The following is a 57,068-nucleotide window of genomic DNA, read 5'->3' as shown; positions in this document are numbered from 1 at the left end:
GGTCGGCACCCGGGCGGTCGGCCCGGGCGCCGAGGTCCGCCAGCAGAGCGTCCAGTTGGTCGTCGGTGGCCCAGCCGTTCAGGCCGATGGTGCCGTCGGCCGCGACCCGGATTTCGATCCGGTCCGGTTGGGCCGCGATGTCCTCCAGCAGGTCGCGGTAGCGGCCGGTCAGCGCGGTCAGGCCCTGGTTGGTGGAACCGATCCATGGCCGGTGTAGTTCCGGCTGGTCCCGCAGGTACGGTCCGTCGGCCAGCAGATCGGTGGCAGCGAGCAGGCCGGCGATGTCTTCGCGGTTTGTGGCCCAGCGCCGCAGGTCACGGCGCAGGTAGCCGGTAAACGTCATCACGGACAGGCCGGCCGCTTGGAAGGCGCGCGCGACGACGGCGCTGGCCGCCGCCTGTTCGAAGGGTTCGCCTCCCAGCAGGGTCAGGCCTTCGGCCCTTGCGGCCACCGCCTGGTCGACGAGCTCGGCGGCGAATTGCCCGGTCGGGACGAGCTCTGCGCCGCGGGCGGCCCAGAGGTGGGGGTTGAAGCACCCCGGGCACCGGATGGAGCAGCCTTGCAGCCAGAGCGCGGCGCGCCGGCCCGGTCCTTCGGCTTCGGTGGCCGGCAGGAACCGCGCGTGCCGGATGAGTCCGGCATCGGCCGGCGCCGGCGCGGAGCTGTTGTTGATGCGGGGCTCCAGGACCGGGCCGCCCGGCTGCCGGGGCGCTCCTGGGCTACCGCTCTGCTGACTCATTGTGGACGTAGTCGCTGGTGGTGACGGCGGTGCGGTTGAAGTCCTCGGTGTAGGAACTGGAGACGCTCTCGGCCTCCAGGAGATCCTCCAAAACCGTGATGTAGTCCAGGCACTCGGCGCCGAAGATGTTGCGCGTCTCGGCCGAAACCGCGCCGTCGGGCCTGACCGTGACAATCAGTTGTTGCTGATCCATAGCTTCTCCTTCGAGGAGTCGGGTGTTGTCTAGAAGTCCACGGTGCGGCCGCCGCGTGCCGGGTGCCCGGAGGCTGCGGCGGGCACGGCACCGGCGGGTGGCGCCGGGTCGATCTGCTGTCCGGCGTCCGCGTCCAGATCCTCGCTGCCGGTGGCACCGACGGCACGCAAGGCAGCCCACTGCCGGATGGCACCGACTTCCTCGGCCTGCGTGATGGCCAGCGGAATCATGTTGGCGACAGCCCGCTGCAGGTCGTCCAGGCGGACCGGGCGGTCTTCGGCGTAAGCGTCGAAGAGTGCGGCGACGACTGCCTGTTCGATTTCTGCGCCGGAATAGTTCTCCGAGGCGTCGGCGAGGAGCCCGACGGCGGTCGGATCGTTGGCGACGGCGTGCAGCTGGTTGGCGGCGGTGCCCTTGCCGGCCATCTGGATCTGCCAAATCACCCGGCGTTCGGCGTCGCTGGGCAGATCGACGAAGAAGATCTCGTCGAAACGGCCCTTGCGCATGAACTCCGGGGGGAGCCGGTCGATGTTGTTGGCGGTGGCGACCACAAAAACCGGATGGCGCTTCTCCTGCATCCAGGTCAGGAACGAGGCGAACACGCGGGCTGAGGTTCCCGAATCCCCCTCGCCGCTGGTGCCGGAGAAACCCTTTTCGATCTCATCGATCCACAGGATCGCCGGCGAGATGGCTTCGGCGGTGGCGATGGCGTTGCGCATGTTCTGTTCGCTGGAGCCGACCAGGCCGGAAAAGACCCGGCCGATGTCCATCCGCAGCAACGGCAGCCCCCAGGCCGAGGCCATCGCCTTGGCCGTCAGGGACTTGCCGCAGCCGGGCACGCCGGTGATCAGCACGCCCTTGGGTGCGGGCAGGCCGAAGTCGGCGGCGGCATCCAGCCAGGAGCCTTTGCGCTTGGCCAGCCACCGCTTGAGGTTGTTCAGCCCGCCAACCTCGTCCAGGCTGATGTTCACGTCCACGTAGTCCAGCAGCCCGGACTTGCGGATGGTCTGGCGCTTCTCGTCCAGCACCACCCTCACGTCGTGCGCGGTCAGCTCGCCGTCGTCGACCATTGCCCGCGCGAAGGCGTTCTCGGCTTCGGCCATGGTCAGGCCGAGCGCCGCCTGGACCATGTTCTCCTGGTCGGCTTCATTCAGGGTGACCTTGATCCGTCCGCCGTCGGAATTCTGGCTGATCATGTGCGCCAGCATGGCCTTGATCTCGTCGTGGCTGGGCAGCGGAAAGTCGACCAGCGTGACGGCCTTGTCCAGTTCGGGCGGAATTCGCAGCAGCGGGGCGACGATGATCAGCACCCGCCCGGTGGTGCCTTGTCGGAAGGCGGCAGAGAGCTCGCGGACCTTCCGGACCACCTCGGGGTCCGCCGGGCGCTGGTCGGTGCCGAAGTAGGCGTGCAGGTCGAAGAAGATGAAGACCCCCGGATCGTGCGCGCCGAGCACCCGGTCCAGGGCACGCGCCGGGGCCGTGGTGTTGGACTGCTGGCCGTCGCTGGGGGAGAGGAGCCCGCTGCTGGCGTTCCACGTCCAGACGGGGCGCGGGGTGCGCAGCGCGGCGGCGCACTTGAGCACTTCGGCGTGCACCCGTGCTTCTTCGTGGCTTTCGACGTACAGCACGGGGATGCGGGCCTTGAACGCTTGGTCAAGCGTTTCAGCAAAAGACATGGGTCTCTCCCCTTAAGGAACGGATCGGGATCTGGCTCTACTTTAGGCATAGTTGCAGGGACTGGGCGCTTTGGCCGCAGGTTCCGGGCCGCAGGTTCGGCACCAGTCCCTCAGCGGCCGATGTCCAGGCTCCAGTTGCCCTCGCTGGTGTCAATCAGGAAATACGTCACCGGGTACGGCTGCCAGGAGAACCGCGTGGTGCTGCTGCCGATCTTGTTGACCACCAGGTTCCGACGCGATTCCTGCCAGGTGTAGACGGCGATGTTGGCGTCACCGGTGTAGGTGAACTCGGCCAGTACCTCATCGCCCTCATAGCGAACCAAGGCAGGGCCGGAGCCGGCGACCGTACCGTCTTCCGGTACGGCGTAGGCGACCGGGCGGACCTCCAGTCGCCAGTCGCCGTCCGCCTCGACATGCAGTGAAAACTCCTCCCGCGCGGTGGCCAGGAGACCGGCCGAGGGTTCGTTCCGGTCGCCGGAGTTGTAGAGGAAATGGACCGGCCAGTCGGGGTTCTCCGGGTCGTCCACCGCTACGCTGACGTCCACGCCGCTGTCGATGACGATCTCGAACGGACCGTCGTAGCCGGCCGGCCGCTGGTAGCCGAGGACGGCGTTGCCGGATCCTGCATAGCTGCCGGGGCCGCCGGCTTCGGCCACGGTTCCCTCGCCGGCCGCCGCCGAAGCCGTGCCGGTCGCTTCCCCGCCGCCGGGCGCCGGGTCCGTCGCGGTCCCTGCCGCCGGTTCGGCCGCCGGACCGGGGTCATCACCGGGGGCGGCTGCGGCGGTTGAAAGGTGCGGCAGGAGCCGGGGGACGGCGAAGCCGATCGCGCCGCACAGAACCAGGAGACCCAGCAGCCAGACCACGAGCGAAAAACGACCGATCCGCAGTGCCGCGTCCTCAGTCATCGGTGCCGACATGTTGTGCTGTTCTCCTTTGTATGTCCCCATGAGGTTACCCACACCGCGGATCCGCTTCACACTCGGTGCCCGGCAGAGGCCCGGCGCTAGACTTGGAGCATCCCCGAATCCATTCTTCCTTGGAGATTTTGCGTGAGCCTGAAGCAGCTTGACCGTGTTCCCATCCGCCGCGCGTTGATCTCGGTGTACGACAAGACCGGGCTGGAGGGGCTGGCGGAAGGCCTGCACACCGCTGGGGTCGGCATCGTTTCCACCGGCTCGACGGCCAAGAAGATCGCCGCCGCAGGTATCCCGGTCACCGAGGTTTCCGAGATCACCGGTTTCCCGGAGTGTCTGGACGGCCGTGTCAAGACGCTGCACCCGCGCATTCACGCCGGCATCCTGGCCGACCGCCGCCTCGATGACCACGTCCGGCAGCTTACCGACCTCGAGATCGAGCCCTTCGACCTCGTGGTGGTCAACCTCTACCCGTTCGTGCAGACCGTGCGTTCCGGCGCCAGCCAGGACGAGGTCGTGGAGCAGATCGACATCGGCGGCCCTTCGATGGTGCGGGCCGCAGCGAAGAACCATCCGTCCGTGGCGGTCGTAGTGGATCCCGCCACGTACGCGGACGTGGTGGAGGCGGCGAATTCCGGCGGATTCGACCTGAAGACCCGCCGCCGGCTGGCGTCCTTGGCCTTCGCGCACACCGCAGCCTATGACACCGCCGTGGCCAGGTGGACCGCCGAGCAGTTCGGCGACGACGCCGAGGCCGTCGAGGCGGCGCCGGCATTCCCGCCGTACGCCGGCCTGGCACTGGAGCGCTCCGAGTCGCTGCGCTACGGCGAGAACCCGCACCAGGCCGCCGCGCTGTATGCGGAAACCGGCGCCGCGCCGGGCATCGCGCAGGCCGAGCAGTTGCACGGCAAGGCCATGAGCTTCAACAACTACGTCGACGCCGACGCCGCCGTGCGCGCGGCCTTCGACTTCGCCGAGCCGGCCGTCGCGGTGGTCAAGCACGCCAACCCCTGCGGCATCGCCGTCGCGTCCCCGGGCGCCGCGGATCCCATCGCGGATGCGCATGCAAAGGCCCACGCGACCGACCCCGTGTCCGCGTTCGGCGGCGTCATCGCCGCAAACCGGACGGTGACCGCCGGCATGGCCACTACCGTCAAGGACATCTTCACCGAGGTGGTTGTCGCCCCGGGCTTCGAACCCGAGGCCGTCGAGATCCTGTCGAAGAAGAAGAACATCCGGCTGCTGGTCCTGCCGGAGGGCTTTGCCCGGGACACGGTCGAGTACAAGCAGGTCTCCGGCGGCATGCTCCTGCAGGCCTCGGACCGGATCGACGCCGACGGCGACGACCCTGCCAACTGGACGCTGGCCGCCGGCGAGGCCGCCGACGAGGCGACCTTGGCGGATCTGGCCTTCGCGTGGCGCGCTGTCCGGGCGGCGAAGTCCAACGCCATCCTGGTCGCGGCCAACCGCGCCGCGGTGGGCATCGGCATGGGGCAGGTCAACCGGCTGGATTCCTGCCGCCTGGCCGTTGAGCGGGCCAATACCCTCGGCGTGGCGGTCGACGGCGGGGCCGACGCTGCCGGTGGCGCGGCCAATGTGCAGGGCTCCGGGGCGCCCGAGCGAGCCCGTGGCGCCGTGGCGGCATCGGATGCGTTCTTCCCGTTCGCCGACGGCCTGCAGATCCTCCTCGATGCCGGCGTCCGCGCGGTAGTGCAGCCCGGCGGTTCGGTCCGGGACGAAGAAGTGGTGGCAGCGGCCGACGCCGCCGGCATCACCATGTACTTCACCGGGGCACGCCACTTCTTCCACTGACGAGTCAGGCAAGAACAACGGCAAGATGCTCGAAGCTTGGCCTTAGCCCTACCACTCCTCCCACGGGGCAGCGGGGCCGGGGCGACGGGCGAGAATCCTTGCCGGCAGGGTGTCGGGCACGCAGGTTAAGGGAACCGATGTGCCCGGCACCGGCCGCCAAGCGGCGCGCCCCTCGGGAGGCGGTGCACCGCCGTCGTGCCGGGCGCGGCACCGGTCCGGACGGGTGTGGCTTCTGCGGCACGGCGGCTTCGCGGCGGCCTCGCGATCTGCGGTGTGCGCGTCTTCAACCGGCGCCCGGCAGCCCTCCTCGGGTAAATTGGAGGAGTTGAGTAACCAAAGAGACCCACTTTTGCAGGGAGACGCCTCACCCATGGCCAAGATTATCTATACCCACACCGACGAAGCGCCGATGCTGGCCACCTATTCGTTCTTGCCGATCGTTGAGGCCTACGCCTCCACGGCTGGTGTGGAAGTGGAGACCCGCGACATCTCGCTCGCTGGCCGTATCATCGCCGTCTTCGGCGACTACCTCACCCCCGAGCAGCGGATCGGCGACGCCCTGGCCGAACTGGGCGAACTCGCCAAGCAGCCGGAAGCCAACATCATCAAGCTGCCGAACATCAGCGCCTCCGTGCCGCAGCTGAAGGCCGCCATCAAGGAGCTGCAGGGCCACGGCTACGCGCTGCCGGACTACCCGGACGACCCCTCCTCCGACGAGGAGAAGGACATCCGCGCCCGCTATGACAAGATCAAAGGCTCGGCGGTCAACCCGGTGCTGCGCGAGGGCAACTCGGACCGCCGCGCGCCCCTGTCGGTGAAGAACTACGCGCGCCAGAACCCGCACAGCATGGGCGCCTGGACCGCCGACTCCAAGACGAACGTGGCCACCATGGGCGCCGACGACTTCCGCTCCAACGAGAAGTCGGTGGTCATGCCGGCCGACGACAAGATCAAGATCCAGCTGGTGGCCGAGGACGGTACCGTCACGGTCCTGAAGGACGCCTTCCCGGTGCTGGCCGGCGAGGTCATCGACGGCACCGTCATGCGCGCCGCGGCGCTGGACGAATTCCTGGCCGCCCAGGTGGCCCGCGCCAAGGAAGAAGGCGTGCTCTTCTCCGCGCACCTGAAGGCCACCATGATGAAGGTCTCCGACCCGATCATCTTCGGCCATGTGGTCAAGGCTTACTTCTCCGAGCTGTTCGCTGCCTACGGCGACAAGCTGGCCGCTGCCGGCCTGAGCCCGAACAACGGCCTGGCCGCCATCCTGAACGGACTGGCGGCGCTGGACCCCGAAGACCGCAAGGGCGTCCAGGGGCTGATCGACAAGGGCCTGGACGAGGGCCCGGCCATCGCCATGGTGGACTCCGACAAGGGCATCACCAACCTCCACGTGCCCTCGGACGTGATTGTGGACGCCTCGATGCCGGCCATGATCCGCACCTCCGGCCACATGTGGGGACCGGACGGCCAGGAAGCTGACACGCTGGCCGTGCTGCCGGACAGCTCCTACGCCGGGATCTACCAGGTGGTTATCGACGACTGCCGCGCCAACGGCGCCTACGATCCGACCACCATGGGCACCGTCCCCAACGTCGGCCTGATGGCCCAGGCGGCGGAGGAATACGGCAGCCACGACAAGACGTTCGAGATCCAGACCGCCGGTACCGTGCAGGTAGTTGACGGGTCCGGCACCGTACTGATCGAGCACCAGGTGTTCCCGAACGACATCTGGCGCGCCTGCCAGACCAAGGACCTGCCGATCCGCGACTGGGTGAAACTGGCCGTTACCCGCGCCCGCGCCAGCCAGACCCCGGCCGTGTTCTGGCTGGACGAAACCCGCGCCCACGACGCCAACCTGATCGCCAAGGTGAACGAGTACCTCAAGGACCACGACACCGACGGCCTGCAGATCGAGATCATGGCCCCGGAGAAGGCCACCGCCTTCACCCTCGAGCGCCTCCGCAAGGGCGAGGACACCATCTCGGTGACCGGCAACGTGCTGCGCGACTACCTGACGGACCTGTTCCCGATCCTGGAGCTCGGCACGAGCGCCAAGATGCTCTCGATCGTCCCGCTGATCAACGGCGGCGGCCTGTTCGAGACCGGTGCCGGCGGCTCCGCTCCGAAGCACGTCCAGCAGCTGCTGGCCGAGAACCACCTGCGCTGGGATTCGCTCGGCGAGTTCCTGGCCCTGGCCGTGTCCTTCGAGCACCTGGCCACCTCCACGGGCAACGCCCGCGCGCAGATCCTGGCCGACACGCTGGATGCAGCCACGGGCACGTTCCTGCTGGAAAACAAGTCGCCCAAGCGCAAGGCCGGCGAGCTGGACAACCGCGGCAGCCACTTCTACCTGGCCTTGTACTGGGCGCAGGAACTGGCCAACCAGACCGGCGACGCCGAGCTGGCCGCGGCCTTCTCCGGCATTGCCTCCGAGCTGGCCCAGAACGAAGGGGCCATCGTCGGCGAGCTCAACGCCGTGCAGGGATCCCCGGTGGACCTGGACGGCTACTACCGGCCGGACGCCGCCAAGGCCGCCGAGGTCATGCGCCCGTCGGCCACGCTGAACAGCATCGTGGCCACGCTGACCGACAAGAAGTAGGCGGCGCCGGGCGGTTTCGCCTGGCTTCAGGCGCTGAATAACGACGGTGGCCGGCGCACCTCCCGCGGGAAGGTGCGCCGGCCGCCGTCGTGCTGTCCGAGTCGGTCCGCTGCCGCCGCGTCGGCGCCCTGCTCTCCGGCTCAGTCCGTCACCGGCACCGCACGGTCATTGGCATAGCTGACCCCCAGCTGGGCGCGGACCCCGTCGAAGAGCCGCATGGTGTCCACGGTGTCCGCCCAGGACATGGTGGGGCTCTGCTGCAGGCCGGACTGGACGCAGCGGGTGACTTCGCGCAGCTCGAAAACGTAGCCGCGGCCGACGCTCGGGAAGGTTTCCACTCGGGGCTGGCCCAAATGCGGTTGGACCGCCAGCTCGGTGGGGTTGTGCAGCGGCGCGTTGCTGCGGAGCCACCCGCCGGTGCAGGCGACGGTGGCCGTGCGCGGCGAGGCGGCCTGCAACGAACACGCCAGCTGCGCCTGGGCACCCGAACCGTAGCTAAGCGTCATGGCGTTCTGGGCGTCGACGCCGTCGTCGTTGACCTGCCCGGAGGCGGCCACCGTCTGCGGGAAGCCCAGGGTCCCCAGAGCCCAGGTCAGGGGATAGACCGCCAGGTCCAGCAGCGCTCCGCCGCCGGCTGCCGGATTCCACAGCCGGGCAGCCGGGTCGTAGACCGCCGGGAATCCGAGGTCGGCCTGCACCCAGCGGACCTCGCCGAGTTCGCCGGACGCGAGGATGTCCCAGACGCGGTTGATGATCGGCAAGAAGCGCGTCCAGACCGCCTCCATCAGGAACAGCCCCCGCGCGGCCGCCAGTTCCGTCAGCTCCAGGGCTTCCCGGGCGTTAATGGTCAGGGACTTTTCGCACAGCACATGCTTGCCGGCTTGCAGCGCCCGTCCCGCGATCTCGAAATGCTGGCCGTGCGGAGTGGCCACGTAGACCACGTCCACGTCCGGGTCGGCGAAAAGCTGGTCGTAGCCCTTGCCGGCATCGCCGTCGAAATAGGCGGTGGCGAAGCCGAAACGCCGTTGGAAGGCCGCCGCGTTGGCCTGGTTGCGGGAACTGACCGCCTGCAGCACGGCATCTTCCAGCCGGGCGATGTCCTCGGTAACCCGGGTGGCGATGGCCCCGGTGGCGACCACGCCCCAGCGCAGTTTCCGGCCGGTGGCTGCGCGCGGATCCGGCGCGCCGGGCCGGGCGCAGGGCGGGGTGATGATCCGGGGCGGTTCTGCCATGGCTCCATCTTGGCGGCCGGCGGCCGGGACGTCCATGGGCACCGATTGCCCTTTGTCCCACCCCTCCCGCGCGCGTCCCCGCCCTACCGATGTGGACCCATCGATGGTACAAAGTAAGCAGGCTCAGTAATTTCGCCACAACGAGGAGGAGCCCGCACCATGGATACAGGCATGATCGTCGGAATCATCATCGCGATAGTTGTACTCCTGATCATCATCGGAGTCATTGTCTTCTTTGCGCAGAAGCGGAACACCAAGCGGAAGTTCGAGAAGCAGGAAGAGAACCGCAGGGAGGCAGCGGAGTTGCGGCAGGGAGCGCAGGTGTCCTCGGTCGAGGCGCGGGAGCGCCAGGCGGACGCCACCCAGGCGCAGGCCGAGGCCCAGCGGGCGGACGTCGAAGCCGAGCGTGCCAAGATTGAAGCCGACCGCCTTCGCCAGGCTGCCGACCAGCGGCAGGCGGACGCCCAGGGTATCCAGCAGGAGAGCGACGAGAAGCTGCGCCGCGCCGATGACCTGGACCCGGACGTCAACACCAAGGACCGGGACTCCCGGAAAGACCGCAAGCACGACGGCGGCGCCCACCGCGGCGACTCCGACCCCGACCGCGGTGTAGACACCGCCGCGGGGTACCGCGACGACGGCGGCCGGCATGCCGACGACGTGCGCAACGACGGCGCGCGGACTGCCGACGACCCCCGCCGTGCCGAGGGCGGCAGCCACAACATCTAGGCCGGATCACACAACACATGGCGCCTGCTTCCCCTGGGGAGGCAGGCGCCATTTGTTGTTGGGGGAGCCGCTCAACCCTTGACCGAACCGCTCATCAGGCCGCCGACGAAGTACTTGCCCAGGATGATGTAGACCAGCAGGGTGGGCAGCGAGGCGATCAGGGCGCCGGCCATCGACGCGGCGTAGTCGGTCAGCTGTCCGCCGGCCAGGAAACTCAGCGCGATGGTGACCGGGCCGTTGGAACCGGAGGAGAAGAACGCCGCGAACAGGTAGTCGTTCCAGGCGGAGGTGAACTGCCAGATGAGCACCACCACGAAGCCCGGGGCGGAGACGGGCAGGATCACCGAGGCGTAGGTGCGCAGCAGCCCGGCTCCGTCCATGCGCGCCGCTTCGATCAGCTCGGCCGGCACTGATTCGTAGTAGTTGCGGAAGATCAGCGTGCAGATGGGCAGGCCGTAGACGATGTGCAGGACCAGCAGCGAGGGGATGCCGTTGGGCACCCCGAGACCCTGCATCAGCTGGGTGAGCGGGATCATCACGGCCTGGTACGGGATGAACATGCCGAACAGGATGAGGGTGAAGACGACATTGGCGTAGGGAAAGCGCCAGCGGGAGAGCACGAAGCCGTTCATTGATCCGAGCAGGGCCGAAATAATCGAGGCGGGGATGACCATGGCGAAGGTGCGGCCCAACGCCGGGCCCAGGGTGTCCCATGCCTTGGCCCAGCCCGCGGTTTCCCACGTCGTCGGGAAGAGCCACGCGTTGGAGGGATCGGCGTCGGACGGGCCCTTGAAACTGGTAATGAACAGGACGTAGGCCGGAATCAGCACCACAAACACGAACACCAGCAGGATGGCGTACTTGAGCGTGCGGTTCATTTTCTGCCGGCCGGTGCGGGGAGCCGCGGGTCGGGGCCGGGCAACCTCGACGGGCGGCGGCACGGTTGCGGTAGCCATCAGCGCTTCTCCTGCCGTGAGGTGTAGACGAGGTACGGGACGACCACCAGCGCGACCAGCACCAGCATGATGGTGCCGATGGCGGCCGAGTCGGCGTAGTCGCTGCCGATGTACTTGACCCACATCATGGTGGCCGGGACCTGGATGTCGTAGGTATTGGCGTCGGGAACGATCGCCCGGATCAGGTCGAACAGCTTCAAGGACATGTGGCCGATGATGATGACCGCCGAGAGCATCACCGGGCTCAGCTGCGGAAAGATCACGTGTCGGTAGAGCTTCCACTCGCTGCAGCCGTCGATCCGCGCGGCTTCGCGCAGTTCTTCCGGGATGCCGCGGAATCCGGCCAGGAACAGGGCCATTACGTAGCCGGAGAGCTGCCAGATGGCCGGCACGGCGATGGCGGCAATGCCCCAGTTGGGATCGGACCACCAGCTGTTCTGCAGGAAGCCGAGCCCCGTGCTGTCCAGCAGCCGGTTCAGGCCGGTGGCACGGTCACCGCCGGGCTCGTTGGTCTGCAGGCTTGAGAGCAGCCAGCGCCAGACCACGCCCGAGGCGATGAAGGACACCGCCATCGGGAAGAGGTAGACCGAGCGGAACAGCCCCTCGCCGGCGCCGGGCCGCTCCAGAATCCAGGCCCAGAGGAAGCCGAAGATCAGCGTGCCCGCCAGGAACACCACCGTCAGCAGGAGCAGGTTGCGCAGTGCGTGCTGGAAATCTGCGTCCCCGAACAGCCGGAGGTAGTTCTCCAGGCCGACGAATTCCGACGACGGCCGGGCCGTGTGCTGGTTGGTCATCGAGATGCGGACGTTTTCCGCGATCAACGCGTAGACGAAGACCGCCAGCAGGATGAGGGTAGGGGCGATCAGGGCCAGCCCCGGTCCCCAGGTCTTCACTTTCTTCAACATGGACTTCTCCTAGTGCCGCCGTACACGCCGGTGTGACATGGAAGGGCGGGCGCGGTGGTGGTGCCGCGCCCGCCCTTCCGGACGTTTTGGCTTACTGCATGAACTTCTCGGCGATTGACGCCAAGGATTCCTGCAGGGCAGCCACGTCCTGAGGGCCGCCGAACTTGCTGACGGCGGTGCTCAGCTCGTTCAGCCAGGCCACCGGCACGGCGGCACCGTGGGCCAGCGAGGACACGATGGTGTCGGACGAGAAGTCCTCGATGGCGCTCTGCTGGTATTCGCCGAACTCGTCGGACGGCACGTCGGTGCGGGCCGGGATGGAGCCCTTCGCCGCGTTGAATGCCTGCTGGCCCTCAACGCTGGAAATGGTGGTCAGCCAGGCCTCGGAGCCGGCCGGGTTGGGAGCACCCTTGGGCAGCGTGAACGAATCGGCCAGGAAGTCGAAGACGCCGTCGGTGCCCGGGGTGGGGAAGTAGACGTAGTCCTCACCGGGCTTCTTACCGTCCTGCGCGAACTTGGCTTCGGCCCAGTCACCCATCACGTTGTAGGCGGCGGCGCCGTCCTCCACCAGCTGGGTGGCCGGACCCCAGTCGCTGAGGGTGTCGCGGTCGGAGTTGGTGTAGCTGAGGGTCTTCTTGTAGTTCTCGATGGCTTCGGTCACGTCCGGGCCGGACCAGTCGGTGGTGCCGTCCCAGAGCCCGTTGTAGCCCTCGGCGCCGAGGGTGGCAAGCAGGATGTTCTCGAACAGCTGGACCTGGGTCCAGGTGCCGGCCACGGCCAGCGGGGTCTTCCCCGCCTCCTTGATCTTGTCCATGTCCGCGAACCAGGCGTCGAGGTCGGCCGGCGGGCTGTTCGGATCCAGGCCGGCTTCCTCCAGCACGTCCACGTTGGCCCACACCACGTTGGCCCGGTGGATATTCGACGGCACGGAGTAGATCTTGCCCTCGACGGTCAGCCGGTCCAGCAGGTCCTGCGGGAACGCCTCGTTGAGCTGCGCGTCCTCGTAGAAGGAGGTGAGGTCCTCGAGCTGGTCGGCGGCGATGTAGTCCTGCAGCTCGGCTCCGGCATGCGCCTGGAACGAGTCCGGCGGATTGCCCGACTTCAGGTTGGCCGCCAGCACGCTCTTGGCCTGGCTGCCGGCGCCGCCGGCGACGGCAAGGTTGTCGAACTTCAGCTCCGGATACTGTTCAGTGAAGATTTCCACCAGCGCATCCAGCCCGACCTTCTCGGAACCGTCCGCCCACCAGGTGAAGACTCCTACCGACCCCGACGCTTCCTCAGGGTTGGCTTCGTCCACCGCGCTTCCGCCGCCGCATGCGGACAGGAGCAAACCCGCGGCCGCAACGCCGGCGAGCAAAGATTTGCGTCGCATAAACGCCTCCATCAATCAGCAGTCATGGCCACGGGGTCGGCAAGACCCGCACACGGATGTGTGGCTTAGTACCGAAGTTAACTCCGTCACACACCTTGTCGTCAAGAGTTGAACGCAAAGAGGGTCCCGGGAGGGTTTCGTCCGTGCTTAGGCGACGGGGAGTTCGGCCTGTTGCAGCACCAGCGTCGCGGCGCCCAGCGCCTCGGCGCGGCTGCCCAGGGTGGACATCGCCAACTCCGTGGATTCCCCGACGACCGGGACCGCGTGGCGCAGCAGCCCGCGCCGTATCGGGTCCAGCAGGATGCTGCCGAGGCCCGTCAGCGGGCCGCCGACCACGATGACCTCGGGATTGAGCAGGTTGCAGACGTTGGCGAGGGCGCGTCCCACCGCCACGCCCGCGTCGTCGACCACGCGCAGGACGGCCGGGTCGCCCTCCAGCGCGATCCGGACGATGTCCTCGGTTCCGATGGGCTCGCCGCGGCCGCGGCTGAGCAGGTCGATCATGGTGGAGGTGGAGGCCACCGTCTCCAGGCACCCGCGGTTGCCGCACCGGCAGATGATGCCGTGTTCAGCGACTGTGGCATGGCCGACCTCGCCCGTGACGCCGACGTGGCCGTAATAGAGCTTGCCGCTGAGGACCAGGCCGGCCCCGATCCCGGAGCCGATCTTCAGGAAGACCAGGTTTTGCGCGTGCTGGTAGGGGCCCCAGCTGACCTGGGCGAGCGCGCCCAGATTTGCGTCGTTGTCCACGAAGACGTCGGTGCCGAACCTGTCCCGCAGCCGGGCCAGCAGATTGATGCCCACCCATTCGGGCAGGATGGCGCCGTGGATCACGGTGCCGGTCCTCCGGTCGATCGGGCCCGGTATGCCTGCGCCCACGCCGATCACCGCCCGGGGGGAGACGGAGTTTTCATCCAGCAGCCGCTGCGCCAGCCGGGCGGCGGTGTCGATGCCCTGCTCCGCTCCATGGCCGAGGGGCAATTCGACGGCGCCTTCGGCGAGCACCTGGTGGTCGAGGCTGACCAGCACAACGTGCACGTGCCGGCGGCCGAAATCCACTCCGACGGCAACCGCGCCACGGCCATCGAGCAGGACCGACAGGGCGCGGCGGCCGGAACTCGTGGTCGGCGCGGTGCTGACCAGTCCGTCGTCGGCCATCGCCTTGACGATGTTGGAGACCGTGGCGGTGGAGAGCCCCGTTTGCCGGGACAGTTCGGCCTGGGTGAGCGGGCCGCGGGACATCAGCGCCTGCAGGACCCGTTGGCTGTTCCGCCGCCGCAGGGCGCTTTGGGACCCCGGCCGGAGCTGGGGTGCGCGCGGCACCGGAGGCTGCGCGGCCTCGAGGGTGGACGGCTGATCGGCTCGCATACAGAAAAGCGTGCGGCAGCGCCGCCTTGTAGTCAAGAAGTTAACGCAACTGGCCCGTCGCGGCACCCTGGGCGGCCGGGCCTTGCCACGGATCAGGGCCAACCATTCGTGAGCGTAGACTGGGCGCAACGCGCGGAGGCGAATGACATGGAAGACCTCAGGCTCATTGTCAACGATCTGGAACGCAACGCACGGCTTCCCTCCGGCGACGACGAACGGTTCGTCGGTTACGTCGTGTCGGGCCTGACGTTCTCCTCTGGCCACGTGCTGGGGCTGCGGCGGTTTCCGGTCACCTCGGTCGGCCCCGGTTACACCTCGGTGTGGCTGCGCGACCCCGCCGAAAATTGGAGCATCTTCACCACGGCGCCGGCGGAAACATCCTGTCCCCGGTATTTCGGCAGCGGGCTGCGGCATACCTCGGTGCACGCCATCGCGGTCGAATGGACCGGACCGCGCGGTTTCACCGTTTCCATCCCGGACATCGACTTCTCTTGGGAGGCAACCGTCTCGGACACCCCGGTGACCCGGCTCATGTCCGGAATGACGGCGAAGACGCCGGACCGGCTGTGGCAGAGTGGGCCCTTCCTGGCGGCCATGGGCGTCATGGCAGGCCCCGCGCTGCGGCTGGGGCGGATGCGGCTGGCGGGCACCGCGCCCAACCGGCAGCGGTTCCGCGCCGCACCGCGCCGGCTGTGGTTCATCGACCAAAGCAGTGCACGGCTGGGGGCAACGGACTTCGGGCCGCCGGGACCGCTGCCGGAGCAGGCCAGGCTGGGCGGCTTCTGGGTCCCGCAGCGCGGTACGTTCATGATCGGCACGGCCGCCTTTGAGACCCTTGATCCGGCCAGGCACCTGCAGCAATCCACGGCCTGACCGGGCTCTAGGCGGCTACGCCTCCGCGGCGTCGTCGATCGCGTCGCGGTGCACGGCGGCGATTTCCACGTAGCGGGCGGCGTTGTCCAGCACCGACTGGTACTCGTCCTCGCTCAGTTCGCGGCGGACCTTGGCCGGGACACCCGCGACGAGCGAACGCGGCGGAATCTGCGTGCCCTCCAGCACGACGGCGCCGGCTGCCACCAGCGAACCTTCACCGACCACTGCGCCGTTCATGACCGTGGCGCTCATGCCGATCAGGCAGTTGTCCTCGACCGTGCAGCCGTGAATCACGGCGGCGTGGCCGACGCTGACCCCGGCGCCGACGGTGCAGGGGAAGCCGGGGTCCGCGTGCAGGACCACGTTGTCCTGCAGGTTGCTGCGCTCGCCGACGCGGATGGGAGCGGTGTCGCCGCGGACGCTGACGCCGTAGAAGGCGCTGGAGTCGGCTGCCAGCGCTACGTCGCCGCTGAGCGTCGCCGTGGGGGCGACGAAGGCGGACGGATCGACGGCCGGCAGCATGCCGGAGATGGTGATGATGTGGGCCATCCCCTCAGCCTAGCGACACCGGACCCGCCGCAGGAGCTTCGTGACGGGCCTTCCGTGCCGCGGAGCCGGCCGGTCACGGCTTGGTCAGGATGAAGAACTGATAATGCCGGCCGAACTCCGGCCGCTCCCACGTGGTGAAACCCGAGATGAGGCCGTGCTCCCCAAAGAGCCGCCGGACGGTTGCGTCGCTGCGGCGGCTGTAGAAGCGGCGCGGTTCGAAGTCGTCGTCGGCAACGATGCCCTCCTCGTCGTCGCCGGACCAGAGCCCGACCGCCAGCGGAGCGCCCGAGACCAGCACCCGCATGGTCTCGGCGAGAACATCCGGCAGGTCCTGGTCGGGGATGTGCAGCAGCGTGCTCATGGTCCAGCCGGCCGAGAACGTTCCCCCGGCAAACGGCAACTCCCGGGCCGAGCCGACCACCGCCTCCAGGTGCTTCGCCCGGGCCAGCCGGACGTTCTGCTCGGACAGATCGACGCCGGTGTAATGGATGCCCGCGGCCTTGAACGCGAGCCCGTCCGTGCCGGTGCCGCAGCCGACCTCCAACACGCTGTGCCGCCGGGCCGCGACCAGGGAGGCAATGAATTCCTGCCGGGCTGCGTCCCTGCGGGGATCCCTCCAGCGCCGGTCGCGCTCTGGCGCCTGCCGGTCGTAGAACGCCTTCAGTTCAGGCTCATGGTTGCCCATCCGACGAGAGTACGCCCTGCGCCGGGCCGGGCACAGGGGCGGACACCGGCGTCGTCATGGGCGGCGGCGCCGGCCCCGACGCGACGCCGCCGCCACCCCGAGGCGACGTCGGCGTCACTAGTTGAAGACGACGGTGCGGGTGCCGTCGAGGAGCACCCGGTGTTCGGCGTGCCACTGCACGGCGCGGGCCAGGGTGCGCGCCTCGCCGTCGCGGCCCAGCGCCACGAACTGCTCGGCGGTGTGCGCGTGGCGGACCGGAATGACTTCCTGGTCGATGATCGGGCCCTCGTCCAGGTCCCCGGTGACGTAGTGCGCCGTGGCGCCGATCAGCTTCACGCCGCGGGCGTGCGCCTGGTGGTACGGCCTGGCACCCTTGAAGCTGGGCAGGAACGAGTGGTGGATGTTGATGGCCTTGCCGGCCAGTTCGGTGCAGAGCTCGTTGCTGAGCACCTGCATGTAGCGGGCCAGCACCACCAGTTCCACGTCGTGTTGCGCGGCCAGGTCCCGCAGGGCCTGCTCGGCCTGCGGCTTGGTGTCCGGGGTGACGGGAATGTGGTGGAAAGTGATGCCGTAGAACGCGGCGAGCTCGGCCAGGTCCTGGTGGTTGGAGACGATGGCGGGGATCTCGATCGGCAACGTGCCGGAGCGCTGCAGGAACAAAAGGTGGTTCAGGCAGTGCGCCGACTTGGACGCCATCAGCAGCGTGCGCATCTTCACGCCGTCGCGGCGCAGCTTCCAGTCCATGCCGAACTCCTGCGCGACCGGCTGCAGCCGGTCGTGGAGTTCGGTGTAGGACAGGTCCGTGGCAACAGCCACGCGCATGAAGAACCGGCCCGACTGCGGGCTGCCGTACTGCTGCGAGTCGGTGATGTTTCCGCCGGCCCCGGCCAGGGCGCCGGCAACGGCATGCACGATGCCGGGGCGGTCCGGGCAGGAAAGGATCAGGGTGTAGGCGGTGGCGGCGGGAGCTTCAATCACGCAACTAGGGTACCGGCTGGGCTTCGGCTTCTGCGGCAAGGTACCTGCCCGCGGCCACGGCGGCCGCCCGGCCGGCGCGGGTGGCCCCGACCGTAGACGCAGATGCGCCGTATCCGACCAGGAACAGCCGCGGCTCCTTCACCACCGAGACGCCGTCGTCGCCCATCCGGATCCCGCCGCCCGGTTCACGCAGCCGAAGCGGCGCCAGATGGTCCAGCGACGGCCGGAATCCGGTGGCCCAGAGGATGACGTCTACATCTTCGGCGGAGCCGTCGGCGAATTCGACGCCGTGCTCGGAGATGCGGGCCAGCTTGCCGCGTGAGACGAGCACGCCGTCGTCGATGCCCTTCCGGTACGTCTCGGTCAGCGGCAGCCCCGTGGCGGCAACCACGCTCAGGGTCGGCAGGCCGGCGCGCGTGCGCTCGCTGACCCTGCGTTCCACGTCGACACCCCATTCCATGTCGAACGGGGCCGCGGTGAAGTCGGGGTCGCGGCGGGTGGACCAGAGCGTGTCCGCCCCGGCCGCGTCCAGTTGGAGCAGGAACTGCAGCGCGGACGTCCCGCCGCCGACCACCAGGACCCGCTGCCCGCGGAACTCGTCCGCCGACCAGAAGTCCCGGGTGTGCAACTGGCGGCCGCGGAAGATTTCCCGGCCCGGGTAGTGCGGCCAGTGCGGCTTGTCCCAGGTACCGGTGCCGCTGATGACGGTTCGCGCCAGCCACTCGCCGCCGGTGGCGCTGCGCACGCGCAGGAAGGCACCGTCGTCGTCCACCGAGGTGACGCGCACGGGGCGGTGCACGGGGAGATGAAACTCCCGCTCGTAGGTGCCGTAATAACGGCGGACGACGGCGGAGGACGGCTCCTGCGGGTCCGGAACCCCGAGGGGCAGGCCGGGAAGGTCGTGCAGGCCGTGCGCCGCGTCGAAGGTCAGCGAGGGCCAGCGGTGGCGCCAGGCGCCGCCCGGGCCGTCGTTGGCGTCGAGGACCACGAAGTCCTGATCCGGGACCAGGCCGCGGCGGGCCAGCCGGTAGGCCGCGCTCAGCCCGGCCTGGCCGGCGCCGATCACCACCGCCTGCAGCGGCTGTTGACCGGTGCCGATTGCCTGGTCCGTCACGATACCCCTCCGATTTGTTGACGCTTCAACATCTGTTCGGTGCAACGATGGCCGGCGGTTGGGTATTCCGTGGCCAGCGGGCGGGGGAGCGAGGCGGGCCGGCGGGGGAGTATGGCGGCAGGGCCCGAGAGGAGCGTTTCGGGCCGGCGGGGAGAGTGTCGCGTGCCGGATCCCCTCGATGGCCGTAAGGCGTTTTCTGCCAATCCCGATGGGTCTAGGGTGGCAACAGCGACAACGGAAGGTCCGGTCCATGACGCATTTGGAACGGGAGAAAACGATCCGTGGTGCAGGGCGCGTGCTGCTGGCAGCCGCGCTCCTGGCGGGCCTGGCCGGGTGCACCGGCGGGACCGGCGGGGAGCCGCCCGCGACCGGCGGAGGGGAGCCGGCCGCGACCGGCGGCGGGACCGCGCAGGCGCCGGGGGACGCGGGAGGACAGCCCGCGGGAGCGCAGCCTGCCGGCGGCATTCCGGAGATCGTGGAGAACGTGCAGCCGTCCGTGGTGACGGTCTTCACCGACAACGGCCTGGGCAGCGGCGTGGTCTATTCCGAAGACGGGCTGATCCTGACCAATGAACATGTGGTCGGCGACAGCACCACGGTGGAGGTTGGCTTCGCCGACGGGCAACGCAGCGTGGGGGAGGTCCTGGCGACGGATGCGGTGTCCGATCTGGCGTTGGTGCGGACCGAGCGCGACGGGCTCCCGGCCGCCGAATTCAACACCTCGCTGCCGACGATCGGCGAACTCGCCGTGGTGATCGGTTCGCCGCTGGGCTTCGAGAATACCGCCACGGCAGGCATTATCTCCGGCCTGCACCGTTCCATCCCGGGCTCCGCCTCGTCGAGCCTGGCGCTGGTGGACCTGATCCAGACCGACGCGCCGATCAGCCCCGGCAACTCGGGCGGCGCCGTCGTCAATGCGCGGAGCCAGGTGGTGGGCATCAGCGAGGCCTACATCCCGCCGGAGGCCGGCGCGGTGTCGCTCGGTTTCGCCATCCCCGCCGCCACCGCCCGGGAAGTCGCCGAGGAACTGCTCGAAGACGGGACCGCCGACCACGCTTTCATGGGCCTGACTCCTGCCAGCATTACGGCGGCGATCGCCGAGCAGCTTGGCGTGCCCCAGGCGGAGGGTGTCCTGGCCCTGTCCGTGGGCGAGGGCGGCCCGGCCGACGAGGCGGGAATCCGCGCCGGCGATGTGCTGCTGAGCGTGGACGGCGAGGCGTTGGCGACCGCCGAAGACCTGCTGGCAGCCATCCGCCAGCACAATCCGGGCGACACGGTCAGCGTGGAAGTGCGCCGCGACGACGAGACCCGGAGCGTGCAGGTTGCGCTCTCGGACCGCCCGGTGCCGTGAGCGGCTGCTAGGATTGGCTCGCCGCGACTGGCGTTAGGTGGGGCACCACCAGGAAGTGGCAGCAGGGCCGGAGACCGTTGGTTACCGCTCCTGTATATACCGACCTCGGATCGCACGCCTGGGACGTAAGGTCACGTTCGGGCCGGAGTGTGTCCGGGGCAGGTCATGCGTCATGCGTGCGGGTGCCTGCAGCCGGTAATCTGGCCTGTAGCAGTGAGATAAGCCCCACCACCCAGGAGATTCTCCCTTGACTTCTACGCCCTCTGTGACCGATCTGCCGCTGTCCCAGGTGGATCCTGAAATCGCCGCCGTGATCGACGCCGAACTCGGCCGCCAGCGTGACACCCTCGAAATGATCGCCTCCGAAAACTTCGCGCCGCGTTCGGTGCTCGAAGTCCAGGGCTCGGTCCTGACCAACAAATACGCCGAGGGATACCCGGGACGCCGCTACTACGGCGGCTGCGAGCACGTAGACGTCGCCGAAAACCTGGCCATCGAGCGCGCCAAGTCGCTCTTCGGTGCGGAATTCGCCAACGTCCAGCCGCACGCCGGCGCCCAGGCCAACGCGGCCGCCCTCTCCGCCCTGATCCAGCCGGGCGACAAGATGATGGGCCTGTCCCTGGCGCACGGCGGCCACCTCACTCACGGGATGAGGCTGAACTTCTCCGGCAAGCTCTATCAGGTGGCCGCCTACGAGGTTGACCCGAAGACCTTCCGGGTGGACATGGACAAGGTCCGCGAGCAGGCGCTGGCCGAGCGCCCCAACGTGCTGGTGGCCGGCTGGTCCGCGTACCCCCGCCAGCTGGACTTCGAGGCGTTCCGTTCCATCGCCGACGAGGTCGGAGCCTACCTCTGGACCGACATGGCGCACTTCGCCGGGCTGGTCGCCGCCGGCCTGCACCCGAACCCCGTGCCGCACTCGGACATCGTTACCTCCACGGTGCACAAGACCCTGTCCGGCCCGCGCTCCGGCGTGATCCTGGGCAAGGAAGCCTTCGCCAAGAAGGTCAACTCGGCCGTGTTCCCGGGCCAGCAGGGCGGCCCGCTGATGCATGTGGTCGCTGCCAAGGCGGTGGCCTTCAAGATCGCCGCCGGCGAGGAATTCAAGCAGCGCCAGGAACGCGTGCTCGAAGGCGCCCGGATCCTGGCCGAGCGCCTGTCCGCCGCCGACGTGGCCGAGGCCGGCGTGTCCGTGCTGACCGGCGGCACCGACGTCCACCTGGTCCTGGTGGACCTGCGCAATTCCCAGCTGGACGGCAAGCAGGCCGAAGACCTGCTCCACGAGGCAGGAATTACGGTCAACCGCAACGCCGTGCCGTTCGACCCGCGCCCGCCGATGGTCACCTCGGGGCTGCGCATCGGCACGCCGGCGCTGGCCACCCGCGGTTTCGGGGCCACCGAATTCACCGAGGTGGCAGACATCATTGCCACCGCGCTCAAGGGCGGCGCCGATACTGCCGCCCTGCGGGCCCGCGTGAAGAAGCTCGCCGACGACTTCCCGCTCTACCCCGGCCACGAGGAGTGGTGACATGAACCTCTACACGACCCCGCCGACCGCCCGCGTGCTGGACGGCAAGGCCACCGCGGCGCAAATCAAGACCGAGCTCACGGAACGGGTAGCAGCACTCAAGGCCAAGGGCATCGTGCCCGGCCTGGGTACCGTGCTCGTCGGCGAGGACCCGGGCAGCAAATGGTACGTCGGCGGCAAGCACAAGGACTGCGCCGAAGTGGGCATCGAGTCGATCCGTCGCGAACTGCCTGACTCCGTCTCGCAGGAGGAACTCGAAGCGGTCCTCGATGAGCTCAATGCCGACCCGGCCTGCACCGGTTACATCGTGCAGCTGCCGCTGCCCAAGCACATCGACACCAACCGCATCCTGGAGAAGATCGACCCGGCCAAGGACGCCGACGGCCTGCACCCGATGAACCTGGGCCGGCTGGTTCTCAACGTGGGCGAGCCGCTGGACTCGCCGCTGCCTTGTACCCCGCACGGCTGTGTGGAGCTGCTGCTGCGCCACGACGTCGAGTTGGCGGGCAAGCGCGTGCTGGTCGTCGGCCGTGGCGTCACCGTAGGGCGACCCCTGGGCCTGTTGCTGACCCGCAAGGAGATCAACGCGACGGTGATCCTCGCCCATACCGGAACGCTGGACCTGGCGGCGGAACTGCGCGAGGCCGACGTCGTGATTGCCGCCGCGGGGATGCCGCACATGATCAAGGCAGCCGACCTCAAGCCGGGCGCCGTCGTGCTGGACGTTGGGGTCAGCCGCGTCGAGGACGAGGACGGCAAGGCCCGGGTGACCGGCGACGTGGAGCCCGAGGCCCGCAACGTGGCCAGCTGGCTCTCGCCCAATCCCGGCGGCGTCGGTCCGATGACGCGTGCCATGCTGCTGGCCAACGTCGTGGGAGCCGCCGAGCGCCAGGCTGGCTGAACCTTGCGCTGAACCTCAAGAGGGCGGTGTCCGGATCCCGGACGCCGCCTTCTTGGCGTTTCCGGCCACGCTGCTTGGTCCAGCTGGCCGTGTCCGGCAAAGCCGGCGGCCGGGGGCTTGGCCTCGCCTACGCGCGGCGGGAAAGCCGGCGGCGGCCGGACATGGAGCGGCGGCTGGAAAGCCTGCGGCGGCATTGAGCCGGCAGCCCATATGAGCGGCCGCCGAAACTGTACGGCCGGCAACTCGTGAGCGGCCGCCGAAGCGGTGGCAACTTTGGCGACAATCGAGCGGCGAAAAGTTGCAGCGACACGCCGAAGTTCGCTGCAGCTTTCCGCCACTCGATGACGCTGTGAATAACTTCCGCACGCCAGGGCGCCGGCTGTAGATAATGTCCGGATGAGCCCAGCACGCCGACCGGGACCCGAACAACGCCTGCCACGGCTGAGGCCGCTCCCGCCACACCTGCAGGCCGCCGCGTTCACGATCGAGGACGGCCTGCAATCGGGGCTGAGCAAGAGCCAGTTGCGCCATCCACGCCTCATCCGGATAAGCCGGGGCATCTGCACCGTCCAGCCGGCCGGCCTCGACCTCGCAGCCCGCGTGCGGCCGTTCACGCGGATCAGCGATTCCAGCGCTGCCTCCCATGAGACCGCGGCACGCCTGTGGGGCTTTCCCGAACCTGCCGCCGGCTTCGATCGGCGGATTCATATCTCGCGCCCGAGCGACCGCGCACGTATGCAACGTCCCGGCGTGGTAGGCCACCGCTCCCGGCTCGTTCCGGATGAAGTGGCTTGGGTGGATGGACTGTGCGTCACGACGCGCACGCGGACATGGCTGGACTTGGCGGAGTCCCTCGAACTGGCCGATTTGGTGGTGATAGCCGACTACCTCCTGCGCATTCCGCGGCCGGACTTCGAAGGGCGCGTGGCTCCATTCACCACTCAGGAGGACCTTCACACCCTGCTGAGCCGCCACCCCGGAAAGCGGGGCCTGCGCAAAGCTCGTGCAGCCTTGGCGTTGGCCCGGGTCGGAGCGGACTCTCCACCCGAAACCAGGCTCCGGCTGGCCATGCTCAGCGCTGGATTGCCGGAACCCGAGGTGAACAAGCCGATCAGGGACGACGACGGCGCTGTTCTGCACAGTCCGGACCTGTCGCTGCCTGAATACCGGATCGCCATCGAATACGAGGGCGAAGGCCACGGCCAGGCTGACCAAATCGCGCGGGACATCGAGCGGGCGGAACGGGCCCGGTCAGCAGACTGGGACGAGGTCCGGATCTCCAGACGACACATGGCCAACGGCGCAGACCGCGCGATCCAAAAAATCACCGCGGCATTGCAGCGGCGTGGTTGGTCCGCGGAGCAAGCTGCCTGAGCTCACAACCAGCCCTCCCGCAGCATGTTCTGGGAAGTACGACGCCGGTCGGTGCGCCCGAAAGATCGACGGACCGGACGGACACGACTGAGCTACGACGCCGGTCGGGCCCCGTAGAGGTCGACGGAACCGGCCGGACACGACCGAGGCGGGTGTCCGGCCGGAGTTTGTTCCGGCAGGACACCCGCCTCGATATCGAGTCAGCTTGAGTTACTCCAGCACGACCTTTGCTGGCTTAGACGCCGGCCTTGACGGCGTCGTCGGTGGAAACCCCGCGGCGCTTGTCGAAGACGGTAGCCCCGACTTCCTGCTCGGCCTGGTTGTTGATCGACAGATCGATGCCAGGGCGGTCGCGCAGGATCAGCACGGCGATGATGGAGATGATCGTCATGCCGAACAGGTACGCCGAGACGGAGCTGCTGGTCCCGGTGGAATTGATCAGGGCCTGGGCGATGGTCGGGGCGAACGCGCCGCCGAGGATCGCGCCCAGTGCGTAGGCGATCGAGACACCCGAGTAGCGCACCGAGGCCGGGAAGATCTCGCTGTACCAGGCCGCCTGCGGGCCGTAGCTCAAGCCCAGGCCGAAACTGAACAGCGCCAGCGCCAGGTACAGCATCCCCAGCGAACCGGTGTCGATCAACCAGAACAGCGGGAAGACCGTCAGCAGCTGGGCGCCGAAACCAATCAGGTAGGTGCGCTTGCGACCGATCTTGTCGGCCATGATGCCGGACACGGCGGTGAAGATGAACCACATGGCCGAGGCGAACGTGATGGCCAGCAGCACGTCGGTGCGCTCCATGCCCACCGCATCGCTGGTGGCGTAGCTGGGGATGAACCCGCCGGTGGCCATGTAGCCGGCAGAGTTGTTGCCGGCGAAGATCAGTGCGGCCAGGATGACCAGCAGCCAGTGCTTGCGGAACAGTTCCACGATGGGGACCTTCTGCTGCTGCTTCTTGTCGGCAATCTCCTTGAACACCGGGGACTCGTCCACCGAGCGGCGAACCATGTAGCCGATGGCGATCAACACGACGCTGAGCAGGAACGGGATGCGCCAGCCCCACTCAAGGAAGGCCTCGCCGGGGGAGATCACGCCGGTCATCAAAGTCATGACGCCCGAAGCGAGCAGCATGCCGAGCGGCACACCCAGCTGGGGGAACGAGCCTGCACGGCCGCGGCGGTCACGCGGGGCGTGCTCCACGGCCATCAGGACGGCTCCTCCCCATTCGCCGCCGGCGGAGATGCCCTGCAGGATGCGAAGCGAGAGCAGCAGCACCGGGGCTAGGATTCCGGCCGTCTCGTAGGTCGGCAGGATGCCGATCAGCGTCGTCGCTGCACCCATCATCATCAGCGTGATGACCAGCATGGCGCGGCGGCCGAGCTTGTCGCCGTAGTGGCCGGCCAGGAAGGCGCCCAGCGGCCGGAACAGGAAGCTGATGCCAACGGAGGCGAAGGCCAGGAGCAGCCCGATGGATTCGCCGGCCGGCTCGAAGAACAGGTGCGCGAAGACCAGGCCCGCTGCTGTGGCGTAGATGAAGAAGTCGTACCACTCGATGGTGGTGCCGATGATGGTGGCAAACGCGACGCGACGCTGATTAGCCGCGGACGATTGCCCGGAAACTGTAGTGCTCATAGTTGTCCTCTTGGGTCGGTCACACCGAGGAGGCCGGCGCGACCAGATGGGTGGAGCTTAGGCGGGCGGGAACGACGGGGCCGGGGTGTTCGGCCCGGATCGTGTGGTTCCGCCGCCGGGTCTGCTTGGCAGCCCGGCGATTGCCCGCCGGTTGGGATCAGCCACCGTTTGGGGCAGAACGTTGAACGTGACAACCATTGTGACACGCCTCGCAATCGTCGGTAAACTTCAGATAACCGACGAACTTCTTTGATTGGACTGAAGTACTGTGGTCGATTTCACCTTGCGCCAGCTTCAACTCTTCGCGGCCCTCCCGGACCATCCGACACTGAGTTCGGCTGCCGCCAGCCTCAACATCTCGGAGTCCGCGCTGTCGCAGGCCATCACGGCCCTTGAACGAGCCGCGGGTGAGCAGCTCTGCGTGCGGCGAAAGGCGCGCGGCCTCCAGTTGACCCCGTCGGGCCAGTTCTTCGCGCAACGGGCCCGACTGCTGCTGCGCGATGCGGAAGCACTGATGAACGACCTCTCAGGCGCAGCCGGCGAACTTAAGGGACCGGTGCGGTTGGGGTGCTTCGCGAGCTTCGCCAGCAGCGTCCTGCCCTCGGTACTCGATCGCCTGCCCGAACAGTATCCGGGCATCAGCGTGGACGTCACAGTCGGCTCCCACGACGACCTGCTGCCCGCACTGGACGCCGGGCTGCTGGATCTGGCCATGGTCTACGACATGGAACTCCCGGCCGGGTACAGCCAGCGCACCATCTATCAGACCGAGTTGCAGGCGGTGCTGCCGCCGGAACATCCCTTGGCCGAGCAGCCAACGGTGGATCTGGCGGACCTCGCCGCCGAACCCCTGATCATGTACGAGTCGAGCCCGAGCACGGCGAACACGTATCGCGTCTTCGAGGAACGCGGCCTGCGCCCGTACATCGCCACGTCCATGCCGCAGGCGGTGCTGGTGCAGGCACTGGTCGGGCGGGGGCTTGGGTACGCGCTGCTGATGTCACGGCCGGCCGCTCCGGCCGTGACGGTCGAAGGCCGGCCGGTCGCGGTGCGGCCGCTGTCGCCGCCCGTATCGCAGACGACCATGTGCGCGATCTGGCCGGACACCATGGTGCTCAGTCCCAGAGCCGAGGCGGTGCTGGGCCATGCCGTGCAGGCACTGGGCAGCGGCGCAGGCACCGCAACCTGACCCGCCGCCGGGCACCTGACCCGCCACCAGGCAACCCGACCCGCCACAACCTGACCCGCCGCGGGCAACCCAACCCGCCACAACCTGACCCGCCGCCGGCAACCCAACCCGCCGTCACCACCTGACCCGTCACCAGCTGACCTGCCGCCATCTGACCCGCCACCCGCCATCTGACTCGCTGCCTGCCGCACCGGCGGTGAAGCTAGAGCGCCGCCGGCTGCAGTTTGGAGTGGGCCTTGAGGTCGAAGGCGGGGTCGGCGGCTTGTTCCAGGGTGAGGGTGGCGCCGGCGGCGAGGAGGCGGCGGGCGGCCATGTGGTCCGCGGGCTGGTTGACGGATTCGACGGCGGCGAGGGTGCCGTTGCGGAAGCAGAAGACGGAAAACTTTTCGTCGGCGGGGTCGCCGCGGAGCACAACGTCGTCGCCGGGGGTGGCCAGTCCGGCGATCTGCAGGCGCAGGGGCCCCTGGTTGGACCAGAACCAGGGCAGATCCGCGTAGCCGCCGTACCCGGCGCCGAGGATGGCGCGGGCGGCGTGCCGGGCCTGGTCGGTGGCGTTCTGCACGGATTCGAGCCGGGTGCGGGTGCCGGCGTGGGCGTTGGGGAAGGACGCGCAGTCGCCGATGGCGTAGATGTCCGGGTCGGAGGTGCGCAGGGTGGCGTCCACGGTGATGCCGTTGTCCACCTCGAGGCCGGCGGCCGACGCGAGTTCGGTGCGCGGGATGACGCCGACACCGACGAGGACCAGGTCGGCGCGGTAGCGTTCGCCGGTGGTGCTGACCGCGGCGGTAACGTGGCCGGTCTCGTCGGCGTCGAAGGAGGCGATGCCTTCGCCCAGGCGCAGGTCCACGCCCAGGCGCCGGTGGGCGGCGGCGAAGAACGCGCTCATCGTGGGGGTCAGGGCCCGGCCCATGGGCCGGTCGGCGTACTCGAGGACGGTGACGTCCAGGCCGCGGGCGCGGGCGGCGGCGGCGAACTCCAGGCCGATGAAGCCGGCGCCGATGACGACGACGGAGCCCACCGTGTCGAGGCGGGCGTGCAGGGTCTGGGCGTCGGTGAGGGTGCGCAGGCCGTGGATGCCGGCCAGGCCGGCGCCGGGCACGCTCAGTTCGCGGTTGGCGGCCCCGGTGGCGAGCACCAGCTTCGTGTAGGACAGCGTGGCGCCGTCGTCGAGGGTGACGGTCCTGGCGGCCCGGTCGATGGAGGTGGCGCTCACGCCGAGGCGGGCGTCGACGTCGTTGGCGGTGAAGAATTTTTCCGGGCGCAGCGGCAGCGGGGCCGGGGTCTTTCCGGCAGCCAGGTAGTCCTTGGACAGCGGGGGCCGCTGGTAGGGGTGATGCGGCTCGTCGCCGAGCACGGTGATGGCCCCGGCGTAGCCTTCCTTGCGCAGCGAATCCACCAGCTGGATGCCGGCCTGGCCGTTGCCAACAATGACGATGTTTTCCGGGCTATTCATGGAGGGCCTTTCGGTGCGGGACATGAAGGCGGGCGCGGCGGCCCGGTTAACCCTGCTCGTCGGGGATGTCGACGTCGAGTTCGTCGAAGTGGTCGCCGGCGGTGAGCTGGCAGCCCAGGCGGCGGCGGCCGGGTCGCGGGGAGATGCGTTGCCTTGATCGTAGGCCAGCAGTCGGCCGTCGCGACTGTGTGGCGGCTTCGGTCAGCATTGGTTGCGGGCCGCTCACGCAGGATGCGGGGCCGTTCAACACGGCGGCCGCTGCACCGGCCGCCGTCGGCCGTAAGGCTTTAGATCTGGTCGTCGGGGACGTCGACTTCGATCTGTTCGAGGCCGTCGCCGACCGTGATCTGGCAGCCGAGCCGGCTGCGGGTTTCGTCGCGGGGGCCGGCGGTGCAGTCGAGCATTTCGTCTTCGTCGTCGCCGATTTCGGGCAGCCCGTCCAGGTATTCGGGGCGGACGTAGACGTGGCAGGTGGCGCACATGGCCTGGCCGCCGCATTCGCCGACGATGCCGTCGACCCCGTTGGTCACGGCGGCGCGCATCAGGGAGGTGCCGGGGTCGACGTCGAGCACGTCAACGTTGCCGTCGGAGTGGTGGAAGCTGATCTTTGCCATGGGAAATCGTCCTTGCTCTAGGCGCTGGTTATAAGGGAGTCGGGCGGGGAAGGGTGCCGTGCGGGCCGGTCTTAGCCCCAGAGCACCGGGAATTTGGTCATGCCGCGGAAGACCCAGCCGGCGTCGACCGGAGCGTTGTCCGGATCCAGACGGAGATTCGGCAGTTCGCGGAAAACCTGCGGCATGGCAATTTGTGCCACCGAAGCGCGGGCCACCCAGGCGCCGGCGCAGAAGTGGTTGCCGCCGCCGAATGCCAGGTGCGGCTTCTTCTCCCGGTTGATGTTGAAGGATTCGGGGTCCTCGAACACCGCCGGGTCGCGGTTGGCTGCGCCGACGACGATGCCCAGCCGCGCGCCGGCCGGCAGTTGCATGCCTTCCACGACGGTGTCGCGCGTGACCTCCCGCGGGTACATGCCGATGGGGGCGACCCAGCGCACGGACTCCTCGAAGGCGCGCGCGTAGAGGCATTTGTCGGCGAGCACCTGGGCCAACTGGTCGGGGTTGGCCAGCAGCGCCCACACGGTGGTGCCCAGGACGTCGCGGGGTTCGTTCAGGCCGCCGCCGATGGTCATCTTCATGTTCGCCCGGATGGCCTCGAGCGGGATCGGCATGGAGGTGAGCCCGGACAGCAGGCTGGCATCCGGATTCTTGCGCAGGTAGGGCAGGATTTCGTCGATCGCGTCGTCGACTTCGTTGTATGACTGTTCCGACTTGGCCCAGACGTCCGGGTCGTCGGCGTAGTTGCCGGTGCCGTCGATCATGGTCTGCGACCAACGTTGCATGTCTTCCTGGGTGGCATTGTGGAAGCCCATGATCAGCCGCAGGTTTTCCGCGGCGTAGGGGGCGGCATACTCCCAGACGAAGTCGGCGCCCGGGCCGGCCGCCTTCAACTGCGCCAGGTATTTGTCGCTGTTGGCCTGGAAGATGGCGTTCCAGTGCTCCTTGATGGCCTTGGGCCGCAGCACGTTCCCGTAGGATTTCCGGTCCACCTCATGCTCCGGGTCGTCCTTGCGCAGCATCGAGTGGCCCATGGCCCGCTTCATGAGCGAATTGGTCTCGTTGGCGGAAAAACGCTCCTGGTCCTGCTCGATCACGTGGCAGGCCTGGTAGCTGGTAACCATGTACCGGTTGACCGCGGGCACCCAGTGCACGGGCGCTTCGGCCCGCAGCTTCTGATAGATCGGATACGGGTTCCGGTAGAGATCCGGGATGGTGACCCAATCCGCGGTGGGAACCGGGCGGGCTTCGGTGGCGGCGGTCATTCTCGCTCTCCTCGTCGTGGTTGGTCCGGAATCGGGTTGCCGGAGCCTTGCCGGCGGTCCTCGCACCGTACCCGGCGTGAGGTGTATCTCCTCCGAGTGTGACAGCAAACATATCCGCCGGTAAAGTTCATAAAAAGGGGAAATATCCTCCGAAAAACCTTGGTTTACATTCTTGCGGCGCAGGAGGCACTTTGGTCCGGTACACGCTGCGGCAGCTGGCGTACTTCGTCGCAGTGGCAGAGGCCGGCACGATCGCCGCCGCCGCCGACGAACTCCATGTCTCACAGACGGCAGTGGCCGCGGCAGTGAAGGAACTGGAGCGTATTTTCGGCACCCAGCTCACGGTCCGCCGCAAGGCACACGGCGTCAGCCTGACACCTGCCGGCCGGCAACTGCACGCCCGCGCCGCTACCTTCCTGCGCGAGGCCGAGGAGCTGGAGCTAAGCACCAGCAGCGGCGGGGGAGAGCTGGCCGGCCCGCTGGTGGTGGGCTGCTACCTGACCCTGGCGCCGACTGTCCTGCCCGGGCTGCTGGAGCGTTTCACAGTCGAGCATCCCAAGGTGCAGCTGGACTTCGTCGAAGGCACCCAGGATGCCGTGCAGGACAAGCTGTTCACGGGGGAGCTGGACCTGGCCATCGTCTACGACATGGATCTGCGGCCGGGACTGGAGTCGGTGCAGCTGGACGCCATGCATGCCTACGCGCTGTTGCCGGCCGACCACCGGCTGGCCGGCCGGGAGGCGGTGAGCCTGGCCGAGCTGGCCGAGGAGCCAATGATCCTGCTTGATGCGCCGCCGAGCAGCCATCACACGATGTCGGTGTTTCGTGATGCTTCCGTCGTGCCGAAAATCAGGTACCGCACCACGGACTTCGAGCTGACCCGCTCGCTGGTCGGGCGGGGCATCGGCTACTCGGTGCTGGTGCAGCGGCCGTCCGGCGATGCCACCTATGAAGGCCGGACTTTTACCGCGTTGCCGATCGAGCCGGCGGTCCGCCCAGTCGGCGTGAAGATCGTCTGGCCCGAAGGGGTCAGGCTGACCGACCGGGCCGCGGAGATGGTCAGGTATGCGGTCGAGGCCCACGCGCCCCGCCAAGGTGGTGGCTCCGGCCGTTGAGTGCTTCCAGCTGCGACATCGAAAAGGCGAGACCCCGATTGGCTTTCCTCAATCGCTAGTGTGATCTAGGCTATAGCAGTGCCTCAAACATCGCTTTCACACCGGTTGCCTCAGCAAACCTCCGCAGCCGTCATTTCCGCCCGGAACGTCGTGAAGACCTACGGCGACTTCAACGCCGTCGACGGCATCTCCTTCGAAGTCCCGGCGGGGGAGTCGTTCGGGCTGCTCGGACCTAACGGTGCGGGCAAGTCCACGACCATGCGGATGATCGGCGGCGTCTCGCAGCGGACGTCCGGCGAGCTGAGCATCATGGGCCTGGACCCGGACCGGCACGGACCCGAGGTGCGGGCGCATCTGGGCGTGGTGCCGCAGCAGGACAACCTGGACGAGGAACTGAAGGTCCGCGACAACCTGATCGTTTACGGCCGCTACTTCGGGCTGCCGTACTCCTACCTGCGCCCCAAGGCGGACGAACTGCTGGAGTTCGCGCAGCTGACGGACAAGGCCAAGGCGAAGGTCGATGCCCTCTCCGGCGGCATGAAACGGCGGCTGACCATCGCCCGTTCGCTGATGAACGATCCGAAGGTGCTGCTGCTCGACGAGCCCACCACCGGACTCGATCCGCAGGCGCGCCACATCCTGTGGGACCGCCTCTTCCGGCTCAAGGAAGCGGGCGTGACCCTGATCCTGACCACGCACTACATGGACGAGGCCGAGCAGCTGTGCGACCGGCTCATCGTGGTGGACAAGGGCAAGATCATGGCGGAAGGGTCGCCGTCAGCCCTGATCCGCGAACATTCCACCCGTGAGGTCCTCGAGCTTCGGTTCGGTTCCGAGCGGAATACCACCGTGGCCCCGGAACTGGCGGGCATCGGGGAGCGGCTCGAAACGCTGCCGGACCGCGTGCTGGTCTATGCCGACGACGGCGAGGCGGCCCTCGAGCAAGTGTCCAACCGCGGCCTGCGCCCGATCACGTCCCTGGTGCGGCGTTCCAGCCTGGAGGACGTCTTCCTCAGGCTGACGGGCAGGAGCCTCATTGACTGAGCAACAGCCCACGCAGGTGCCGGGCGGGCAGGACATGGAGACCACGGCGCGCCCGGCCGAAGAAACCACCGCGCGCGCGTCCGAAGACACGCCGGCGCGCCCGGCCGAAGGAGCACCGGCGCCCACGGCCGGAGAGTCCGGGCGGACCGCGACCGCTGCAGCCTCCGTGCCGGACGCCGCGGCCGCCGCGGGCTCGGTCGATGCGCGGGCCCCGGAGCAGCTGTCGCTGCGGGAAATCGACGCGCTGACGCGGCCGGTCACCGGCCTGCGCTCGCCGCTGACCCCGCTGCAGTCGGCCGAGCGCGCCCGGAGCTTCGGTTCCGTCTACTTCCTGGAGCATTGGCTGCGGCAGTTGCGCGGCTACGGCTGGACCGTCTTGATGACGGCGGTCGGCACGCCGCTGGTTTACCTGTTTGCCATGGGCGTGGGGCTCGCCACGTTGGTGGACGCCAACACCAACGCCTCGCTCGACGCCGGAAACGGCCAGTCCGTGCCGTATCTGGTCTTCGTGGCGCCTGCCCTCCTGGCGACCGCCGCGATCATGGTGGCCAGCGAAGAGAACACGTACTCGGTGATGTCGGGGTTCCGATGGCGCAAGACCTACTACGGTCCCAACGCCTCGCCGCTGCAGAGCCACCAACTGGTCAACGGGCACTCGTTGGGCGTGCTGGCCCGCCTGCTGCTGACCACCGGCTTGTATTTCCTCTGCCTGGTCATCTTCGGCGCGGTGACCGAGGCCACCGCCTGGCTGATGGTCATCACGGCGGCCCTGGGCGGGATGGCCTTCGGGCTGCCGCTGATGGCGTACTCGGCCAGCATCGAAGAAGACCGCGGCCAGTTCGCGCTGGTGCAGCGGTTCATCGTGATGCCGCTGTTCCTCTTCTCCGGCACGTTCTTTCCGCTGGAGGCCATGCCGCTGGTGGTGCGCTGGATCGGCTGGATCTCGCCGCTGTGGCATTCGACGGAGCTGGGCCGGGTGCTCAGCTACGGCTATGTTGAACCGGCCTGGTTGACCGTGCTGCACGTCGCCTACCTGGCCGTCCTCTGCGCGGCCGGCTGGGTCTTCGCGCGCCGCATCTATATCAGGAGGCTGGGCAAATGAGCCAGCACGTTCTCCCGCAGCCGCCGCGGCTCGAGCCGGCGCGCCGCCCGTTTGGCTCGCTCTATGCCGGCAACGTGCGGGCGGTCTTCGCCCGCGGCGTCAAGGCGACCTGGGGAACCAACTGGGCGATCATGGTCAGCGGTTTCGTCGAGCCGGTCCTCTACCTGGTGGCGATGGGCATCGGACTGGGCTCGCTGATCGGCACGATAAGCGGCCCCGGCGGAACCGAGATCGGTTATGCGAACTACATTGCGCCGGCGCTGCTGGCCGTCTCGGCAATGAACGGCGCGGTGTACGACTCCACCTGGAACGTCTTCTTCAAACTGAACTTTGCCAAGCTCTACGAAGGCATGTTGTACACCTCCCTGGGACCGCTGGACGTGGCGCTCGGCGAAATCCTGCTGGCGCTGATGCGCGGAGCCCTCTACGCCACAGGCTTCACCGCGGTGATGGGGGCGATGGGGTTGATCACCTCGCCCTGGGCGCTGTTGATGATCCCCGCAGCCGTGGTGGTGGCCTTCGGCTTCGCTTCCTTCGGCATGGCCATCACCAGCTACATGAAAACGTTCCAGCAGATGGACTGGATCAACTTCATCATGCTCCCGATGTTCCTGTTCTCCGCGACTTTCTACCCGCTCAGCGTCTACCCGGAGCCGATCCAGTGGCTGATCCAAGCATTCCCGCTCTGGCACGGCGTGGAACTGCTTCGCCAGCTCAGCGTCGGCGCCTTCACCGCCGCCACGTGGATTCACGTCCTGTACTTCCTGGTCATGATCGTGCTCGGGCTGATCCTGACCACCGGGAGGCTGCGCAAGCTCTTCCTGAACTGACCGCGTGCTGGCGGGCGGCGGGGGAGGCCTGACGTACGGTAGGCGGATCTGACGTGCGGCGGGGAGTCCTGACGTACGGTAGGCGGACCGACTCGCGGCGGGCGACGCGCGGCGGGCATGGACCGACGACGTGCGGCGGCGGCCGCCTTGTCCTTGCCACACCCTTGCGGCGCATCAATGATGGAGACACCGTCCTAAGGCCCGAACCAACTAAGGAGCTGGCACATGATCGGCAAGTGGCAGGCACTGGTCATCGATTGTCCGGACAGCGATGTACTGGCCACCTTTTACGAGGAGCTGCTGGGCATGATCCGGGTCCAACAGGACGACGACGGCTGGATCAGCATCGGGGATGCCCCGGACCGGCCGGCCATCGCCTTCCAGCAGGTCCGGGATTACGAGCCACCCCAGTGGCCGGGACAGGAGCATCCCCAGCAGATGCATGTTGACGTCAGGGTCCGGGACCTGGACATCGCCGAAGGACTGGTACTCCAGCTGGGAGCCACGAGCATGGACTCGGGCACCGAGACCTTCAGGGTGTACCTGGACCCGGCCGGACACCCGTTCTGCCTGGTGCAGTGGTAGCGCGCTGAGCCGTGGGCGGACACGGCGCACGCAGGCGCGTGGATTTGAGAGAATAGGCCCATGCGATCAATTGGTCCCGAGTCTTCCGTTACGTCCACCGCCCGCCAGCTGCCGTTCAAGGCCGGCAACATCAGTCTGGCAGTGCTGGTGCTTGTCTTCCTGGTCGCGGTTATCTTTGCCGCCAATGAGAACGACGTCATCGGCTGGATCGTCGTCGCAGTGTCGCTGGCATGGCTGGCCCTGGCCGCCTTCGTGGTGTTCAGCGTCCGCGGTGCCACCCGCAAGGCGAAGGAGAAGCTGGCCAATGTGCAGGCCGATTACGCCGGGCGGGCCAACCCCGCTCCGGGCGGCGGCACCGCCCTCGTCGAGGAAGAACTCACCAGGGCGAATGCCGTGCGGGACGAAAAGCTGGACCACAGCTTCAAGATCATCCAGGTGCAGGCCAAGGTGATGCGCGACTACCGCGGCAAAGACGAGGGCATGGTGGACCGGGCGCTGGAAACGGTAGAGATTACCGCCCACAACGGGCGAAGCATGATCCGCAAGGACGACGGCGGCGGAACGGTCAGCGGCACAGTTGTTGGCTGAACTGAAGGGTTGGGTAAGGTAGTCGGGTGACTTTGGCAACCGTTTCCCCCGCACCGACCACCTCCCGCGACGCCGCCGGCGGACTGATCCAGGCAGGCAAGACACTGCGGATCGCCAGCGTCAACGTCAATGGCATCCGCGCCGCCTACAAGCGCGGAATGGCCGACTGGCTGGCCGTCCGGGACGTGGACATTTTGTGCCTGCAAGAAGTACGGGCGCCGGACGCGGTAGTACGTGAGCTGCTGGGCAGCGACTGGCACATCCTGCATGCCGAAGCCGAGGCCAAGGGCCGAGCCGGTGTTGCCATCGCCTCCCGCGTTGAGCCGACTGCCACGCGCAGCCACATCGGCGATGAATACTTCCTCTCCGCAGGCCGCTGGGTGGAGGCCGACTTTGCCGTGGACAGCGTCGACGGCGAAAAGACCCTGACGGTGGTGAGCGCCTACGTCCATTCCGGCGAGGTCGACACCCCCAAGCAGGTGGACAAATACCGTTTCTTGGACGCCATGTGCTATCGGCTGCCGCAACTGAAGGCCGAGCGGGACTACGCGCTGGTCGTCGGCGACCTGAACGTGGGCCACACCGAGCTGGACATTAAGAACTGGAAGGGCAACGTCAAGCGCGCCGGCTTCCTGCCCGAGGAACGGGCCTATTTCGACCGCTTCTTTGGCGAGGAGATCGGTTGGCGCGATGTGCACCGGTCGCTGGCCGGGGCTGTCAGCGGTCCCTACACCTGGTGGTCCTGGCGCGGCCAGGCCTTCGACAACGACTCCGGTTGGCGCATCGATTATCAGGTGGCCACCCCGTCGCTGGCCGATCTCGCGACGGCCGCCGCCGTCGACCGTGCCGCCACCTACGACGCCCGATTCTCCGACCACGCACCGCTGGTCGTCGACTACCAGTTCTAGGAAGCATCCCGATGAGCACAGGAACCACAGAACCCACAGAAACCGCCGTGCTGGCCGCCGGGCAGGCGGGCCGGCCGCAGGCCGAGCGTCCCAGGCTTCTCTCCGGCATGCAGCCGTCCGCCGACTCCCTGCATCTGGGCAACTACCTGGGCGCACTCGTCAATTGGGTCAAGCTGCAGGACGAGTACGAAACCTTCTACTTCATCCCCGACCTGCACGCCATCACGGTGGACTACGATCCGAAGGATCTGGCCCACCGCACCAGGGTCACCTGCGCGCAGTACATCGCCGGCGGCATCGACGTGGACCGCACGGCGCTCTTCGTCCAGTCCCACGTGCCGGAGCACGCCGAGCTGGCCTGGGTCCTGAACTGCGTGACCGGCTTCGGCGAGGCCTCCCGGATGACCCAGTTCAAGGACAAGACGCAGAAGAACGGTACCGACGCCGCAACCGTGGGGCTGTTCGCCTACCCGGTGCTGATGGCCGCGGACATCCTGCTGTACCGCCCCTACGGCGTGCCCGTCGGCGAGGACCAGCGCCAGCACCTGGAACTGGCCCGGAACTTGGCCCAGCGGTTCAACCACCGCTTCGGGGAAACGTTCGTGGTGCCCGAAGCCGTGATCCCCAAGGAGGGGGCGAAGATCTACGATCTCCAGCACCCTACCGCGAAAATGTCCAAGTCGGCCGAGTCGACCGCCGGCCTGATCAACATTCTCGACAATCCGAAGCAGGCCGCCAAGAAGATCAAGTCGGCCGTCACCGACGACGGCACGGAGATCCGCTTCGACCGCGAGGCCAAACCGGGCATCTCCAATCTGCTCACCATCTACTCCACGCTGACGGGCAAGACCGTCGCGCAGCTGGAGCAGGAGTACCAGGGCAAGATGTACGGTCATCTGAAGGTCGATCTGGCCGAGGTGGTCGTCGAAACGCTCGCGCCGGTGCAGGCGCGGGCCCAGGAGCTGCTGGACGATCCGGCTGAACTGGACCGGCTGCTGGCGCGCGGGGCCCGGAAGGCCCGTTCCATCGCATCGGTTACACTCGCTGATGTGTACTCCAAGGTAGGTTTCATGGCCCCCGGAGGCGAACGCTAGCCATGCGCCAGCAGGACCAGGACAGCATCGCCCGTGTAGAGCACGACGGCGATGCTGGCCGCGGTGCCCGGACGGCGGTCGGCTGCGTCGGCGTGGTCATCGGGGTCCCGGAGCCGATGGCCAGCGAGCTGCAGGGCTGGCGGGCCTCGTTCGGTGACCCGCTGGCCTCGGTGATACCGCCGCACATCACCCTGGTCACCACCACTCCGGTGCTGGACTGGGACGAAGCCGTCCAGCACGTCCGGGCCGTGGCCAGTGCGCAGTCCCCGTTCACCCTCTCCCTGCGCGGCACGGGCAGTTTCCGCCCGGTTTCGCCCGTGGTCTACCTGAGCATCGACGAGGGCTTCGACGAGTGCGTCGCGCTGCACCAAAAACTCCAGTCCGGCCCGCTGGAACGCGACCTCGAGTTCGGCTTCCACCCGCATGTGACCGTGGCGCACGACGTCAGCGAAGCCAGCATGGACTCGGCCGAAAGCAAGCTCGCTGATTATGACGCCGCATTCCGGGTCAGTAGCATGGGGCTCTACGAGCACGACGAGACTGGTGTGTGGATACTACGGGAAGAGTTGAGCTTTGGCGCCGGACCCGCAGGAGCAGGCTGAGGCAACGCCGGATCCGCTGGAACGGCAGCAACTGCTGCTCGCCGCCGTGAGGCAGCGGCGGGAAGCAGGCCGCGCCAAGCGCGAAGAAGGCGCCCTGCAAAGCAGCTTGGCCGCGGCCAAGTACAGGCTCGCGAAGATCAACTCCTGGCGCCTGATGCGGGTCATGAATCTCTACGCCCTGAGGCACGGGCCATTGCTGGCGGCCGGGTGCGCCTACAAGATGTTCTTCTCGGTAGCGGCGATGCTGGTGGCCGGTTTCTCCATCCTCGGCTTGGTGGCCGCCGGCAACCGCGACCTGCAGATGGCCATCGTACGGGTGGTGAACGAATTCGTCCCTGGATTGATTGACACCGGCACCGGGCCCGAGGGCCTGGCCTCACCCCAAGAGCTCTTCGCCCACGGCGAGGCTTTCGGCGTCAGCCTGATCATCTCCACCGCCGTCATGATCTGGACCTCGTTGGGCTGGATCGCGGGGCTGCGCACGGGGATGCGCGGCATCTTCGACCTGCCGCCCCTGCAAACGAACATCGTCCTGGTCAAGCTCAAGGATACCGGCACGCTGCTGATCGTGGCCGTTGCCTTGGTCGTGACCACGCTCGTCGCCGCCATAGCCAATACCGCGCTGGACCTGATCGTGGAATTGCTCGGCATCCAAGGCGCAGCCGTGGTGCCGCTGACCCGGATCGCCGGCATCGTGGTCATGCTGCTGCTGGATACGGCGGTTGCCGTGATCCTGTTCCGCGTGGCGTCAGGCATCCGGATGCCGCGCACGGTGATGCTCCAGTCCGCCTTGCTCGCCGGTATCGGCAGTACCGTGCTCAGGTACTTCTCCTCGTCACTGCTGGGCAACGTGGGCAGCAACTGGCTGCTGGCTCCTTTCGCCGTCATCCTGGGCCTGTTCGTGTGGTTCTACCTGCTCAGCCAGGTCTACCTGGTCGCCACCGCCTGGGGAGCGGTCGGCACGGCGGACGCGCTGGCCAGGCAGGCGGCCGGCGGGCGGGACAGCCGGTCGCTGCGGCAGCGGGCGTGGGGCCTGCGCCGGCGGAGGCCCCTGCCGGAATCTTAAACGCCGGTGGCGCCGACTCCCGAAGGAATCGGCGCCACCGGCCGGCGCAGTCCGAAGGGACCGCCCGGGTTGGCTACACGGAGCGGGCCAGGATCGCCTGGCGGACCTCGGTGATCGCCTTGGTCACCTGGATGCCGCGGGGGCAGGCCTCGGTGCAGTTGAAGGTGGTGCGGCAGCGCCACACGCCTTCCTTGTCGTTGAGGACCTCCAGGCGCATGTCGCCGGCATCATCGCGGGAATCGAAGATGAAGCGGTGCGCGTTCACGATCGCCGCCGGCCCGAAGTACTGGCCGTCGGTCCAGAACACCGGGCAGGAGGAGGTGCAGGCGGCGCAGAGGATGCACTTGGTGGTGTCGTCGAACCGCTCGCGGTCCTCCTGCGACTGCAGCCGCTCGCGGGTCGGCGCGTGGCCGTTGTTGATCAGGAACGGCATGATCTCGCGGTAGGACTGGAAGAACGGCTCCATGTCCACGATCAGGTCCTTCTCCACCGGCAGGCCCTTGATCGGTTCCACCGTGATGGGCTTGGCCGTGTCCAGGTCCTTCAGCAGCGTCTTGCAGGCCAGGCGGTTGCGGCCGTTGATGCGCATCGCATCGGAGCCGCAGACGCCGTGGGCGCAGGACCGGCGGAAGGATACGGAACCGTCATGCTCCCACTTGACCTTGTGCAGGGCATCCAGCACGCGGTCCGTGCCGTACATGGTGAGCTTGAACTCGTCCCAGCGGGCTTCCTCGGAAACTTCCGGATCGTAGCGGCGGACCTTCAGCGTAATGTCAAAGCTGGGGATCTCGCCGCCGCCGCCGACCCCGGGAGCCAGCTCGACCTTGGACGGTCCTTCGGGAATTTCGGTCGCGGTGCTCATCAGTATTTCCTCACCATCGGTTCGTAGCGCGTGAATACCACGGGTTTGGTATCCATGCGGATGCCGGCCGTCTGATCGGTCACGGCGTCGACGTCCAGGTAGCACATGGAGTGCTTCATGAAGTTCTCGTCGTCGCGGTCCGGGTAGTCCTCGCGGAAGTGTCCGCCGCGGGACTCCGTGCGGTGCAGCGCCGCCACGGTCATCACCTGGGCCATGTCCAGCAGGAAGCCGAGTTCCACGGCCTCCAGCAGGTCCAGGTTGAAGCGCTTGCCCTTGTCCTGGACGCTGATGTTCTTGTAGCGCTCGCGCAGCGAAGCGATCACGTTCAGCGCCTCGGTCAGGGACTTCTCGTCGCGGAACACCTGCACGTTGGCGTCCATGATGTCCTGCAGTTCCTTGCGGATCTGGGCGACCCGCTCGGTACCGGTGCCGCCGCGCACCGTCTCGAGCAGCTCCATCGTGTACAGCTCCGGGTTCTCCGGCAGCTCGACGAAGTCCGCGGTCTTGGCGTACTCGGCGGCGTTGATGCCGGAGCGCTTGCCGAAGACGTTGATGTCCAGCAGGGAGTTGGTTCCCAGCCGGTTCGAGCCGTGGACGGAGACGCAGGCCACCTCGCCGGCGGCGTACAGGCCCGGCACAACGGTGTCGTTGTCCTGCAGCACCTCGGCCTTGATGTTGGTGGGAATGCCACCCATGGCGTAGTGGGCGGTGGGGAACACCGGCACCGGCTCGGTGTAGGGCTCGACGCCGAGGTAGGTGCGCGCGAACTCCGTGATGTCCGGCAGCTTCGCGTCGATGTGCGCCGGCTCCAGGTGGGTCAGGTCCAGCAGCACGTAGTCCTTGTTCGGACCGCAGCCGCGGCCTTCCCGGACCTCCAGGGCCATGGAGCGGGCCACGATGTCACGCGGCGCCAGGTCCTTGATGGTGGGGGCGTAGCGCTCCATGAAGCGCTCACCGTCGGCGTTGCGAAGGATTCCGCCTTCGCCGCGGGCGGCCTCGGAGAGCAGGATGCCCAGGCCGGCCAGGCCGGTCGGGTGGAACTGGACGAACTCCATGTCCTCCAGCGGAAGGCCGCGGCGGAACGCGATGCCCATGCCGTCGCCGGTCAGGGTGTGCGCGTTAGAGGTGGTCTTGAAGACCTTGCCCACGCCGCCCGAAGCGAAGATGACGGACTTAGCCTGGAAGACGTGGAGCTCGCCGGAGGCCAGATCATAACTGACGACGCCGGCGACGCGCTTCTGCTTGTAGGGGGTGCCGTCCGCGCGGGTGGCGTCTTCCTCGACCAGCAGCAGGTCCAGCACGTAGTACTCGTTGTAGAACTCAACGTTGTGCTTGACGCAGTTTTGGTAGAGGGTCTGCAGGATCATGTGTCCGGTGCGGTCGGCGGCGTAGCAGGCGCGGCGGACCGGGGCCTTGCCGTGGTCGCGGGTGTGTCCGCCGAAGCGGCGCTGGTCGATCTTGCCCTCGGGCGTCCGGTTGAACGGCAGACCCATCTTTTCCAGGTCCAGCACCGCGTCGATGGCTTCCTTGGCCATCACTTCGGCGGCATCCTGGTCAACCAGGTAGTCGCCGCCCTTGATCGTGTCAAAGGTGTGCCATTCCCAGTTGTCCTCTTCGACGTTCGCCAGTGCGGCGCACATGCCGCCCTGGGCCGCGCCGGTGTGGGAACGGGTGGGATACAGCTTGGTCAGTACTGCGGTGTGCGCGCGCTGGCCTGATTCGATCGCGGCGCGCATACCGGCGCCACCGGCACCGACAATGACGACGTCGTACTTATGGACCTGCATACTGGATGCTCTTTCTGTTGAAACTGGGTTTTCTTCGCCGTGTGGGGTTCACGACGGGCAACGGCGCCGCGGTCTGTCGCGGGGACGGTTAGGGGGCCGGGCAGAACGACGGCAGCAGCTCGGCGGTGGCGTTGGCCGGGCACGGATCGAAGGTGAAGATCACCAGGGTGCCGAGCACGATGATGACGGCAGAGGCCACGTACAGGACCATCTTGAACCAGAAGCGGGTGATGTCCTTTTCCGCGTAGTCCTCGATGATGGTCCGCACGCCGTTGGTGCCGTGCAGCATGGCCAGCCAGAGCATGGCCAGGTCCCAGATCTGCCAGAACGGGTCGGCCCACTTGCCGGCCACGAAGCCGAAGTCGATGGCGTGGACGCCTTCGCCCACCATCAGGTTGACGAACAGGTGCCCAAAGACCAGCACCACCAGGATGAGGCCGGAGAGCCGCATGAACAGCCATGCGTACAGTTCGAAGTTGCCCTTGCGCCCCTTGTTGCGCATGTACTCGGGAGCGATGCGGGCGCTGCGGGGGGCCTGGATTTCAGAGTTGACCGACATGAGTTAGTGACCCCCGGTGAAAGCGAGCGTGAGGTGGCGGATGAGGAACGGAATCATGACGACGACCCAGAGGCCGACAACCCCCCACAGAAGCTTGGCCTGGTACTTGGGCCCCTTCTTCCAGAAGTCGATGAGGATGACGCGAAGCCCGTTAAAGGCGTGGTAGACGATGGCCGCTACCAAGCCGGCTTCCAGAATGGCCATGATCGGGTTCTTGTACGTGGCCATGACGGCGTCATAGGCGCCCGGGGATACCCGGACCAGCGCGGTATCGAGCACGTGTACCAAGAGAAAGAAAAAGATTGCGACGCCCGTGATGCGGTGTCCTACCCAAGACCACATGCCTTCACGGCCGCGGTATAAGGTCCCTGCTGGTGTCTTCGACACTGAATTACCCTCCCTGCATCGCAGAGGCGCAGCGTGGCTTCCACGCAAGAGTTGACGCCGGTGCGAGAGCGCTCTATAGCTCAAGACTAATCTAGGCTTCGCTGAGGGCTTATTCAATTCAGGTACAGCAGGGTGTGACCTTCTTAACAGCACGGGTTCAACCGCCCGTGCCGCACCGGCTTCCACGGGGCGGGTGAGGCCGGTCCGCGGCCCCGCAGGCTCTGGATTCCGACGGGGCGGCGGTTTGCGCTGTTACGACACCGGCAAACCACCCCGACGGCAGAAATCGGCCTGCAGGATGAAGGCGGTACCCACGTTGCTGGATTACCGTGGAGAGCGTGAACACTCAAGCAGCAGGCCGGGATGCGGCCGACGACGACGCCGTGCTGGACCGTTTTCATGCAGTTATTCCGGCCGGCGGGACCGGGACGCGGTTGTGGCCGCTGTCCCGCGCGGCGGCGCCGAAGTTCCTGCACGACCTGACCGGTTCCGGGTCCACGCTGATCCGCGCCACCTATTCCCGTCTCGAGCCGCTGTGCCAGGGGCGGACCCTGGTGGTAACCGGCAAGTTGCACCGGCAGGCGGTCTGCGCACAGCTGCCCGAGCTTCAGGATGCGAACCTGGTGCTGGAGCCGGAGCCGAAGGACTCGGCGGCGGCGATCGGTCTCGCCGCGGCGATCCTGTACCGGCGGGACCCGCGGATCATCATGGGCTCCTTCGCCGCGGACCAGGTGATCACCCCGGTGGAGGACTTCCAGCAGGCGGTTCGCGAGGCCGTGCACACCGCGGCCGAGGGCTACATCGTCACGATCGGGATCACGCCGACGCATCCGGCCACCGGATTCGGGTACATCCGCTCCGCCGGGGCGCTGCAGGTCCCCGGGGCGCCCTCCGCGCAGGCGGTGGTCGAGTTCGTGGAGAAACCCGACGAGCAGGTGGCCCGCGGCTACCTGGCGACGGGGGAATATTCCTGGAACGCCGGCATGTTCGTGGCGCCGGTTGACCTGCTGCTGAAGCATTTGGAAACCAACGAACCCGAACTCTTTGCCGGCCTGACCGAGATCGCCGAGGCCTGGGACACTCCCGCCCGCGGCGCGGTGATGCGCAGGATCTGGCCGGACCTGCCCAAGACGTCGATCGACTACGCGGTGGCCGAACCCGCGGCGGCCGCCGGCGACGTGGCGATGATCCCCGGTTCCTTCTCCTGGGACGACGTGGGCGACTTCGCCGCGATCGGGCGGTTGAATACCGCCAGCGAAACCTCCGGGCTCACGGTCCTCGGCGAAGGGGCGAGGGTCTTCGCGGAGTCGGCCACCGGCGTCGTGGTGTCCGACACCAAACGCGTGATCGCGCTGATCGGCATCGACGACGTCGTCGTGGTCGACACCCCGGACGCGCTGCTGGTCACCACCAAGGAACACGCGCAGAAGGTGAAGTCCGCCGTCGAGCACCTCAGGGCCAGCGGCGACACCGACGTCCTCTAAGGCGTACGGCACCCGGGACCGGCGGCGAAAGCCTGGTCCTGTGCAAGGCCGGCGACCGTCCTCGGAAGGTCGCCCAAATCGATAGAGTGCAGGTGTGCAGAAGATTTCAGAAACTCCGCTGGCCAATCTCAATATCGGCGTCTGGGCATCGCCGCTGCTGGATGAACTCCGGCGGTTCCGGCGGGACCTGCACCAGCATCCCGAGTTGTCGCACAAGGAATTCCTCACCACCCGGAAGCTGGCCGAGCGGCTGACGGCCGCAGGGCTGGAACCGCAACTGCTGGACGGCACCGGGCTGTTCGTCGACGTCGGGGAGGGCCCGCTGGCCATCGGGCTGCGCGCGGACATCGACGCCCTGCCGATCATGGAAGAAACCGGCCTCGACTACGCCTCGGTCAACACCGGCATCAGCCATGCCTGCGGACACGACATCCACACCACGGTGATGCTCGGCGTCGCGCTGGTCCTGCGCAAACTGGATCTGGATGGCGAACTGTCCGCCCGCGTGCGGGTCATCTTCCAGCCGGCCGAGGAGACCATGCCCGGCGGCGCGTTGGCCGTCATCGAGCAGGGCGTGCTGGAAGGGCTGCCGCGGATCCTGGCCCTGCACTGCGACCCGCGCATCGACGTCGGCTTGGTCGGCACCCGGATCGGAGCCATCACCTCCGCCTCGGACACCATACGGATTGAACTGCGCGGGCGCGGCGGCCACACGTCCCGGCCGCACCTGACGGAGGACCTGGTGTTCGCGCTGGCCGAGATCGCCGTCAGTGTCCCCGCCGTCATCAACCGGCGGATCGATGTCCGCAGCGCCGTCTCGCTGGTGTGGGGGCAGATTCAGGCGGGTGCGGCCCCCAACGCCATCCCGGCCGTCGGCTACATGGCCGGCACCATGCGCTGCCTGGACGGGGAAGCCTGGCAGGCCGCCGGCGAGCTGGTGGACGAGGTGGTGAACCAGGTGGCCGCACCGTTCGGCGTGGACGTCAAGCTCGAACACATCCGCGGCGTGCCTCCCGTGATCAACACCGAGCGGGAAACCACGCTGCTCGAGGCGGCGGCCCGGAGCGAGTTGGGGGAGGACGCGGTGACCCTCACGCCGCAGTCGATGGGCGGGGAGGACTTCGCCTGGATGACCCAGGAAGTGCCCGGCGCGATGATGCGGCTGGGCACCCGGAGCCCGGGCGGCGAAACCTTCGACCTGCACCGCGGCGACTACGCTCCCGATGAGCACGCCATCGGCGTGGGCGTGCGCGTCATGGCCAAGGCCGCCGTGCTGGCCGCCCGGCGTCACCGGGACACGGCAGCCGGTGCTACCCAAAAGTAACAACTTTTGAACAATCTGCGCGCGCCGGTAGCGATTGCTTCGCCGGTGGGGCGCGCGGGAACTACTGTAGGGTCATCAACTGTGCACCTGCAGGACAGGTGCTGTGCCACGCGGAGTACAAGTCAAACGCCGCACTTCTTGTGAAGCGACCATTGAACTGTGGCGGGGCAGACATTCTTTTATGGAGGAACATTGAAGACTTCACTGCGCAAGATTAAGCGCGGCACCGGCCTCTCCGCCGCGGTGCTGGGCGCGTCCGCACTGGTTCTGACCGCTTGCGGCGCACCGCCGGCCCAAGAGGGCGGCGCCAGCGGCAGCCCGGCAGCGGAAGGCACCGACTACCTCGGCTGCATCGTCTCCGACTCCGGTGGATTCGACGACCGCTCGTTCAACCAGTCGAGCTACGAAGGCCTGAAGATGGCCGAGGAAGAGCTGGGCATCAAGATCCGCGAGGCCGAGTCCCAGGCCGAGACCGATTTCGGTCCCAACGTGGATGCCATGGTGCAGGCCAACTGCGACATGGTCCTCACGGTCGGCTTCCTGCTGGGCGACGTGACCAAGGAAGCGGCTGCGGCCAACCCCGAGACCAACTTCGCGATCGTCGACTACAACGACCCGGAGTTCGGCGACAACGTCAAGCCGATCATCTACGACACGGCGCAGGCGGCGTTCCTGGCCGGCTACGTCGCGGCCGCAACCAGCGAGACCGGCAAGGTGGCCACCTACGGCGGCATGAACATCCCCACCGTCACCATCTTCATGGACGGCTTCGCCGACGGCGTGGACTACTACAACGAGCAGAAGGACGCCAACGTCGAACTGCTCGGCTGGAACAAGGAAGCCCAGAACGGTACCTTCGTCGGCAACTTCGAGGACCAGGGCAAGGGCAAGACCAACACCCTGAACTTCATCAACGAGGGCGCGGACATCATCATGCCGGTGGCCGGCCCGGTGGGCCTGGGCACGCTGGACGCCGTGCTCGAAGCCAACGCCGACGGCAAGGATGCCAAGGTTGTCTGGGTCGATTCGGACGGCTACGAAAGCGCCGGCAAGGCCGAGGAGTTCATCCTTACTTCGGTTGTCAAGGAGATGGGCGCCTCGGTAGAGGACGTTATTCGGACCGACTTCGGGGGCAACTTCGACAGCACCCCGTACATCGGAACCCTGGAGAACGGCGGCGTGGCACTGGCCCCGTTCCATGACCTCGACGCAGCGGTTTCCGATGAGACCAAGTCGGAACTGGAAACCATCAAGGAATCGATCATCTCGGGCAAGATCAAGGTCGAATCCAAGTCCAGCCCGCAGCAGTAAGCACGCAGCGGACCGTCGTCCTCCGTACCGGACACCGGTGCCGAGGGCGGCGGTCCGCGCTGTAATCGGCCGAACCGGTTTAGGCTAGGCACAGCGTCCGGGCAGCAGCACCGTCCGGCACCGCGCCGCTGGATGAGGACCGTCGTACCTACGGACAAAGAACAGGTGGGTTGGGGTTTGAAACTCGAGCTCAAGGGAATCACCAAGCGATTCGGCTCCCTGGTTGCCAACGACCACATTGACCTGGTGGTGCAGCCGGGACAGGTGCACAGCCTGCTGGGTGAAAACGGCGCCGGGAAATCCACGCTGATGAACGTCCTCTACGGGCTTTACGAGCCCAGCGAAGGCCAGATCCTGGTCGACGACAAGCCGGTGACCTTCGACGGCCCCGGGGATGCCATGGCGGCCGGCATCGGCATGGTGCACCAGCACTTCATGCTGGTCCCGGTGTTCACCGTGGCCGAGAACGTGGCGCTGGGCAACGAGGCGACCAAGGCCGGCGGCCAACTCAACCTGGAGGAGACCCGGGCACGGATCAGGGAGATCTCCGACCAATACGGTTTCGAGGTGGATCCCGACGCGGTGGTCGAGGACCTGCCGGTCGGAGTGCAGCAGCGGGTCGAAATCATCAAGGCCCTGGTCCGCGACGCCGAAGTGCTGATCCTGGACGAGCCGACCGCCGTCCTGACGCCGAAGGAAACCGATGAGCTGCTGGGCATCATGGGCCAGCTCAAGGCCGACGGCAAGGCCATCGTCTTCATCTCCCACAAGCTGCGCGAAGTCAAGGCGGTTTCGGACATCATCACGGTCATTCGCCGTGGCAAGGTCATCGGCGACGCGCCGCCCTCGGCCTCCACGACCGAGTTGGCGGAAATGATGGTGGGCCGCGCCGTCAGCCTGACCCTCAACAAGGAACCGGCCCGGCCGGGCGAGGAAACGCTCACCGTCGAGAACCTCACGGTGCGCTCGGCCACGGGCCAGCGCGTGGTGGACGGCATCAGTTTCGGCATCGCGCGCGGCGAGATCCTCGCGGTGGCCGGGGTCCAAGGTAACGGGCAGACCGAACTGACCGAGGCGATCCTGGGGCTGCAGGACCACGTGTCCGGCTCCATCAAGCTCGAAGGCCGCGAACTGGTGGGCCGCAAGGTCAAGGACATCATCGAGGCCGGCGTCGGTTTCGTGCCGGAGGACCGCAGCGTCGAGGGCTTGGTCGGGACCTTCTCGGTGGCCGAAAACCTCATCCTCAACCGCTACGACCAGCCGCCGTTTGCCCGCGGCCTGGCCATGAAGCCGGCCCTGGTCGCCCAAAACGCCGAGCAGTACATCTCGGAGTTCGACGTCCGCACCCAGTCCGCGGCGGCGGCGGCCGGTACGCTCTCCGGCGGAAACCAGCAAAAGGTGGTCATGGCCCGGGAACTGTCCAGGCCGTTGAAGCTCTTTATCGCTTCCCAGCCCACCCGCGGCGTGGACGTAGGCTCCATCGAATTCCTGCACAAGCGGATCGTCGCCGAGCGCGACGTCGGCACGCCGGTGATGATCGTTTCCACCGAACTGGACGAGGTGCTGGAACTTGCCGACCGGATCGCCGTGCTCTATCAGGGCCGGCTGATGGGCATCGTCCCCGCCGGCACCTCGCGCGGCGAGCTGGGCCTGATGATGGCCGGCATGAGCGCCGAGGAAGCACAGGCACACCGGACGGACGCCGAAGTACAGCAGACAGACGCCGAAGGAGGCGAGGAATGAGCGCGGACGAGTCCGGCAAGCACGGGAAGCGGTCGAAACACGCGGGAACGCCCATGGCGGAGGGCGACGAGCAGCGGCTCGAGGCGGCTGCCGCCCTCGGCGACGGCACCCAGGCACCGCCGGCCGTGTTGCCCACGGGGGAGAGCCTGCACCCCGAGCTGCGCGCGCATCAGACCGTCATGCAGCGGATCGTCTCCGGCAACGCGCTGGTGGCTGTCCTCGCCATCGTGCTGTCCCTGATCGCCGGCGGCATCCTGATCGCGTTGACGAACGAGGAAGTGGCCCGGACCTCCAGCTACTTCTTCGCCCGGCCGCAGGACATGCTGGCTGCCGGCTGGACGGCCGCCGCCAACGCCTACGCCGCACTGTTCCAAGGCTCGATCTTCAACTTCGAGGGCGCCACGTTCGCCCGGATGATCTACCCGTTGACCCAGACGCTGACCGTGGCCACGCCGCTCATCTGCGCGGGCCTGGGCGTGGCGCTGGCGTTCCGCGCGGGACTGTTCAACATCGGCGCGCAGGGCCAGATCATCATCGGTGCCACCCTGGCCGCCTGGGTCGGCTTCAGCTGGCACCTTCCGGTGGGCCTGCACCTGCTCCTGGTCATCATCGCCGGCATCATCGGCGGCGCACTGTGGGGCGGCCTCGTCGGCCTGCTGAAGGCCAAGACCGGTGCCCACGAGGTGATCCTGTCGATCATGCTCAACTACGTGGCCATCAACCTGGTGCTGTACCTGCTGACCATGCCGGCGTTCCAGCGACCGGGCTCCACCAACCCGATCAGCCCGCAACTGGATGCCACGGCCATGTATCCGCCGCTCTTCGGCGACACCTTCCGGCTGCACTGGGGCTTCGTGGTAGCCATCCTGGCCACCGTTTTTTGCTGGTGGCTGCTCAACCGCTCCACCATTGGCTTCGAGCTGCGCGCGGTCGGCTCCAACCCGCACGCCGCCCGCACCGCCGGCATCAGCGTCACCAAGGGCTACGTCGTGGTGATGGTGCTGGCGGGCGCCCTCGCCGGCCTGGCCGGAGTCGCGCAAGTGGCCGGCACCGAACGCGTGCTGACCTCGGGCGTCGCGGCCAGTTTCGGGTTCGACGCCATCACCGTGGCACTGCTGGGACGTTCGACGCCGTGGGGCACCTTCGCGGCCGGCCTGCTGTTCGGCGCCTTCCGCGCCGGCGGGGTGACCATGCAGACCAACACGGGCACCGGCATCGACATCGTGCTGGTGGTCCAGTCCATGATCGTGCTGTTCATCGCGGCGCCGCCGCTCGTGCGCGCGATCTTCCGGCTCCCCGAGCCGGGCAAGCTGACGGCAAGACCCCGTAAGACCGCAAGCACCGGAGGTGCAGCATGAGCACGGTTACCGCCGCCGCCCCGCAGCAAAGCCCAGCCGCTGCGGACACCGTGCGGAACTGGAAGACGCCGGTCATCCTGGCCGTCCTGGCTTTCGCGGCCGTCCTGGTGTTCGCGGTCGGGGCGCCGGACAACTCGGTGACCTTCCGGCTATCGGACCCCAACGACCCGGTGGTGCTGCCGTCGGTGGTGCTCTCGGCCGTCGTCACCGGCTGGGTCACGGCCGTCCTGATGCTCGCCGGCGCCGTCTGGTCGTTCATGCTGGTCCGGTCCGGACGAAAGGTCCCCGGCTGGCTGGTGGCCGTCTTTGCCGTGCTGTTCGTGGTCGGATTCCTCACCTGGGTGGTCGGCAGCGCCCGGACCCCCAACGTGGCCCTCTACGGGCTGCTGGCCGGTTCGGTCACGCTGGCCGTGCCGCTGATCTTCGGCTCCCTCTCCGGAGTGCTGTGCGAGCGCTCCGGCGTCGTCAACATCGCCATCGAAGGACAGCTGCTGTTCGGTGCCTTCTCCGCCGCGGTCGCCGGGTCGCTCTCCGGCAACGCGTTCATCGGCCTGGCCGCAGCGGCCGTCGGCGGCGTGCTCGTCTCGGCGGTACTGGCGGTGTTCAGCATCAAGTACATCGTCAACCAGGTGATCGTCGGCGTGGTGCTCAACGTGCTGGTTTCCGGCCTGACCGGTTTCCTGTTCTCCACCGTCCTCTCGGCCGACTCGGCCACCTGGAACTCTCCGCCGCGGCTGCCGATCATCAGCATTCCGGTGCTGTCCGACATCCCGATCATCGGCCCCATCCTGTTCGAGCAGTCGGTGGTCGGCTACCTGATGTACGTCGCGGTGGCCGTGATCTACTTCGGCCTGTTCCACACCAAGTGGGGCCTGCGCACCCGTGCCGTCGGGGAACACCCGAAGGCGGCGGACACCCTGGGCGTGAAGGTCAACCGGATGCGGTTCATGAACGTGCTGCTGGCCGGCGTCGTCGCCGGTTTCGGCGGCGCCTTCTTCACCCTGGTCCTTGTGTCCAGCTTCGGCCGCGACATGACCGCCGGGCAGGGCTACATCGCCCTGGCGGCGCTGATCTTCGGCCGCTGGAACCCGCTGTACGCGTTCTTCGCGGCGTTGTTATTTGGCTTCGCGACCAATCTGCAGTACGTGCTCAGCGCCCTGGGCTCCACGGTGCCGAACCAATTCCTGGCCATGCTGCCCTACGTGGTGACCATCTTCGCCGTCGCCGGCCTGGTGGGCCGCGCCCGACCCCCGGCCGCCAGCGGCGTGCCGTACATCAAGGGGTGACCGTGGAAGCACCAACGACGGCCCAGGTGGACTGGCACGCCCTCCAGCAGGCCGCGGAGGCAGCCATGCGGCTGGCCTACGTACCGTACTCGGGCTTCCCGGTCGGTGCCGCCGCGCTCACCGACGACGGCCGGATCGTCTCCGGCTGCAACGTGGAAAACGCCTCCTACGGCTTGACCCTGTGCGCGGAATGTTCGCTGGTGAGCCAGCTGAACATGACGGGCGGCGGGAAACTGGCCGCCTTCAGCTGCGTGGACGGGGAGGGCAACGCCCTGATGCCGTGCGGCCGGTGCCGTCAGCTGCTGTACGAGTTCCGCGCGCCCGGCATGCTGCTGATGACGCCGGCCGGCGTCAGGACCATGGACCAGGTGCTGCCCGACGCCTTCGGCGCGCAGCACCTGGCCTGACGGGCGGAACGCATCACCTAAGGAGCAGGACATGACCGAAACATTCGACGCCGTCGACATCATCCGGACCAAGCGGGACAAGGGAACGCTCAGCCCGGAGCAGATCGCCTGGACCATCGACGCCTACACCCGCGGTGCCATCGCCGACGAGCAGATGTCCGCGCTGAACATGGCCATCCTGCTCAACGGCATGGACCGGGAGGAGATCGCGCACTGGACGACGGCGATGATCGCCTCCGGCGAGCGGATGGACTTCTCCTCGCTCGGCAAGCCGACCGCCGACAAGCATTCCACCGGCGGCGTGGGGGACAAGATCACCCTCCCGCTGGCCCCGCTGGTGGCCGTATTCAACGTGGCGGTGCCGCAGCTGTCCGGCCGCGGCCTGGGCCACACCGGCGGCACCCTGGACAAGCTCGAGTCGATTCCGGGCTGGCGGGCCCTGCTCAGCAATGACGAGATGATGAGCCAACTGGCCGGCATCGGCGCCGTGATCTGCGCGGCCGGGGCCGGCCTGGCTCCCGCGGACAAGAAGCTCTACGCGCTGCGTGATGTGACCGGCACGGTCGAGGCGATCCCGCTGATTGCCTCCTCGATCATGAGCAAGAAGATTGCCGAAGGCACCGGCTCGCTGGTGCTGGACGTGAAGGTCGGCAGCGGGGCCTTCATGAAGGATGAGCGCAACGCCCGGGAACTGGCCGAAACCATGGTCGCCCTGGGGCAGGACGCGGGCGTGAACACCGTGGCGCTGCTGACCGATATGAGCACGCCGCTCGGGCTGACCGCCGGCAACGCCATCGAGGTCGAGGAATCGGTGGAGGTGCTGGCGGGCGGTGGCCCCGAGGACGTCGTGGAGCTGACCGTGAGGCTGGCCGAGGAGATGCTGCACGCAGCCGGCGTGACGGATGCCGACCCCGCGGCCGCGCTGCGGGACGGCCGAGCCATGGACGTCTGGAAATCCATGATCCGCGCCCAGGGCGGGGATCCCGACGCCAAGCTGCCGGTGGCCAGGGAGTCGGAAGTCGTCTACGCCGAGGCCGACGGCGTGCTGATGCAGCTGGACGCCTTGGCCGTCGGCGTCGCCGCCTGGCGGCTCGGTGCCGGACGCGCCCGCAAGGAAGACGCCGTGCAGGCCGGGGCCGGCGTGCGGATGCACGCCAAGCCCGGGGCGGTGGTCCGCGCAGGTGAACCGCTGATGACGCTGCTGACCGATACCCCCGAAAGGTTCGACCGCGCCAAGGAGGCGCTGCGCGGCGCCGTCGTTATTGCCCCGGAGGGGAGCCGGCCGGCCCGGCGGCTGATCATCGACCGGGTGGCGTGACTCACCCCTGACCTGGCCGCCGCGGGATCTCCGGCACCGCCTGCCTCCCTGGACCGGAGGGGCGTGCAACCCCCTCCGGGGAGCGGGAGACCCCAGCTGAAAACAACTGGGGCAGCACGGATATATATCCACCGGAGCAAGCTCTTCCCGGCGTTCCCCCGGCCCCGCTACGATGAAATGGTGCGGCCGGAGCGGGGGATGCCCCGGCGCACCGCGGGGTCTGCGGCGTTGAGCGATGGGGGCCCGGTCAGGGATCTACCCGATAGCGGCACAAGATGCGGCATGGCATCGTTGGACTAGGTATCCAGCGGACAGGAACACTTCGTGCAGACTTTCATGGACGCGCTCAGCGTCTTCATCATCGATGCGGCAGCGCAATGGTGGATTTACCCACTGCTTCTGGCTCTCTGCCTGATCGACGGCATCTTCCCGCCGGTGCCCAGCGAATCGGTGGTCGTGGCACTGGCGGCCATTGCGGTATCCGCCGGAGCCCCGAATATCTGGCTGGTGGCCGCCGTTGCCGCCATCGGCGCGATAGCGGGGGACAACATCGCGTACCTGATCGGTCGCCGCATCGGTGCAGACCGTTTCCGCTGGATGCAGCGTCCCCGGGTTGCCGCGGCCTTCGCCTGGGCCCGCAGGGAACTGGACCGGCGCGGCGCGCTGCTGATCCTGAGCGCACGCTACATCCCGGTGGGCCGCGTGGCCGTCAACATGACCGCCGGCGCCACCGGCTACAACCACCGCAAGTTCGTTTTGTTTTCCGTCGCCGCCGGCATCTCCTGGTCCTTGTACTCCGTAGCCATCGGGGCGCTGGCCGGGCGGTGGTTCCATGACAACACCCTCCTGGCCGCAGGCCTGGCGATCATCCTGGCGCTGCTGCTGGGCCTCCTGCTGGACCACGGCGTGAAATTGGCCAACCGGCGCCGTGCCGCGCGGCTGCGCGCCGCAGCCCCGGGCGGGTCCCGCGAAGCGGAGCCGGCCGAGGCGGGCCCGGCGGGCGAAGCCGGTTCGACGGCGCAAGCCGGGCCGGCGACGGGAGTGGGGCCGGCGGCGGAAGCCGGCCTCTCGGCGGCGGCAGGCGACGCGGGCGCGGCCGCGGAGAGCCCGGATGCAGCAGTAGTTGCACGGCGCGATCCCGCCGACCAGCTGCCGGCAGCGGGCTCGCGGACCGTCCGCTTCGAACCGTACGTTCCCCTGGCCGTGCCCTCCCGCAACCGTTCCGCCGCCGGTCTCGACGACTGAACCCGTCGGGGGCATCCGCGCCGGTTCAGGCGTGCCCGGTGCTCGCGTAAGGTGGTGCCTGTGACTGAGCCTGAATACTCCGAAGACACCGCAGCCGACCTCGACGTCGACATCCGCAGCCTGCCAAAGGTTTCGCTGCACGACCATCTGGACGGCGGACTGCGCCCGGCCACGATCATTGAACTTGCCGCCGCCGAGGGCCACGAGTTGCCCTCCACCGACCCGGTGGCGCTCGGGGAGTGGTTCCGCGAATCGGCGGATTCCGGCTCACTGGTCCGCTACCTGGAAACCTTTGACCACACCATCGCCGTGATGCAGACCAAGGACGGCCTGTTCCGCGTGGCCCGCGAATTCGTCGAGGACCTGGCCGACGACGGCGTGGTCTACGGCGAGGTCCGCTGGGCGCCCGAACAGCACCTGACCAAGGGCCTGACCCTGGACGAGGCGGTAGAGGCCGTCCAGGCAGGCCTGGAAGCCGGCGTGGCCGCCGTGGAAGCCAGCGGCCGCCCCATCCAGGTGGGCCAGCTGGTCACCGCCATGCGGCATGCCGACCGCTCGCAGGAGATCGCAGAACTCGCCGTCCGCCACCGTGACCGGGGCGTCGTCGGATTCGACATCGCCGGTGCCGAGGACGGCTTCCCGCCCTCGCGCTTCAAGGACGCCTTCACCTACCTGGCCGAACAGCAGTTCCCGGTGACGATCCACGCCGGCGAGGCGGCCGGGGTGGACAGCATCGTGGACGCGCTGGTCAGCGGCCGCGCGCTGCGGCTGGGCCACGGCGTCAGGATCGCCGAGGACATCCAGGTGGACTTCGGACCCGACGACGAGGACGGCGAAGAGGTTGGCATGGTCACGCTGGGCCGGGTCGCCTCGTGGGTCCGCGACCGCGGCATCCCGCTCGAGTGCAGCCCGTCATCGAACCTGCAGACCGGCGCGATCTCCGTCTTCGGCGAGGATATCCACTCCCACCCGTTCGACCTGCTCTACCAGACCGGGTTCAAGGTCACGATCAACACCGACAACCGGCTGATGAGCGGAGTCACGCTCACCGACGAATACGAGTTGCTGGTGGAAACCTTCGACTACGACCTGGACGACCTGCTGGAGATCACCCTCAACGCGGCCGAGGCTGCTTTCCTGCCGCTGGAAGAGCGTGAGGCGCTCGTCGAGTTCATCGGCGAGGCCTTCAACAGCCAGCTGGGCTGACGCCGCGATGCCTCACGCCGGACACTCCTGTGAACCGGGGCGGCTCCCGGACGCCCCCGCCGAGGCCGAATCCGGGCGGGGGGAGTTCCCGGACGCTCCCACCGCTGAGCCCGGCCGGGGCCGGGCGGTCGCCAGGCTGCTGGACGTCGTGGCACAACTGCGCGAGCACTGCCTGTGGACCGCGGCGCTGACCCACGAGTCGCTGGTCGACTACCTCGTGGAGGAAGCCCACGAACTGGCCGAAGCCATCGAAACCGGCCACACCGGCCGGGCCGATGTTGCCGAGCTCAAGGGCGAACTGGCCGACGTGCTCTACCAGGTGGTGCTGCACGCCCGCCTGCAGGAAGAGCGCGGACATTTTGATTTCGACGCCGTGGCCGCGGAACTGACCGCCAAACTCATACGGCGGAACCGGCATGTCTTCCGGCCGGACGGGTCCCTGCAGGAAAAGTTTCCGGAGACCATCGCCGAGATCGTGGCCGGCTACGACGCGGTCAAGGCGGCGGAAAAACCGGAGCGGACCACGCCGTTCGACGGCCTTCCGCACTCGCTGCCGGCGCTGGCGTTGGCAGCGAAATCGCTGGACCGCGCCGCCCGGGCGGGCAGCGGGCCGGCGGCCGGGTCGGAGCGGGGCAGCGCGCCCGGGGGCCCCGGCGCGGACGGTGCTGCCCGGACGGAAGACGACGTCGGCGAGGAGCTGTTCGCCGTCGTCCGCCGCGCAGTTGAGGCGGGCGTGGATCCCGAGCAGGCCCTGCGGGGCGCCGTCCGGAAATTCCAGCAGCGCGTAACGGAAGAAAACCGCGGCGGGTGATCTCGATTAGTCTTAAGCCGGACCTTGCAGCCGGCCCCGGCCTCGCCTGCAGACATTCCATCTTTTCGTTCCAACGAACAGGAGCTACTCCATGGCGCTGATCGATGCCATCCACGCGCGCGAAATCCTCGATTCCCGCGGCAACCCCACCGTAGAAGTTGAGGTGCTGCTCTCCGACGGCTCGATGGGCCGGGCCGCGGTTCCGTCCGGGGCCTCCACCGGGGCGTTCGAGGCGGTGGAACGCCGCGACGGCGAGAAGGACCGCTACCTGGGCAAGGGCGTCGGCCAGGCCGTGGCCGCCGTGGTGGACACCATTCAGCCGGCGCTGGCGGGCCTCGACGCCACCGACCAGCGGCTGATCGACCAGACCATGCTCGACCTGGACGGCACCTCCAACAAATCCGACCTTGGCGCCAACGCCATCCTCGGCGTTTCGCTCGCCGTGGCCTCGGCCGCCGCCGAATCCGCCAACCTCCCGCTGTACAAGTACCTGGGCGGCCCCAACGCGCACGTGCTGCCGGTCCCGCTGATGAACATCCTCAACGGCGGCTCGCATGCCGATTCCGACGTGGACATCCAGGAGTTCATGGTGGTGCCGCTGGGCGCCGCCACGTTCTCCGAGGGGCTGCGCTGGGGCGTGGAGGTCTACCACAGCCTCAAGTCCGTGCTGAAGGAGAAGGGCCTGTCCACCGGGCTGGGCGACGAGGGCGGCTTCGCCCCGAACCTGCCCAGCAACCGGGCCGCGCTGGACCTGATCACCGAGGCGATCACCCGCGCCGGCTACACCCCGGGCAAGGACATCGCCCTGGCCCTGGACGTGGCGTCCTCCGAGTTCTACCAGGACGGCGCCTACCAGTTCGAGGGCAAGTCCCTGACGGCGGCGGAAATGAGCGCCTACTACGCCCAGCTGGTGGCCGACTTCCCGCTGGTCTCCATCGAGGATCCGCTGGACGAATCCGACTGGGAGGGCTGGGCCGCCCTGACGGCCGAGTTGGGCGACAAGGTGCAGCTGGTCGGCGACGACCTGTTCGTCACCAACCCCGAACGACT

General features: G+C 67.8%; 53 protein-coding genes (1 of these 53 running past the window's edge). 32 read left to right on the top strand and 21 right to left on the bottom strand.

What is annotated here, in order from left to right; genetic code table 11:
- From AC5RVZ_RS24805 to AC5RVZ_RS24790, 4 genes are all read right to left on the bottom strand, one after another.
- A partial coding sequence (locus tag AC5RVZ_RS24805) for a 4Fe-4S single cluster domain-containing protein (protein ID WP_494068279.1) occupies positions 1-739 on the bottom strand: 739 nt, incomplete at its 3' end.
- Complete coding sequence (locus AC5RVZ_RS24800) at positions 720-932, bottom strand: DUF2997 domain-containing protein (RefSeq protein WP_493978867.1); 213 nt, start codon at positions 930-932, stop codon at positions 720-722. The genes AC5RVZ_RS24800 and AC5RVZ_RS24805, both read right to left, overlap by 20 nt.
- 29 nt (positions 933-961) lie before the next feature.
- A complete protein-coding gene (locus AC5RVZ_RS24795) occupies positions 962-2,608 on the bottom strand; it encodes an AAA family ATPase (RefSeq protein ID WP_494068278.1) in 1,647 nt (548 codons plus the stop codon).
- 110 nt (positions 2,609-2,718) lie between these two features.
- Positions 2,719-3,525, bottom strand: a complete 807-nt coding sequence (locus tag AC5RVZ_RS24790; RefSeq protein ID WP_494068277.1) for a hypothetical protein — start codon at positions 3,523-3,525, stop codon at positions 2,719-2,721.
- A 132-nt stretch (positions 3,526-3,657) separates the two neighbouring features.
- On the opposite strand from AC5RVZ_RS24790, the gene purH reads away from it, so the two are divergent.
- Both purH and AC5RVZ_RS24780 read left to right on the top strand, forming a co-directional pair.
- Positions 3,658-5,334, top strand: a complete 1,677-nt coding sequence (gene purH / locus AC5RVZ_RS24785) for a bifunctional phosphoribosylaminoimidazolecarboxamide formyltransferase/IMP cyclohydrolase (RefSeq protein ID WP_494068276.1) — start codon at positions 3,658-3,660, stop codon at positions 5,332-5,334.
- A gap of 370 nt (positions 5,335-5,704) precedes the next feature.
- Positions 5,705-7,933: an NADP-dependent isocitrate dehydrogenase gene (locus AC5RVZ_RS24780; protein ID WP_494068275.1), complete on the top strand. Its 2,229-nt coding sequence runs from the start codon at positions 5,705-5,707 to the stop codon at positions 7,931-7,933.
- Between the two features lie 140 nt (positions 7,934-8,073).
- On the opposite strand, the gene AC5RVZ_RS24775 is transcribed toward AC5RVZ_RS24780, so the two are convergent.
- Positions 8,074-9,165, bottom strand: a complete 1,092-nt coding sequence (locus AC5RVZ_RS24775) for a Gfo/Idh/MocA family protein (RefSeq protein WP_494068274.1) — start codon at positions 9,163-9,165, stop codon at positions 8,074-8,076.
- Positions 9,166-9,324: 159 nt separating this feature from the next.
- On the opposite strand from AC5RVZ_RS24775, the gene AC5RVZ_RS24770 reads away from it, so the two are divergent.
- Positions 9,325-9,894, top strand: coding sequence for a hypothetical protein (locus AC5RVZ_RS24770; protein ID WP_494068273.1), 570 nt, complete (start codon positions 9,325-9,327; stop codon positions 9,892-9,894).
- A gap of 71 nt (positions 9,895-9,965) precedes the next feature.
- On the opposite strand, the gene AC5RVZ_RS24765 is transcribed toward AC5RVZ_RS24770, so the two are convergent.
- The 4 genes from AC5RVZ_RS24765 to AC5RVZ_RS24750 form a co-directional block, all read right to left on the bottom strand.
- The gene (locus tag AC5RVZ_RS24765) at positions 9,966-10,850 is read right to left on the bottom strand and encodes a carbohydrate ABC transporter permease (RefSeq protein ID WP_494068272.1); all 885 of its coding nucleotides are present in this window, start codon (positions 10,848-10,850) and stop codon (positions 9,966-9,968) included.
- Positions 10,850-11,755: a carbohydrate ABC transporter permease gene (locus AC5RVZ_RS24760; protein ID WP_494068271.1), complete on the bottom strand. Its 906-nt coding sequence runs from the start codon at positions 11,753-11,755 to the stop codon at positions 10,850-10,852. The genes AC5RVZ_RS24765 and AC5RVZ_RS24760 overlap by 1 nt, the downstream gene beginning before the upstream one ends.
- Positions 11,756-11,846: 91 nt before the next feature.
- Complete coding sequence (locus tag AC5RVZ_RS24755; RefSeq protein WP_494068270.1) at positions 11,847-13,127, bottom strand: ABC transporter substrate-binding protein; 1,281 nt, start codon at positions 13,125-13,127, stop codon at positions 11,847-11,849.
- 147 nt (positions 13,128-13,274) lie between these two features.
- Positions 13,275-14,495 carry an ROK family transcriptional regulator gene (locus AC5RVZ_RS24750; RefSeq protein WP_494068269.1) on the bottom strand — a complete coding sequence of 407 codons (1,221 nt, stop codon included), beginning with the start codon at positions 14,493-14,495 and terminating at the stop codon, positions 13,275-13,277.
- Positions 14,496-14,642: 147 nt separating this feature from the next.
- Between AC5RVZ_RS24750 and AC5RVZ_RS24745 the strand changes: the two genes are divergently transcribed.
- A complete protein-coding gene (locus tag AC5RVZ_RS24745) occupies positions 14,643-15,368 on the top strand; it encodes a hypothetical protein (RefSeq protein ID WP_494068268.1) in 726 nt (241 codons plus the stop codon).
- Between the two features lie 15 nt (positions 15,369-15,383).
- Here AC5RVZ_RS24745 and AC5RVZ_RS24740 read toward each other — a convergent pair whose 3' ends face one another.
- The 4 genes from AC5RVZ_RS24740 to AC5RVZ_RS24725 form a co-directional block, all read right to left on the bottom strand.
- Positions 15,384-15,917 (bottom strand): gamma carbonic anhydrase family protein, encoded by a 534-nt coding sequence (locus AC5RVZ_RS24740; RefSeq protein WP_494068267.1) that lies wholly within the window; start codon positions 15,915-15,917, stop codon positions 15,384-15,386.
- 73 nt (positions 15,918-15,990) lie between these two features.
- Positions 15,991-16,602, bottom strand: a complete 612-nt coding sequence (locus tag AC5RVZ_RS24735; RefSeq protein WP_494068266.1) for a class I SAM-dependent methyltransferase — start codon at positions 16,600-16,602, stop codon at positions 15,991-15,993.
- A 117-nt stretch (positions 16,603-16,719) separates the two neighbouring features.
- Positions 16,720-17,580: a formyltetrahydrofolate deformylase gene (gene purU / locus AC5RVZ_RS24730; RefSeq protein ID WP_494068265.1), complete on the bottom strand. Its 861-nt coding sequence runs from the start codon at positions 17,578-17,580 to the stop codon at positions 16,720-16,722.
- Between the two features lie 4 nt (positions 17,581-17,584).
- Positions 17,585-18,694, bottom strand: a complete 1,110-nt coding sequence (locus AC5RVZ_RS24725) for an FAD-dependent oxidoreductase (RefSeq protein ID WP_494068264.1) — start codon at positions 18,692-18,694, stop codon at positions 17,585-17,587.
- A 250-nt stretch (positions 18,695-18,944) separates the two neighbouring features.
- Here AC5RVZ_RS24725 and AC5RVZ_RS24720 point away from each other — a divergent pair, with 250 nt between their 5' ends.
- The 4 genes from AC5RVZ_RS24720 to AC5RVZ_RS24705 all read left to right on the top strand — a co-directional run bounded on the left by AC5RVZ_RS24720 (position 18,945) and on the right by AC5RVZ_RS24705 (position 23,848).
- A complete protein-coding gene (locus tag AC5RVZ_RS24720; protein ID WP_494068263.1) occupies positions 18,945-20,045 on the top strand; it encodes a S1C family serine protease in 1,101 nt (366 codons plus the stop codon).
- A gap of 247 nt (positions 20,046-20,292) precedes the next feature.
- Positions 20,293-21,573 (top strand): serine hydroxymethyltransferase, encoded by a 1,281-nt coding sequence (glyA, locus tag AC5RVZ_RS24715; protein ID WP_494068262.1) that lies wholly within the window; start codon positions 20,293-20,295, stop codon positions 21,571-21,573.
- 1 nt (position 21,574) lies between these two features.
- Entirely contained in the window at positions 21,575-22,474 is a 900-nt protein-coding gene (locus tag AC5RVZ_RS24710) for a bifunctional methylenetetrahydrofolate dehydrogenase/methenyltetrahydrofolate cyclohydrolase (protein ID WP_494068261.1), read from the top strand.
- Positions 22,475-22,870: 396 nt separating this feature from the next.
- A complete protein-coding gene (locus tag AC5RVZ_RS24705; RefSeq protein WP_494068260.1) occupies positions 22,871-23,848 on the top strand; it encodes a putative endonuclease domain-containing protein in 978 nt (325 codons plus the stop codon).
- A 235-nt stretch (positions 23,849-24,083) separates the two neighbouring features.
- Here the strand turns inward: AC5RVZ_RS24705 and AC5RVZ_RS24700 are convergent, their stop codons facing one another.
- Positions 24,084-25,478 carry an MFS transporter gene (locus tag AC5RVZ_RS24700; protein WP_494068259.1) on the bottom strand — a complete coding sequence of 465 codons (1,395 nt, stop codon included), beginning with the start codon at positions 25,476-25,478 and terminating at the stop codon, positions 24,084-24,086.
- A gap of 268 nt (positions 25,479-25,746) precedes the next feature.
- On the opposite strand from AC5RVZ_RS24700, the gene AC5RVZ_RS24695 reads away from it, so the two are divergent.
- Positions 25,747-26,667 (top strand): LysR family transcriptional regulator, encoded by a 921-nt coding sequence (locus AC5RVZ_RS24695; RefSeq protein ID WP_494068258.1) that lies wholly within the window; start codon positions 25,747-25,749, stop codon positions 26,665-26,667.
- Between the two features lie 202 nt (positions 26,668-26,869).
- On the opposite strand, the gene AC5RVZ_RS24690 is transcribed toward AC5RVZ_RS24695, so the two are convergent.
- On the bottom strand, positions 26,870-28,120 hold the full coding sequence (locus AC5RVZ_RS24690; RefSeq protein ID WP_494068257.1) for an NAD(P)/FAD-dependent oxidoreductase: 1,251 nt from the start codon (positions 28,118-28,120) through the stop codon (positions 26,870-26,872).
- Between AC5RVZ_RS24690 and AC5RVZ_RS24685 the strand changes: the two genes are divergently transcribed.
- Positions 28,119-28,277, top strand: a complete 159-nt coding sequence (locus AC5RVZ_RS24685) for a hypothetical protein (RefSeq protein WP_494068256.1) — start codon at positions 28,119-28,121, stop codon at positions 28,275-28,277. The two genes, AC5RVZ_RS24690 and AC5RVZ_RS24685, sit on opposite strands and share 2 nt — an antisense overlap.
- 130 nt (positions 28,278-28,407) lie before the next feature.
- Here the strand turns inward: AC5RVZ_RS24685 and AC5RVZ_RS24680 are convergent, their stop codons facing one another.
- The gene (locus tag AC5RVZ_RS24680; RefSeq protein ID WP_494068255.1) at positions 28,408-28,734 is read right to left on the bottom strand and encodes a 2Fe-2S iron-sulfur cluster-binding protein; all 327 of its coding nucleotides are present in this window, start codon (positions 28,732-28,734) and stop codon (positions 28,408-28,410) included.
- A gap of 71 nt (positions 28,735-28,805) precedes the next feature.
- Positions 28,806-29,996: a cytochrome P450 gene (locus tag AC5RVZ_RS24675; protein WP_494068254.1), complete on the bottom strand. Its 1,191-nt coding sequence runs from the start codon at positions 29,994-29,996 to the stop codon at positions 28,806-28,808.
- Positions 29,997-30,187: 191 nt separating this feature from the next.
- On the opposite strand from AC5RVZ_RS24675, the gene AC5RVZ_RS24670 reads away from it, so the two are divergent.
- From AC5RVZ_RS24670 to AC5RVZ_RS24625, 10 genes are all read left to right on the top strand, one after another.
- Positions 30,188-31,111: a LysR substrate-binding domain-containing protein gene (locus AC5RVZ_RS24670; RefSeq protein ID WP_494068253.1), complete on the top strand. Its 924-nt coding sequence runs from the start codon at positions 30,188-30,190 to the stop codon at positions 31,109-31,111.
- A 78-nt stretch (positions 31,112-31,189) separates the two neighbouring features.
- Positions 31,190-32,155 (top strand): ABC transporter ATP-binding protein, encoded by a 966-nt coding sequence (locus tag AC5RVZ_RS24665; RefSeq protein WP_494068252.1) that lies wholly within the window; start codon positions 31,190-31,192, stop codon positions 32,153-32,155.
- A complete protein-coding gene (locus tag AC5RVZ_RS24660) occupies positions 32,148-33,257 on the top strand; it encodes an ABC transporter permease (RefSeq protein ID WP_494068251.1) in 1,110 nt (369 codons plus the stop codon). The genes AC5RVZ_RS24665 and AC5RVZ_RS24660 overlap by 8 nt, the downstream gene beginning before the upstream one ends.
- Complete coding sequence (locus AC5RVZ_RS24655) at positions 33,254-34,087, top strand: ABC transporter permease (protein ID WP_494068250.1); 834 nt, start codon at positions 33,254-33,256, stop codon at positions 34,085-34,087. The genes AC5RVZ_RS24660 and AC5RVZ_RS24655 overlap by 4 nt, the downstream gene beginning before the upstream one ends.
- Positions 34,088-34,312: 225 nt before the next feature.
- A complete protein-coding gene (locus AC5RVZ_RS24650; RefSeq protein ID WP_494068249.1) occupies positions 34,313-34,672 on the top strand; it encodes a VOC family protein in 360 nt (119 codons plus the stop codon).
- 60 nt (positions 34,673-34,732) lie between these two features.
- On the top strand, positions 34,733-35,260 hold the full coding sequence (locus tag AC5RVZ_RS24645; RefSeq protein ID WP_494068248.1) for a hypothetical protein: 528 nt from the start codon (positions 34,733-34,735) through the stop codon (positions 35,258-35,260).
- An 83-nt stretch (positions 35,261-35,343) separates the two neighbouring features.
- Positions 35,344-36,168, top strand: coding sequence for an exodeoxyribonuclease III (locus AC5RVZ_RS24640; RefSeq protein WP_494068298.1), 825 nt, complete (start codon positions 35,344-35,346; stop codon positions 36,166-36,168).
- 11 nt (positions 36,169-36,179) lie between these two features.
- On the top strand, positions 36,180-37,262 hold the full coding sequence (gene trpS, locus AC5RVZ_RS24635; RefSeq protein ID WP_494068247.1) for a tryptophan--tRNA ligase: 1,083 nt from the start codon (positions 36,180-36,182) through the stop codon (positions 37,260-37,262).
- Positions 37,263-37,264: 2 nt separating this feature from the next.
- Entirely contained in the window at positions 37,265-37,864 is a 600-nt protein-coding gene (locus tag AC5RVZ_RS24630; RefSeq protein ID WP_494068246.1) for a 2'-5' RNA ligase family protein, read from the top strand.
- The gene (locus AC5RVZ_RS24625) at positions 37,836-38,930 is read left to right on the top strand and encodes a YihY/virulence factor BrkB family protein (protein ID WP_494068245.1); all 1,095 of its coding nucleotides are present in this window, start codon (positions 37,836-37,838) and stop codon (positions 38,928-38,930) included. Before AC5RVZ_RS24630 ends, AC5RVZ_RS24625 begins: the two co-directional genes overlap by 29 nt.
- 73 nt (positions 38,931-39,003) lie before the next feature.
- On the opposite strand, the gene AC5RVZ_RS24620 is transcribed toward AC5RVZ_RS24625, so the two are convergent.
- From AC5RVZ_RS24620 to sdhC, 4 genes are all read right to left on the bottom strand, one after another.
- Positions 39,004-39,792 carry a succinate dehydrogenase iron-sulfur subunit gene (locus tag AC5RVZ_RS24620; protein ID WP_494068244.1) on the bottom strand — a complete coding sequence of 263 codons (789 nt, stop codon included), beginning with the start codon at positions 39,790-39,792 and terminating at the stop codon, positions 39,004-39,006.
- Positions 39,792-41,579 carry a succinate dehydrogenase flavoprotein subunit gene (gene sdhA / locus AC5RVZ_RS24615; RefSeq protein WP_493978599.1) on the bottom strand — a complete coding sequence of 596 codons (1,788 nt, stop codon included), beginning with the start codon at positions 41,577-41,579 and terminating at the stop codon, positions 39,792-39,794. The genes AC5RVZ_RS24620 and sdhA overlap by 1 nt, the downstream gene beginning before the upstream one ends.
- Before the next feature lie 88 nt (positions 41,580-41,667).
- A complete protein-coding gene (locus AC5RVZ_RS24610; RefSeq protein WP_493978600.1) occupies positions 41,668-42,138 on the bottom strand; it encodes a succinate dehydrogenase hydrophobic membrane anchor subunit in 471 nt (156 codons plus the stop codon).
- A 3-nt stretch (positions 42,139-42,141) separates the two neighbouring features.
- Positions 42,142-42,525 (bottom strand): succinate dehydrogenase, cytochrome b556 subunit, encoded by a 384-nt coding sequence (gene sdhC, locus AC5RVZ_RS24605; RefSeq protein WP_493978601.1) that lies wholly within the window; start codon positions 42,523-42,525, stop codon positions 42,142-42,144.
- A gap of 338 nt (positions 42,526-42,863) precedes the next feature.
- Here sdhC and AC5RVZ_RS24600 point away from each other — a divergent pair, with 338 nt between their 5' ends.
- The 12 genes from AC5RVZ_RS24600 to eno form a co-directional block, all read left to right on the top strand.
- Positions 42,864-44,009: a mannose-1-phosphate guanylyltransferase gene (locus AC5RVZ_RS24600; RefSeq protein ID WP_494068243.1), complete on the top strand. Its 1,146-nt coding sequence runs from the start codon at positions 42,864-42,866 to the stop codon at positions 44,007-44,009.
- Positions 44,010-44,103: 94 nt separating this feature from the next.
- Entirely contained in the window at positions 44,104-45,333 is a 1,230-nt protein-coding gene (locus AC5RVZ_RS24595) for an amidohydrolase (protein WP_494068242.1), read from the top strand.
- Between the two features lie 192 nt (positions 45,334-45,525).
- On the top strand, positions 45,526-46,644 hold the full coding sequence (locus AC5RVZ_RS24590; RefSeq protein ID WP_494068241.1) for a BMP family lipoprotein: 1,119 nt from the start codon (positions 45,526-45,528) through the stop codon (positions 46,642-46,644).
- Positions 46,645-46,821: 177 nt separating this feature from the next.
- Positions 46,822-48,387, top strand: coding sequence for an ABC transporter ATP-binding protein (locus tag AC5RVZ_RS24585; RefSeq protein ID WP_494068297.1), 1,566 nt, complete (start codon positions 46,822-46,824; stop codon positions 48,385-48,387).
- On the top strand, positions 48,384-49,745 hold the full coding sequence (locus tag AC5RVZ_RS24580) for an ABC transporter permease (RefSeq protein WP_494068240.1): 1,362 nt from the start codon (positions 48,384-48,386) through the stop codon (positions 49,743-49,745). Before AC5RVZ_RS24585 ends, AC5RVZ_RS24580 begins: the two co-directional genes overlap by 4 nt.
- Positions 49,742-51,031 (top strand): ABC transporter permease, encoded by a 1,290-nt coding sequence (locus AC5RVZ_RS24575; RefSeq protein ID WP_494068239.1) that lies wholly within the window; start codon positions 49,742-49,744, stop codon positions 51,029-51,031. Before AC5RVZ_RS24580 ends, AC5RVZ_RS24575 begins: the two co-directional genes overlap by 4 nt.
- A gap of 2 nt (positions 51,032-51,033) precedes the next feature.
- The gene (locus AC5RVZ_RS24570; protein WP_494068238.1) at positions 51,034-51,438 is read left to right on the top strand and encodes a cytidine deaminase; all 405 of its coding nucleotides are present in this window, start codon (positions 51,034-51,036) and stop codon (positions 51,436-51,438) included.
- 31 nt (positions 51,439-51,469) lie between these two features.
- Positions 51,470-52,756 carry a thymidine phosphorylase gene (locus tag AC5RVZ_RS24565; RefSeq protein ID WP_494068237.1) on the top strand — a complete coding sequence of 429 codons (1,287 nt, stop codon included), beginning with the start codon at positions 51,470-51,472 and terminating at the stop codon, positions 52,754-52,756.
- A 324-nt stretch (positions 52,757-53,080) separates the two neighbouring features.
- Positions 53,081-54,001 carry a DedA family protein gene (locus AC5RVZ_RS24560; RefSeq protein ID WP_494068236.1) on the top strand — a complete coding sequence of 307 codons (921 nt, stop codon included), beginning with the start codon at positions 53,081-53,083 and terminating at the stop codon, positions 53,999-54,001.
- Positions 54,002-54,061: 60 nt separating this feature from the next.
- Entirely contained in the window at positions 54,062-55,207 is a 1,146-nt protein-coding gene (locus AC5RVZ_RS24555; protein ID WP_494068235.1) for an adenosine deaminase, read from the top strand.
- A gap of 7 nt (positions 55,208-55,214) precedes the next feature.
- Positions 55,215-56,018 carry a MazG nucleotide pyrophosphohydrolase domain-containing protein gene (locus AC5RVZ_RS24550; RefSeq protein ID WP_494068234.1) on the top strand — a complete coding sequence of 268 codons (804 nt, stop codon included), beginning with the start codon at positions 55,215-55,217 and terminating at the stop codon, positions 56,016-56,018.
- A 91-nt stretch (positions 56,019-56,109) separates the two neighbouring features.
- Positions 56,110-57,068 carry the 5' portion of a phosphopyruvate hydratase gene (gene eno / locus AC5RVZ_RS24545; RefSeq protein ID WP_494068233.1) on the top strand. It continues 322 nt past the right edge of the window, so only the first 959 of its 1,281 coding nucleotides appear in the window; the start codon lies at positions 56,110-56,112; its stop codon lies off the right edge, out of view.

Source organism: Arthrobacter sp. Cza30, from assembly GCF_059090765.1.
This window is presented reverse-complemented; position numbering and strand designations above follow the sequence as displayed.

Coding starts and splice junctions, on each gene's coding strand:
- AC5RVZ_RS24690 (WP_494068257.1), bottom strand. CDS start 28,120: ATGAATAGCCCGGAAAACATCGTCATTGTTGGCAACGGCCAGGCCGGC.
- AC5RVZ_RS24740 (WP_494068267.1), bottom strand. CDS start 15,917: ATGGCCCACATCATCACCATCTCCGGCATGCTGCCGGCCGTCGATCCG.
- AC5RVZ_RS24620 (WP_494068244.1), bottom strand. CDS start 39,792: ATGAGCACCGCGACCGAAATTCCCGAAGGACCGTCCAAGGTCGAGCTG.
- AC5RVZ_RS24800 (WP_493978867.1), bottom strand. CDS start 932: ATGGATCAGCAACAACTGATTGTCACGGTCAGGCCCGACGGCGCGGTT.
- AC5RVZ_RS24745 (WP_494068268.1), top strand. CDS start 14,643: ATGGAAGACCTCAGGCTCATTGTCAACGATCTGGAACGCAACGCACGG.
- AC5RVZ_RS24650 (WP_494068249.1), top strand. CDS start 34,313: ATGATCGGCAAGTGGCAGGCACTGGTCATCGATTGTCCGGACAGCGAT.
- AC5RVZ_RS24550 (WP_494068234.1), top strand. CDS start 55,215: ATGCCTCACGCCGGACACTCCTGTGAACCGGGGCGGCTCCCGGACGCC.
- trpS (WP_494068247.1), top strand. CDS start 36,180: ATGAGCACAGGAACCACAGAACCCACAGAAACCGCCGTGCTGGCCGCC.
- AC5RVZ_RS24765 (WP_494068272.1), bottom strand. CDS start 10,850: ATGGCTACCGCAACCGTGCCGCCGCCCGTCGAGGTTGCCCGGCCCCGA.
- AC5RVZ_RS24770 (WP_494068273.1), top strand. CDS start 9,325: ATGGATACAGGCATGATCGTCGGAATCATCATCGCGATAGTTGTACTC.
- AC5RVZ_RS24565 (WP_494068237.1), top strand. CDS start 51,470: ATGACCGAAACATTCGACGCCGTCGACATCATCCGGACCAAGCGGGAC.
- AC5RVZ_RS24780 (WP_494068275.1), top strand. CDS start 5,705: ATGGCCAAGATTATCTATACCCACACCGACGAAGCGCCGATGCTGGCC.
- AC5RVZ_RS24685 (WP_494068256.1), top strand. CDS start 28,119: ATGGAGGGCCTTTCGGTGCGGGACATGAAGGCGGGCGCGGCGGCCCGG.
- AC5RVZ_RS24750 (WP_494068269.1), bottom strand. CDS start 14,495: ATGCGAGCCGATCAGCCGTCCACCCTCGAGGCCGCGCAGCCTCCGGTG.
- AC5RVZ_RS24575 (WP_494068239.1), top strand. CDS start 49,742: ATGAGCACGGTTACCGCCGCCGCCCCGCAGCAAAGCCCAGCCGCTGCG.
- AC5RVZ_RS24735 (WP_494068266.1), bottom strand. CDS start 16,602: ATGGGCAACCATGAGCCTGAACTGAAGGCGTTCTACGACCGGCAGGCG.
- AC5RVZ_RS24710 (WP_494068261.1), top strand. CDS start 21,575: ATGAACCTCTACACGACCCCGCCGACCGCCCGCGTGCTGGACGGCAAG.
- AC5RVZ_RS24675 (WP_494068254.1), bottom strand. CDS start 29,996: ATGACCGCCGCCACCGAAGCCCGCCCGGTTCCCACCGCGGATTGGGTC.
- sdhA (WP_493978599.1), bottom strand. CDS start 41,579: ATGCAGGTCCATAAGTACGACGTCGTCATTGTCGGTGCCGGTGGCGCC.
- AC5RVZ_RS24610 (WP_493978600.1), bottom strand. CDS start 42,138: ATGTCGGTCAACTCTGAAATCCAGGCCCCCCGCAGCGCCCGCATCGCT.
- AC5RVZ_RS24790 (WP_494068277.1), bottom strand. CDS start 3,525: ATGTCGGCACCGATGACTGAGGACGCGGCACTGCGGATCGGTCGTTTT.
- AC5RVZ_RS24645 (WP_494068248.1), top strand. CDS start 34,733: ATGCGATCAATTGGTCCCGAGTCTTCCGTTACGTCCACCGCCCGCCAG.
- AC5RVZ_RS24705 (WP_494068260.1), top strand. CDS start 22,871: ATGAGCCCAGCACGCCGACCGGGACCCGAACAACGCCTGCCACGGCTG.
- AC5RVZ_RS24700 (WP_494068259.1), bottom strand. CDS start 25,478: ATGAGCACTACAGTTTCCGGGCAATCGTCCGCGGCTAATCAGCGTCGC.
- AC5RVZ_RS24795 (WP_494068278.1), bottom strand. CDS start 2,608: ATGTCTTTTGCTGAAACGCTTGACCAAGCGTTCAAGGCCCGCATCCCC.
- AC5RVZ_RS24760 (WP_494068271.1), bottom strand. CDS start 11,755: ATGTTGAAGAAAGTGAAGACCTGGGGACCGGGGCTGGCCCTGATCGCC.
- AC5RVZ_RS24630 (WP_494068246.1), top strand. CDS start 37,265: ATGCGCCAGCAGGACCAGGACAGCATCGCCCGTGTAGAGCACGACGGC.
- AC5RVZ_RS24655 (WP_494068250.1), top strand. CDS start 33,254: ATGAGCCAGCACGTTCTCCCGCAGCCGCCGCGGCTCGAGCCGGCGCGC.
- AC5RVZ_RS24755 (WP_494068270.1), bottom strand. CDS start 13,127: ATGCGACGCAAATCTTTGCTCGCCGGCGTTGCGGCCGCGGGTTTGCTC.
- AC5RVZ_RS24775 (WP_494068274.1), bottom strand. CDS start 9,165: ATGGCAGAACCGCCCCGGATCATCACCCCGCCCTGCGCCCGGCCCGGC.
- AC5RVZ_RS24580 (WP_494068240.1), top strand. CDS start 48,384: ATGAGCGCGGACGAGTCCGGCAAGCACGGGAAGCGGTCGAAACACGCG.
- AC5RVZ_RS24720 (WP_494068263.1), top strand. CDS start 18,945: ATGACGCATTTGGAACGGGAGAAAACGATCCGTGGTGCAGGGCGCGTG.
- AC5RVZ_RS24680 (WP_494068255.1), bottom strand. CDS start 28,734: ATGGCAAAGATCAGCTTCCACCACTCCGACGGCAACGTTGACGTGCTC.